Here is a 55063-nt window from a genome sequence, read left to right on the forward strand (position 1 = left end):
CCGCCCCTCTCCCCGAAACCACCCCGCTCCACTCCAGCGAACCGCCGAACGGACGACCTGTCAGCACCCCACACAAGATCACCAACAGAGTCACGCCGTTCAGTTAGGCGTGAGGGCTGTTCGTCAAGACCGGTGAACAAGGCAGCGGAGCTGCTGTAGAAGAGGTCTGTCCTCCAAGACATCCTCACCACAGGGGCTCCGCTGTTGGAACAGGCTGCCATAGCAAGGACGGTCGGGGTAGCGGGCGGGGTGTTCGCGCCGGGCCATATCGGTGAACTGACCCGGATCGTTCCGTTCGAGATGGTTGACGAGGTGCTGGCGGAGACCGGTGCGGTGCAGCGCAGGGTCCGGCTGGTGCCGGCACGGGTCACGGTGTACCTGCTGCTGGCCGCGGCACTCTTCACCGGGCTGGGCTACCAGCAGGTCTTCGACCGGTTACGCGCCGGGCTGGCGGGCCTGGCGCCGGTCCGGCCCAGCGGCAGCGCTCTTCGCCAGTCCCGTCAGCGGCTGGGTCCGGCACCGATGAAAGCGCTGTTCAACCTGGTGAGCGGTCCCGCGGCCACGACCGCTGCCGCCGGGCGATGGCGGGGACTGAGAGTCGTCGCGGTCGACGGCACCCTGCTGCCGGTCCCGGACTGCCCGGCCAACCTCGCGGTGTTCACCCGCCATCGGCTCGGCAAAGGGACCTCGGGCTATCCGCAACTGCGTCTGGCCGCGCTGGTGGCCTGCGGAACCCGGTCGGTCATCGGGGCCGTGTTCGGGCCCGCCACGACCGGTGAGCTGGAATACGCCCGCCGCCTCGCGGTGGACCTGCGGGCCGGGATGCTGCTGCTGGGCGACCGGAACTTCGCCTCCGCCGCACTGCTGAACCATCTGGCCGCCACCGGCGCCGATCTGCTGGTGCGCTGCAAGTCCGGCCGGAACCTGCCCGCGGTGGCCCGCTGCCACGACGGCTCGGTACTGGCCCGGCTCGGTGCGCTGACCGTTCGCGTCATCGACGCCCAGATCAGCATCCGCACCTCCGCGGGCACCCGCACCGGCCACTACCGGCTCCTGACCACCCTCACCGACCCTTGCGCCCACCCGGCCGCCGAAGCCGACGGGTTCGCCGAATCTCGAAGGGGAAGCTACGGGAACCCGAAGGGCATCTCGCCAAATTATCGACTCAGACGTGTGGGTTCGCTGCTGAATCACGAGCGTTCGGGAGCCAATCCAGCATTCTGCGCGGCCCGAGTGCCGTCGATCACCGCGCGTCTCAGTCGTTCGCCTTGGTCCGCTCGGCGCTCTACCTGTGCCCTGTGTTGTTGCATCCGCCGCAATTTCCGGGGCCTGTCCGGGATCTGGATCAGGGCTCACGCCGGTGGTGGAAGCCGTCTAGTCTCAGGCGGGAATCGGATCGAGTGGGGGGCAATTTTATGGCGCGCGGACGAATAGCAAGCAGGCCGGTCGTTCACGCTATCGCGGTGATCGCGGTCGCCGTGATCGGCGTGGGCATGTATCTGTTTCAGCCCTGGAAGCTGTGGCAGGACGAGACGGTGCAAGAGGCCCTGCCCTCCGTGACCGCCACCGCCCCGGCCGTGTCGACCCCGCCCGGTGCGAGCTCGGCAACGCCGGCAGCGCCTGCGGTCCCGCAGGCCGTCGCAACGGGGCAGCTGATCAGTCATGAGCACACCACGACGGGCACGGTGAAGATTGTCCGCCTGGCGGATCGTTCGCACACGCTGCGGCTGGAGAATCTCGACACCAGCAACGGCCCGGACCTGCACGTGTGGCTGACCGACGCCCCGGTGAAGGAGGGCAAGGCGGGCTGGGAGGTCTTCGACGACGGCAAGTACGTCAGCCTGGGCAAGCTCAAGGGCAACAAGGGCGATCAGAACTACGTCCTTCCCACCGGTGTGGACCTCTCCCAGTACACGAGCGTGAGCATCTGGTGCGACCGCTTCAACGTTTCCTTCGGTGCCGCGGCACTCGACAAGGCCTGACAGGCGAATGAAGGCAAGCGGCCCGCCGACGGGAAGTCGGCGGGCTGCCCGGGCGGGCGCCGCAGGAGACCACGGCGGTGGCCGGCTGCCAGGTCGTCTTCCCGCCGGTGAACTCCACGCGGACGGGGTCGCCGGTGACCGGGTCGGTGGAGGTGATGACGGCGTCGGCGCCCAGCATGACGGGGATGCCGAGCGCGTCGATCGCGCACATCGACCACACCGCCGGCCCTCCGGTGATCTGCACGGCGTGCTCGGTGGCGGTGGCGGAGAACGGGTACGCGGCCTGGATCCGGCCGCTGCCGTCCAGGGTGAGGAAGTCCTCGGCAGCCAGTTCGGCGAATACCCCGCCGGCCGGTACGGAGAAGGGCTCGGCCGCCGCCTCCAGGTCTGGCGACCCTGGCGGGGCACCGGTGGCGGCGAAGGACCGCAGGACGGCTTGCTGCACTGCCCGCAGGCCACCCTCGACCGGGGCGAGGCGGCCCCGCCCCGCCCGCCCGGCGGCCCGGTCAGCACCGGTCGTGCCGAATACATGCCGCAGGTCCTCGATGCCGGGTGCTCCGTCGGCCGGGCCGTCCGCGCCGCGGTAGAGGCGGCAGGACATGCTGGCCGCTGTGTCCGGGCCGGCGAACGGATCGCGCCCGTCGACCAGCAGCGTCGGGGAGCCGTGCATGCCCCGGCGTTCGGCCTCCGCCTGATCGCCGACCACGTGATCGGTCAGCTCCAAGCCGGTGCGACCGGCGAGGACGAGGGCCAGCCGCTCTTTGAGTACCGGGCCGTTGGGGCAGTCCGGGACCGTCAGCATCTCCACGCGCATCACGGTCACCTCCAGGTCACGAGTCCCACGCTTGACCTTCCACCCCAATGGAAGGTCAAGGGCTACGGTGGAGGTATGCGCATCGGAGCCCTTGCCGCCGCCACCGGCACGACCACCAAGACCCTGCGCTTCTACGAGCAGGCCGGACTGCTGGCGGACCCGCCCCGCACCTCGGGCGGATACCGCGACTACCCGGCCCACAGCAAGACCCGGGTCGGCTTCATCCGCTCCGCGCAGGCGGCCGGCCTGAGCCTCGCCGAGATCCGCGACGTCCTGGCGATCCGCGACGGCGGCCAGCCGCCCTGCGGCCACGTCAACGACCTCCTCCGCCAACACCTCGCCGACGTCGAGCACCGGATCGCCGAACTGGAGGCGACCCGCGACATGCTGCGCGAGCTGACCCGCACCGCTTCCGCAACCGACCCCGCTGCCTGCACCGAGGGCGACATCTGCCGTATCCTCACCGTCCACTGAGCGAGGCATGGGGAACCCCGGCGAGGAATGCGGAGCCGCCGGCCCGCTGCCTGCTTCCAGGTCCTCGTCAACAGGGCCGACTACCCGCAGGCGTTCAGGATGTCGCGCGCTGTGCCCCTTGGGTCGCCTAGCCTGATCAGTCGCGGGACGCTACCTCAACCTGCGGCCCGCCCGCCGGATCCACTCAAGCCCCCGTCCCGCCCTCTGCTTCCTGTTATCGCGGCGCACGGCGCCGTGGAAGGCGCTTGCCGTGTTCCGGACCTACCTGCTGCCCGTCGAGGCCGCACTCACGCTCTTCCCGCTCCTCGCCGCTCTGATTCTGATTCCCGCGGCGATCCACGGCTACCGCCGCCGCGGAAGGGCCGGCGGCTGGCCGGTCCTGGTCTTCTACAGCTTCGTGTTCTACCTGCTGGCCGCAGTGCTGCAGACCGTGATGCCGCTCCCCGCGGATACCGACGCGCACTGCGCCGAGGTCCGGTACGCGGAAAGTCCGCAGCTTCAGCCGTTCGCCTTCCACGCCCGCATCGCCTCCGCCTCAGGCGGCGACTGGTCCGTGAGCACCCTGGCCGGGCTCGGTTCCACCTGGACCACCCTCCTCAACGCCGTACTCCTGCTCCCGCTCGGCGTCTATCTGCGCTACTACTTCCGGCAGCGGCTGCTCCCCGCGACGGTCGTGGCGTTCGCGACCTCACTGTTCTTCGAGACGACCCAGTACACCGGGCTGTGGTTCGTCTACGCCTGCCCCTACCGGCAGTTCAACGTCGACGACCTGAGTCTCAACACCGCCGGCGCCGTCGCCGGCTGGCTGATCGCCGGCCCCCTGGCCCGTCTGCTGCCCGCCAACGACCCCGAACGTGAACTCACCCGCTACGCGCACCGCGTCACCCTCACCCGCCGCGCCCTGGCCTTCCTCACCGACCTCGCCGGCTGGCTCGTCATCTGGACCCTGACCACCGGCCTCCTGGCCGTCGCCACCGACTGGCCCACCGGCCGCCGCTACGCCCTCCCCGCAGGCGCCGCCCTCGGATTCGTGTGGTTCTGGCTCCTGCCGGTCCTCTTCGCCACCACCCCCGGCAAGCGCGCCGTACTCCTGCGCCTGGCCCGGCCCGACGGCAGCAGACCGGGATTCTGGCGGATCACCGCACGCGCCTGGACCCGCTACTCACCCCTCGCCCTCGCCTGGCTGGCCATCGCCCACCACACCAAGACCCTCACCCTCCCCGAGCCAGCCGGTGCCGTACTGCCGTATGCGGCCCTGCTCGCGGCCGTGGTCGTCATGATCCGGCGCGACAGACTGGCCTGGTACGAGCGCTGGTTCGACATCGTCAACCACCCCACCCCGGACGTGGCCTCGCGCTCTCCCGCGCGGACACCTATCCCGGCGGGACGCGTGGAGATTCCCGCTCCGGCGCCCAGCCGGCGGGCGGACAGCGTCGAGACCGCCACCGCGCAGGATCCGGAGTGCTCTCCCTGAGGGACTCGCCGCCGGGCGGAGGACGCGCGGGCGAGGCGGATCCCCGGGTGTGACCTCTCGACCATCGACATAAAGGGGCCAGTGATCGCAGGCGGGCGCGGAGGTCAGTTCGTCTCCAATGCCCCACCTGTCGCCGGCCTTCGCGGCACAGATTGAGGTGCGGGTGGGGCTCCGGACGGATAGGCAGTCCACTTCTCTCGAATTGGACTTCGTGTAGCTGTGATTGGCGTCGATACATTCGCGGAATGCGTATCCACGTCGTAGACGCCTTCACTGACCGTCCCTTCGCCGGGAACCCTGCGGGCGTATGCCTGCTCGACGCCGAGGCCTGGCCCGAAGATGCCTGGATGCAGCGGGTTGCTGCCGAACTGAACCACTCGGAGACCGCCTTCGCGCGGCAGCTCCCCGTCGGTGACGGCGCCGACTGGGAGATCCGCTGGTTCACCCCGCTCGTCGAGACCAACCTGTGCGGCCATGCCACATTGGCCACGGCGCACACACTGCGGCGGGAGCGAGGGGCTGTCGGCGCGCTGCGCTTCCGCAGCCGGTTCAGCGGCATCCTCACCGCGCACGCACAGGAGGACGGCAGCATCACCCTCGACTTCCCGGCCGCACCCGGCACCGAAGTACCGGTACCGGAAGGCCTGCCGGAGGCCCTGGGAGTAAAGCCGGAGGCCACCTTCCGCACCGGTGCCCTCCGCGATCTGCTGACCGTCCTGCCCGACGAGGCCACCGTCCGCGCCGTGACCCCCGACCTCGACGCGATGGCCGACGTGACCCGCCGCGAGGATCTGCGCGGCGTCATCATCACAGCCCCGGCGCCCGGTGCCGGCCTGGCTTACGACTTCGTCTCCCGCTTCTTCTCACCCGCCGAGGGCATCTCCGAGGATCCGGTGACCGGCAGCGCCCACACTGCACTGGCCCCCTACTGGTCGACGCGGATCGGCCGCGACGGGCTCACCGGCCTACAGGTATCCGCGCGCACCGGGCTGGTCAGGACCGCCGTGTACGGTGACCGCGTCCATCTCACCGGGCACGCGGTCACCGTCCTCGACGGAACCCTGCACGCCTGACTGATCGACTGCGCGGCATCGGCTGCACGCATGGGCGAGGGAATCCAGCACCATTGTGTGACGACGCAGTTGGACTCCCTCGCCACCGCACCGTAGGCGAAGGCCGAGGACCTGCCGAAGGGCTCACCGCATCGCGCGCCGTGGCAGCTGTCCGTGCGGGTCGCCCCGTGACTCGCCGATGCCGAGCTGCCTCGATGACCTAGGGTGCGGCGACGACGACGGCGTAGCCGCCGGAGCCGAGGAGGTGGGCGCCGGGGATTTCCTGTTCGGCGGTGATGAGGCGGTGGATGTGGCCGGTGGTCTCGTCGAAGTCGATGTCCTGGAGTATGCCGAGATCCTGTCCGGCCTCGGTCAGGATCCGTTTGCCGATGGGGTCGTGGAGGTGGCCGGCCAGGAGCTGGGGGGCTTCCTTGCTGTCCTGGAGTTTGTCCGGGGAGCGGACGGTGACCGCGTCGGGGCCGAAGGCATAGATGTGGTTCCAGGTCACCAGGTTTCCGGAGCCGTGGGACTTGAGTGTCAGTGCCGCGATGCGGGCGGGAGCGGGGGCGATGGCGTATCCGGTCACGGTGGCGAGGGTCTCGGCGGAGACCAGCGAGATGACGGGGCGGCCGGTGGCCTGGCTGGACAGCATCAGCTCTCCTGCTCGAGTCGGGCCTTCAGGCCGTGTGAGGCTTCGGGGAAGCCGGACAGGTCTCCGGCGGTGAATTCTGCGACGGTGTCCGGGACGACGACCATCTCGCCGGAGACCGCGACGGGCCTGATGACCGGCAGCAGGACCCGGTGATGCCCTTGCGCAGAGGATTCGACTTCGTATCCGGCCACGACGGGCTTGCGTCCCATCGCGATGATCACGTCGACGATCCGGCCGAGGTCGGTGCCGCCCTCGGTCATGATCCGGGCGCCGAGGACATCTCCTCCGGAGGACTTGGCGTCCTTGGCCGCCTGGTCGTCCTCGGCGAGCGCGTTCTCGTCACGAATCATGACGGCGTCCGGGCCGAGCGCATGGACACGGCTCCACAGCAGGTCGCGCTTGAGGGGGCCGGCGAGCAGCCCCCGCCCACTCAGCGTGAAGCAGCGGACACTGCCGCCCGCGGCGTCGAAGACGATGTCCCTGACCTGCGCGACGTCATCCCCGCCGAGGGTTACGACGGGGAGTTTGGCGATCTCACTCGCCCGTACGTAGCCGCTCATGAGCCCGCGCCCTTACCGCCGCGCGGGCGTTTGCCCGCCACGATGACCCCGCCGCCGCGGCGTCTCGCCTGGACCGCGAGAAACGAGCCTGCCAGCACGGCCAGCAGCGCGAGAGCGACGACGATCCAGACCCACCAGTCCACGGCGCCACCTCCCAGGCTGTCGGCGGCTGCCGCCGATGGCCTCACAGCCAGTATGCGGCGCGACTCCGTCTGGTGTCGATGCCGCCGCAGGCACACCTTGACAGTCGACGGGACAAGGCCGAGCGATCGGGACCGACCCTCTGCGCCGCGGGATCCGCGACGGTGGCCGGCGGGCCTGCTAGCCGCGTGTGAGCGCCGCGTCCTGGGAGGGATTCTCGCGACGTGTCCTGTCTTCGAGCAGGCGCCGGAAACCGGCCAGGGCGAACCGCTCGCCCGTGGAGGAGCCGGGCCCGGGCATCCCCGCGATCTGCGCCATCAGCTCCTGGGGCTGCCAGCCGACCGCGAGCACCCGTGAGGACTGGACGGTGGAGCACCGGTTCCGTTCGGTGGTGGAAGTCCTGGACGGTGCGCCTGTCGCCGAGGTCGCCCGCCGGTACGGGGCGTCGCGGCAATCGCTGCACACCTGGTTGCGGCGGTTCCGCGAGGGCGGCCGGGACGGCCTGAAGGACCGCTCGCGCCGTCCGCATTCCTCGCCGTCGCGGGTGCGGGAGGCCCTGGCCGAAGCCGGCCAGTCCCCTGGCCGGGCGCATGACAGGACCCGGCCGGGGTGATGGTGACTACGGGCCCCGGCCGGGTCCTGCGTGCGTGGGCGGACGGCTCAGAGCTCGTCGTCGCGCAGTTCGTCCTCGTCGCGCTCGCGCGTCGTCTCGTCCTGGCGGCGCCGCCCCGGCTCCTCGGGGCTCTTGCCCCGCCCTGCCTGGCCGGCGCCGGGGTGGACGGGATCTGGGCCCGGGTGGCGCAGGCGCTCCTGCTCCTCGCGGCCCTTGCCCGGTTCTGGGCGCTTGTCCTGCATACCGTCCATGACGGCGACTCCTTGATGCGTGGGGTCAGTGATTCCTCCCTCTCACGCTCACACGGACAGTCACGATCCGCACCATTTCGGCTACGGATCGTGGCGCACGGGTGACGCCGTGCGCCAGGGCGGGGCGTCGGAACGCGGGCCGGGCCTACGGCGCCGAGGATGAGCGCGATCCCCGCCCGCCCACGCCGTCAGGAGCCGACCGCCATGTTGGAGCGCACGCTGCGCAAGGACCGCACCGAGGTCACCTTCGTCCTGCCCGCCGACTCCCCGCCCGGCCCGGTCAGCGTGGTGGGCGACTTCAATGGCTGGCAGCCCGGCGTCCACACCCTGAGGCCCCGCAAGGACGGCAAGCGGGCCGTCACGGTCGAGCTGCCGTCCGAGAGCATCCACTCCTTCCGGTATCTGGCCGCCGGGGACTACTGGTTCAACGACGAGAGCGCCGGCGACCGGGACGGGCCGAACAGCCGCCTGCACACCTGATCCGGCCCGAAGGAGCCGTGACGGGGGAAGGCCTGAGGCGTTGATACCGGCGACACGTGCCCCCGGCCCACCACCCCACGGGCCGGAATCCGTGTGACGGTCCTGCCACCGCCCGGCGGCAGGGCCGTCTTCACACGGCGGGCGCGCATGACGGAACGGTCACGCGCCGCCACATCGGCCGCCCGGGTTCGTTGGACCGGGGCATGGAGCAGAAAGCCGTTTCGCCGCCGGAGCCGGCCGGATTCGCCCGGCTGGCCGAGGAGTTCCGGCAGGCATCCGATGCGCCGATCTACGACGGCGTCGAGCGGCAGTGGCTCGCCGAGGGCCGGGAAGTGCCCCGCCGTCCGCGGCTGTCGTGGGACAGCGGTGCGCGGGGAACGCCGACGACCTGTTCCGGCGTTTTTGAAGCGGTGCACCTCACCGCGGCGGGTACAGCCGCTCCCGCAGGTACAGAAGGGCCGTAGTGTCCGCGACGGCGGCCAGAGCGGCCAGCAGAGTACGGATGGCCGCGTCGTCACCGTCACGGACTGCCTGCACGATGCGCTCGATCGTCTCGCGGACACGGGGTTCCATGCCTGCCGGACCGGCCGTGGCCCAACCCTGACCGGCCGGTCCGGCAGCCTCGCCCGGCCCGGCACCCCCCGGGGCGCCTGGCACTGCCGTCATATTCTCCCCAACAGATCGCGACCGTACCAGGTAACGGCCGCGGCCCCGGCGCGGTTCAGCCGAACGCGGCCCCACGTCAGTCCTCTCCCGCAAGGACCCGGTCGGCCGCGTAGTGCGGGCAGGACAGCACATGCCAGGTCACCGTCAGTCGGCCCCCGGCCGCGGCGATCGTACGCGCCTGGCCGTCGGCCGGGCCCGCCGCGCAGTACGAGCACACCAGGGTTTGCGTTCTCAACTCAACCGTCACCCGTCGATCCTGCCCCGTCGACGGGTCCGCGAAGAGAGGGCCGCGCCGCCCCCTGTCACCCGCGGGCCACGCACTGGCCGCATCACCCCGCCCGTGCAGGGCGGGGGCGGCCCGTACACCCGCAGTGGCCTGCCCGGCCGGGCTTGCGGCCGGGGTCAGGCCGGGGCGAGTATCGAAACGGGCCATCACCCCGGCACGCCGGGGGCCGGCCGCGCATTCAGACCGCTCATGGTGGCGAGGTGAGAAGAGTGCAGGGCGACTTCCACATCACGATCCGGCGCTACGGGCCGACCCTGCACCTCACCCCGGCAGGAGAGCTGGACCTGGACTCCGGGCCGGCCTTCGAGCGGGCGTGGCTGGCCCTGGACGACCAGGTCGCGGTGGTGGCCTGTGACATGCGCCGCCTGACGTTCATCGACGTCACGGGCCTGCACCGCCTCCTCGGCCTCGCCGCCCACCTCCACACTCGCGGCATCGGATTCTTCGCCTACAACTGGCAGCGCCAGCCCCTGCGGCTCCTGGACCTCACCGACCGCCTCGACCAGACCCGGCCGGGCAACCGCCTGGCGCCGACCCGTCTGCTGCGCCGCACGCTACGTCAGGCGCCGCTACCGGGCCGTGCCCCGCACCCGGCGAGGGCCGGCCACCGGCCGCCCGCTCTGCCCGCCGGCGGTCTTCCGTCCCGCTAAGCGGTCTCCAGGAAGTGGGGTGCGTTTCCGTATCGGACGACGTGCCTCTCCCGCCGCCGCCGGACCGGGAGCCCGAGCCCGGGCCGGAACGGGGTGGTGGTGCCGTCAGCGAGCCGTTGTCCGCGCCGTTGTCATCGGCCTGGAAGAAGCCGTCGGCCTCGGACAGGAGCCGTTCCCCCTCAGGGGTCTATCCGCTGCGCCGCCCGGCCGCTGCGGCGGGATGTCGCCGCGGGGGCGGCAGCGGGCCGTGGTCGGGCGGGCTTCGTCTCGTACGCCGACTTCGAAAGGCGGCACGCCCGTGCACCGAGCCCGATTCCTCGCCGCGGTCGTCCCGTCGCTGCTGGTGGCTGCTCTGGGCGGCGCGAGCGCTGCGGCGCCCGCCACCGCTGCGCCTCTGCCGAACCCGCACCACAGTGTTCCGCACTGCATCGCGGCCGACGGGACCGACGTCAACGCGCTCTACGACGTGAAGGTACGGATCATCGGCCCGCCGACCTGCCGCGAGGCCTACGAGAAGGAGAAGTGGGTCAGGGTCGTGTCGGGCTGGTCCACGGCGCCGAGCGCCGCGGTGGCCGTATACCCCGACGGCTACACGCCGTCCCGTCCGGAACCGATCGACGACTTCAACTCCAAGTTCGTCAGCGCCACGTACATCACGGACATCGGGACGGCCCAGGAGAAGAGCGTCACGTTCACGAAGAAGCAGGTCTTGCGCACCGGCCTCGTCGGCTCCGACGGCCTGCCGTACTCGGTCCCCGTCTCACTGCCGTTCAAGGGGCTGCCCCTGGGCCCGCACACCAACACCGTCCTCTTCACCCTCACGGCGGAGCACTGCGACGGCCTCGGGACCGACGCCGAGGAGCCTCGTCACGGCCCCGACTCCGCGCCCGGGCGTCGGGCATGAGCAACGGTTCGATCTCGGATCACCCCCTGCCAGTGGCTCGATGCCGTCCGCACCGTTGTCCGGATATAGACGCTCAAAGCATGCTGTTCGCGCAGGCACCACTCGATGCCCACCACTGGCGGAATGTGCCGGTGCACGGCCACGAACACGGGAGGTGTCCGGAGCCGCGGAAGCTCGACGAGCTGGGCGCGGGGGCCGTCCCGGATCGGTCGGTCCTTCCGGCCGGAAGAGCTCGCAACTGGATGCTGGCCCTGTCCGTGCTCACCGTCGTGTCAGCGGCGCTGGCCATGGTGTCGAACTAACAGGTCAAGAACCACGCTGTTGATCCGAGGAGGGCGCGGCCCGCGGGATGCGGGGAGTGGTGGTTCATCGGGCGGATCGGTGACCGAACCAGTGTCGGTTGCGGTGGGCACACCGCTCCGGGTTCGCCCCGTAGCGCCGCCGACCAGCTGGCAGGTTCAGGCGCAGGGGAAGGTGCGGGCTGCCGTCTCGGCTTTCAGCCGGTAGGTGCGGAACCTCGCCTGCACGAGCTCGATGGCGGTGTCGAGGGGGAAGATGTGGCGGGTGACGAGCTGTTCTTCGTTGTCGGCTCCCACGGGGTGCCAGTAGACGCCGTCGGCGGTGATGGTTATTTCCGGGATCAGGGTCTGGACGGTGAGTTCCAGGCCCTCGTCGGCGGCGCCCTCATGGGCGAGGGGGCGGACCACCTGGTTGTCGCGGGCGATGCCGAGTGAATCCAGGAAGGATCGCAGTTGCCTCTCCTCGTGTCGGTCGTCGGTGGTGAGGGTGGCGGCCACCCGCACGGTGAAGCCCTCTGCGAGGGCGGTGCGGATGCCGGCGACGGCTTTTGCCCAGGTGCCTTTGCCGCGGTGGGAGTCGTGCAGGTCGGGGGTGGCGGAGTCGAGGCTGATCTGCAGGGTGAGCCGTTCGCGGGGCATCGCCTGGAGGATCTGGAGCCGGTGTCCGCGGAAGAGCATGCCGTTGGTGAGGAGGGTGGTGGGCAGCGCGGCGGTGCATGCGGCGACGATCTGGTCGAGGTCGGGCAGGATGAACGGTTCACCGCCGGTGAGCAGGATCTCCAGGACTCCGGCGGCCGGGGCTGCTTTCGCGATCTGCTGGACGCGGTCCACGCCCAGGGCTCGCCGCTCTGTTTGTGGTGAGGATCGGGCGCAGCAGTAGTCGCAGGCGAGGTTGCAGTCGAAGTTGGTGTAGAGCCACAGGCGTGCCCCGGGACGGCGGTCTTCGGGCAGTGCTGCGATGGGGTCGGGCGGGCGCCCGCGGCGGATGGTGATGCTGGTGTCGTCGGCGGCCACGAGTGTGTTGCCGGTACGGGCGCACCAGGCGGCGGCCAGTTCCGCGTCGCCGGGTGAGGCGACGGGCAGTGTGATCGTATCTCCGTCGGCGGTTGCGGAGACTTTCTCGAGCAGCTCAAGGATCACCATGGTCACCACCGGGCCGCGATCTGTTGTTCCTCAACGGCCTGGAAGAGGTCGGCGTAACCGTCGAGCTGGGGGCGTACCCAGCGTGTGAGGCCTTCCAGTTCGAGGATCCGCCGGTGTTCGGGGTTGTTCCAGTCCATGGCGAGCAGGTGCGTGGTCCAGGCGTCGGCGCGGGTGGTGTCGAGGGTGTCGAGTGCGGTGAAGTTGCAGTGGCAGTAGGCGGGGCTGGTCCAGAACGCTTCGAGGGCGTCGGGCATGAGTTCGTTCCGGCCGATGGATTCCCAGGTGGTGATGCCGATCGCGGCGGCGTCGGCGTCGCCGTCCAGGACGGCCCGGATGGCGTCCAGTTCGCTGCGGCCGGTGTCGCCGTGTTTTCCCAGGTCGCTGTCGATGCGCAGGAGTTCCACGTCGCCGTTGGTGATGCCTTCGCGGCGCAGGTAGTGCAGGGGCAGGATCGCGGCCTGTGCGGAGTCGCGGCTGCCGAGGGCGAGCCGTCGGCCTCTGAGGTCGGCGGGGCTGCGCAGGCCGGCCCCGGCGCGGCAGACGAGGTGGCTGCGGAAGGTGAGGTCGGTGTCGCGCATGGCCAGCGCCCGGGCCCGCTCGCCGCTCTGGAGGACGGTTCGGACCCAGGCAAGGTTGGTGTTCCAGGCGATGTCGATGGTCCCGGCCAGGAGTGCGTCGACCTGGCGGCCGTAGTTGGAGAAGAGGACGAAGTCCATCTCGACGGGGGCGGTGCGGTAGTAGTCGCGGATGCCTTCCCAGATGGGCACCACGTTGGGGGTGTAGGCCACCGCGCCGACGACCAGCGGTTCCATGAGGTCCTCCTTGCCGGGTGCGGCGTGTGGGCGTCCGGTTCAGCCGAATACCGGCTGGCCGGTGATGGCCTTGCCGTAGAAGTCGTACAAGACGTCGGCGGTGGGGGCCATGACGTGGCCGGCGCGGGCGTCGCGGAAGAACCGTTCGATGGCCAGGTGCTGGGAGAAGGCGGCGCCGCCGCAGACCCGCATGGCGTCGTCGGTGACGGTCAGGGCGGTGTCGTTGGCCAGTGCCTTGACCCCGAGGACGTACAGCGGGGTCTGCTCGTCGGGTGCGGCGATGCTGGCCGCCGCGGCACGCAGGTAGGCGTGTGCGGCTTCCAGCTGGAGCGACATGCGGGCCAGGCGGGCGCGGATGGTGGGCAGCTCGGCGAGCCTCTGGCCGGTGTGCTGGAGGGTGGCGCCGCTGGTGTGGCGCACGGCTGCGTTCAGGGCGGCGCGTGCCAGGCCGAGGGAGACGGCGGCGTTGCCGAGGTTGAACCAGGGCATGACCGTCTCGGTCATCAGGGTGAGCCCGCTGCCGGAAGCTCCCAGGCGCAGGGTGTCGGGGACCGTCATGTCGAATCGCATGGGAGCGGAGGCGTTGCCGCGCAGGCCCAGACCGTGGAACGTGCCGGTGACGGCTACGCCCGGGGCGTCTGCTTCGATGGCGTACAGGTCGACGGTGCCCGCCTCGTCGGCGGAGAGCACGGATGTGATGTACATCTGTGCGTGTCCGGCGGAGGTCACCCAGCTCTTCTCCGCGGTGAACTGCGCCTCCTGGCCGCCATTGCGTTTGGCCTGGGAGATCGGCGCCCAGAAGTGCGAGCGGGAGCCGGGTTCGCTGAACGCCAGCGTGGCCAGTGCCCTGCCCGTGGCCAGGTCGCCCGGCAGGTCCGGCATCCCCGGCGGTGCCGCGGCCAGTACCGTCATGGCACCACTGATGTGCATCAGGTAGACCATGGCCGTCGATCCGCAGACGCCCGCCAGCTCGGCCGTGACGTGGGCGAACTCTTCCGGGCCGGCTCCCAGCCCGCCCTCCCGCTCGGGCAGTGTCAGACCCAGCAGGCCGGACGCGCCCAGAGCTGCGACCGCTTCTTCGGGGAACCGGCCGTCCGTGTCAACGGCCGGCGCGTGTTCCGTGGCGGTGGCCAGGACGGGCTGCAACAGACTGTCGACGTTCATGCGGGATCGCGCCTTCCCGTGGAGGAAGTGGGGGCATCACGGTCGTCGGGTGCTGTGGTGAGGCCGAGGGCGACCAGGCCCACGGCGAAACCGAGCAGCAGGGCGACGGTGGAACCGTCGCCCCCGAGCAGGTTCGCACCGGTCCAGCCGATCTGCACCAGCTGCAGGACGGCGGCCGCCAGGAAACCCGCCCCGGCCAGGACGATCAGCGACCGCACCGCCAAGAGCCCCGCCGTCACGGCGCCGGCGGCCAGGAGCAGCAGCACCAGCGTCCCTGTCCCGCCCAGCGAGACGATCCCCCACGGCGGGCCGTCGGCGATGGCCAGGACGCTGCTCGCCGCAGCGCCCACGCCCAGGCCGGCGGCAGTGCGGCCGATGGCGGATCGCGGAGTCTGCATGGCAATCCCTTCCTTGGTTCACGATGCCGCGAGCAGCACCCGCGACAGCCGGCCACCGCGTTGGCGCCACACCGGGCGCAGGGCGCCGTCCACGCCGTAGGCGCGGCCCGCAGCGGTGGCCAGCAGCGCCAGGTGCACGGCATACATGAGGAAGTACGACCAGAACCACTCGTTCGGAGTGTTCAGGACGGAGAACGTGATGGCGGTCGTCTGGGCCAGCCCGACCAGCGCCCAGAGGCGGGTCGCCAGGCCCACCAGGAGGAACGCGCCCAGGCATGCCTCGATCGCGAAGGCGCCCCAGGCGAACACCGCGAAGTTCGGAATGATCACGTGCTCGACCAGCCACGCCCACGGGGCGAAAACCTCGTTGTCGACCCCTTTGAGGGTCCAGGCGTACAGGTCCTGCGGAGGGTCGGACTTGTTCCCGAAGCCCGGCGGGTGCTTCCAGGAAAGGTTCTGGATCCACAGCAGGCCGACCGTGACCCGGCACACGGCCAGGAGCACGCGGGAGAGGCGGGACGAGCCCAATGGCTCCAGGCCGGGAGCCGAGGACCGGTTGGTAGCGGCCATGCGAACGACCTCTGATCATGCTCCGAGAACGTGAGGATCATCTGCCGTACCTCCATCCACTCACGCTGCCCCGGACACGGCAAGCCGCAGAGCCTTGCGATGCGCGAACGGCAGGGCCCCAGTCGGCAACACTTCCGGGAACCGGTGACCTCCCGGCGCGCGACCGGACGGCAGGCAGTCGCAGCGCCTAGCGTTCACGGTCATGCGTGTACTTGTCACCGGGGGCGCTGGCTTCATCGGCTCACACGTCGTCACTGCGCTCGCCGCCCGCGGCCATGAATCCGTCGTACTCGACGCCCTGCTGCCCTCGGCCCATCCGACCGCTCCCCAGCCACCCGACGCGGCTGCGGACTGGATCCACGCGGATGTACGGGACCGGGCCGTGCTCGCCCGGGCGCTGCGCGGCGTGGACGCGGTCTGTCATCAGGCGGCCATGGTGGGCCTGGGCAAGGACTTCGCCGACGCGCCCGCCTTTGTGAGCTGCAACGACTTCGGGACTGCCGTGCTGCTGGCCACGATGGCGGAGGCCGGGGTCTGCCGGCTGGTGCTCGCGGGATCGATGGTCGTGTACGGGGAAGGCCGCTACGACTGCCCCCGGCACGGGCCCGTGCACCCCGGGCCACGTGCGGCAGCGGATCTCGATGCCGGGCGTTTCGAGCCCTCCTGCCCTGACTGCGCCGCCGAGCTGGTACCCGGACTGGTGGACGAGGACGCACCGGCCGATCCGCGCAATGTGTACGCCTCATCCAAAATCGCCCAGGAGTATCTGACAGCCGCGTGGGCGCGGGCGACCGGCGGGCGGGCCGTGTCGCTGCGCTATCACAACGTGTACGGGCCGGGGATGCCGCGCAACACCCTGTACGCGGGTGTGGCGTCCTTCTTCCAGTCGGCGCTCGCCCGGGGCGAGGCGCCGAGGGTCTTCGAGGACGGCGGGCAGCGGCGGGACTTCGTGCATGTACGGGATGTGGCCTCGGCCAACGTGCTGGCGCTGGAGGCCCTCGCCGGCCGGGAGCCGGGCGTGCTGAGCGCGTTCAACACCGGCAGCGGCGAACCGCACACCGTCGGGGAGATGGCGACGGCGCTGGCCCGGGCGCACGGCGGCCCAAAACCCGTGGTCACCGGCGAGTACCGGCTGGGCGACGTACGGCACATCACCGCGTCCTCGCAGCGCCTGAACCGGGAGCTGGGCTGGCGGTCGGAGACCGGCTTCGCCGAGGGAATGGCGGAGTTCGCACGCAGCGGCCTGCGCGGGACATGATCTCGAAACCAGAGGACCGGCCGCCGCGTTCCGTACCGCCGGTCGGCCCTGCCCGCCGCCTCCTCGAACGCGGAAGTCCCTGTTCGACAGCGAGACCGGCTGTTGCCGCAGCAACCCCGGACTGTTCCTCAGGGCCACGGCGCGGCACAGCCCCTCCCCCCAGCCCGTGGTGAGCATGATGCGCGGCACGGGCCTGCCTCGGACCGGTCACGCGCTGCCCGGTGCCGAGGTCCGACGGCCTGGAGCCGACGACACGTCGCGGGAATCTCCACTCCTGAAATTTCCGGTTCTGGATGCGTACGGTGAGGACGTGACCGACCCGCATACGACGATGGTGGACGTCGTCCTGCCATGCCTGGACGAAGCCTCCGCCCTGCCCTGGGTGCTGGAGCGCATCCCGCCCGCCTGGCGCGCGATCGTCGTCGACAACGGCTCCAGCGACGGCTCAGGGGCTATCGCCTCCGCGCTCGGCGCGAGCGTCGTGTACCAGCCGGAGCGTGGGTTCGGTGCCGCGTGCCAGGCGGGGCTGCTTGCGGCGGAGGCGGAGTTCGTCTGCTTCTGTGACTGCGACGCCTCCCTGGACCCCGGGCTGCTTCCCGCCTTCGTGCAGGAAGTGGCGGACGGAAAGGCAGACCTGGTGCTGGGGCGACGCCGGCCGCAGGGGCGCGGGGCATGGCCTGTTCATGCGCGGGCCGGGAATCTGGCCTTGTCCTGGATGGTGCGCCGGCGCACTGGGCTGCGGCTGCACGATCTGGGGCCCATGCGTGCCGCCCGGCGTGAGCCGCTGGTCGGCCTCCACCTCACTGACCGGCGCAGCGGCTACCCGCTCCAGATGGTCCTGCGCGCGGCCGACGCGGGCTGGCGGGTCAGCGAACTCGACGTCCCCTACCTTCCGCGTGCGGGGAGGTCGAAGGTCACCGGGACCTGGCGGGGTACCTGGCACGCGGTGCACGACATGCGCACGGTGCTCTCGCAGCCGCCGCTGCCCGTCCCGGCATCCGGTGGGGAGGATGCGCAGTGACCACGATGCTCATCCTTGCCAAGGAACCGGTGCCCGGGCGGGTGAAGACCCGCCTTACCCCGCCGTACACGCCCCAGGAGGCGGCGTTCCTGGCCCAGGCGATGCTCACCGACTCCCTGCAAGCAATGCTCGCGGCCCCCGCCGAGCGGCGGGTGCTGGTCCTCGACGGCACACCTGGACCCTGGCTGCCGACCGGCATCGAGGTAGTGCCGCAGGGGCAGGGCCGGCTGGATGAACGGCTGGCCGCGGCATTCGGGATGCGCACGGGTCCGGCCGTACTGATTGGTATGGACACCCCGCAGGTCACCCCCGCCGTCCTGGCGCCCGCGCTGGCCGAGGACGCCTGGCAGGGCTGCGACGCATGGTTCGGCCCGGCACTGGACGGCGGCTTCTGGGCGCTGGGACTCGCCGAACCCGATCCCGCACTGCTGCGCGGGGTACCGATGGACGTCCCCGACACCGGTGCCCTGCAACGCCAGCGGCTGACCGAGGCCGGGCTGACGGTGCGGGACCTGCCGGTGCTGCGGGACGTCGACACCGCCGCCGACGCACGGGCGGTGGCGGCCCAGGCCCCGCACACCCGCTTCGCCACGAGCCTGGCCCTGCTGATACAGGCCAGGCCGCAATGACCGCCGGCTTCGTACCGCGTCCCCGCCTGCTGTGCGGGCATCACACCATCAGTTCGAGAAAAACGACGGCTGCGAACCGGTGATCAACGGACGTACGTTCCGCACCGGAATCCTGCTGGCCGCCCTGACCGCAGTCCTCGTCGTAGCCGTCCGCAAGGACGGCTACCACTTGGATCCGGCCCGGCTGTCCTGGTGGTACGCGGCGTGCTGGCTGCTGTTCGCCGCCGCGATGTGTTCGCTGCGGAAGGTACCCGTCCGGCACGCTGTGGCGCTGGTGCTCGCGGGCGGCATCGCGGTGGCCGCCACGGGCCTGGCCGCGCCCCCGCGCACCAGCACCGACTCCTACCGCTACGCCTGGGACGGCCGGGTGCAGGCGGCCGGCATCTCCCCGTACGACCACACGCCGGCCGACCCGGAACTGACCCGGCTCCGCGACAGATGGCTCTTCCCCACCGGCGCCGCGTGCGCGCATCCGGACCGCGCGCGGATCCCCGCGCCCGCCGGTCACACGCACTGCACCCGCATCAACCGCCCGCAGGTCCACACCATCTACCCGCCCGTCGCCGAGGCCTACTTCCTCCTCGTCCATGCCCTCGCCCCGGACGGCACCAGGCACAAACCACTCCAAATCGGCGGGGCGCTCCTCTCGCTCAGCGTCACCGCCGCCCTGCTGCTGGTGCTGCGCCGGCGCGGCATTAGGCGGTGGGCCGCCTACTGGGCCTGGTGCCCGGCCGTGCCCGTCGAGGCGGTGAACAACGCACACGCCGATGTGCTCGGCGTGCTCCTGGCCGTCGTGGCGCTCGGCGTCGTGGCCCGGCGCCGGATCACGGGCGGCGCCCTGCTGGGCGCGGCCGTCGCGACCAAACTGCTGCCCGCCCTGGTGCTGCCCGGCGCGCTCTCGGGGGTGCGGCGGGTCCGGGACGCGGCGGCCGTACTGCTCCCCGCCGCCGCGGTGGTGGCCGTCGTCTATCTGCCGTACGAGCTGCTGTCCAAGGGCTCGGTCTTCGGCTACCTCGGCGGCTACGTCAAGGAGGAGGGCTACGACGACACCCCCTCCGGCAGCAACCGGTACGCGCTGCTGCGCCTGGTCCTGCCCGACTCCTGGGTCCTGCCCGCCGTGGCCGTCGGGATGCTGGCTGTCGTGTGGCATGTCCTGCGGCACGGCGATCGGGAGCGTCCCTGGGCCGGCGCCCTGCTGGTCACCGGCACGGCGTTCCTGCTGCTGACGCCGGGCTACTCCTGGTACGCACTGCTGCTCGTCGCCCTGGTCGCACTGGACGGGCGCTGGGAGTGGCTGGGCATCGCGATGGCGGGGGCCGCGACCTACGTCACAGGACGGGCGTTCGACGATCGGCACACCGTGGGGACCACCGCGTACGCCATCGCGGCGGCCGCCGTACTCACCGGCTGGGCGATGCGGCGCACCCGATGGACCCCGACCCGCGGGAAGCGCAAGTCGGCCTCCCCCATCCCGCTCGACTCCGCAGGGCATGAGGCGTGACGGGCTGTGCCGATGACACTCACAAGACCGGGCCCGCTCCCAACCCCCTGGAGAGCGGCATCAAGTGCGTCGCTCATGGCCTGGAGGGCCGGGCTCCTCGGCGGTGCCGGAAGCCTCCTGGCGCGTCTTGTGGCGGTGAATGGACACGGCGACGATGAGCAGCAGTCCGAGCGCGGCGGCCACGAGGGGAACGCCGATACGGTCCAGGCCCTCGGCAGTCCACCGCTGGACTGTGCCCGCTGCGTCGATCACGGGGTCGCTGACATTCCCCCCACGCAGAACCCGGATCTCGTACCAGCCGTAGTACGCCACGTAGGCGCCGACCAGGAGCAGCAGGCCGCCGCCGAGGCGTGAGGCGACCGAGCCGAGGCGGCGGAGCCGGCCGACGCGGACGGTGCGGGTCAGTGCGACGGACAGTGCGGCGGCGCCGACGATCACGTCCATCCCGGCAGCGTATGCCGCGAAAAGCACGACACCCTCGAATGCCGATCCGCTGCGGAACGCGCCGCCACGTCGGCCGCCCGGGTTCGTTGGATCCGGGCATGGAGCAGAAAACCGTTTCGCCTCCGGAGCGAGCCGGATTCGCCCGGCTGGCCGAGGAGTTCAGGCAGGGGTCCGACGCGCCGATCTACGACGCCGTGGAGCGCCAGTGGCTCGCCGAGGGCCGGGAGGTGCCCCGCCGTCCGGGCCCGGCGTGGGGCGGCCGGCGCACGGTGAACACCGGAGACCTGTTCTACCGTGACTGAACCACACCCCGCACTTCACTCCGGCGCGTACAGCCGCTCGCGCAGGTACAGCAGGGCCGCGGTGTCCGCGACGGCGGCCAGAGCGGCCAGCAGGGCGCGGATACGGGCGTCGTCGCCCTCACGGACCGCCTGCACGATGTTCTCGATCGCTTCGCGGGCGCGGGGGTCCATACCCGCCGGACCGGCCGTGGAGGGGCCATGGCCGGCAGGGTCACGCCGGCACTCGTCGGGAACCCCGTGCGCTGCCGTCATGTCATCCCCAACGGATCGCAGTACTCCCCGGTCACGACCGCCGCGAAAGGGTGGGACGGGCCGCGCTACGATCACGCCCGGCCCGCCGACGGTATCGAGAGGCCGGACAGCAGCCTGCACGGGGGTGAGGCCGCCTGCCCGTACACCTCTCGGCCTCGGCGCGGCTCAGGCGGACAGGGCCCGGGTTCAGTCCTCTTTTCCCGCCAGGACACGATCCGCCGCATAGTGCGGGCAGGACAGGACATGCCACGTCACCGTCAGCCGGCACCCGGCCGCAACCGCGATCGTACGAGCCTGGCCGTCAGCCGGGCCCGCCGCGCAGTACGGGCACACGACGGTCTCTGCCCTCAACTCAGCCGTCATCCTTCAGATCCTGCCCCGCCGAGGCGGGCGTGACGAGAGGGCCGCGCCGGTCGCCGCGAGGCACGCGTCGGAGTGCGGCCCCCGTCGCGGCCCTGATGGCCGAGGCCGCACTCCGTACCGTCGAAACTACCGGGTACCGAACCGAGCGCGGGACCCGTTTTCGCTGGCCGGGCAGGTGACCGCGCAGCATCCGAATCGTTGTGCCGAGCGCTCATCAGGACGGCTGGCCCCTTTCGCTCGGCTTGCAGCCCCCGCTGGACGCGCCTCCTTTACCCATCCCGACCCCGGACGCCGAGCCCCCGAAGGCAGGACCATGACCCCGCCGTACGCCACCGAAAAGCAGTTGCTGGCCGCCCTCGCCGCCCTGGACATCGACGTCCCCGACGACCTGGGTTGGAGCAGCTACGACGCCGAGCTGCGCATCGCCGCTCTGTGGGCCCTGCTCTGGCGCACTGCGGGTGCCGGCTACGAGGAATCCGTCGCCGGCCCCGGCCATACACGCGCCTACTTCACCGGCCCGTGGGAGTGGCCTCTCGCCGAGGATCAGGTGGGCCGCGCCTGGTTCGAACTCGGCTTCGCCGGCGACCGGCTGGACTCCCTCACCATGACCGTGCCGCCCTGGTCGGTCGGACTTCCCCACGAGGATGCTCCCGACGACCCCACGGCAGCGACCAACGGTTGGGCGTACGCAGCCACTACGGCCGTCAGCCTTGCTCGTGCCCTTTCTTGGTCCACTGCGTTGGATGTCGTCCGAGTGGGCCCCCTCCGCCATCTCCACGGCTGACTTCCAAATGCGCCACCTCCACGCCATCCTCGAGGAACTCGGCGACGCCACCGCATACCCCCGGTGCGAGCACTGCGGCGGCCTCCAACACATGGTTGCCGCTGTCCCCGAGTGCCGGAACTGCCTCGTCTCCGAGCCAGCCACCAAGACCGGGGGCGGCGAGTAGACGGCAGCCAGCGGGCGGGGCGCTCTCCGCCAGTTACCTCCAGGCAATCGCAGTGGGCGTGTCCCGTACTTCCGATTGCCCATAGGCAACTCGGGCCGACGAGTTCCTCTCCGACAGCGCCCGGGGGGACAGCGGACTGGCGCCTCGGCGTCCCGCGTCCACAGGCCAGGTCGCTTTTCATACAGTCATGAGTAACGACAACACCGCAGTGCGGGCCCTGCTGCGCGACAAGCTTCTCGACGGCCTGCGGCGCGCGGAGCGCACCCTGTTCACCCGTCCCGCGCCGAAATCCGCGCACGCTCGGATGAAATTCCTTCGCACGCGCGAGGGCGGCTCCTCGAAGTCCCTGGCGGAGCGCCTGGGCGTCTCCCGCAAGACGGTGGACCGCTACCTCTCCGGAGCCACGAAGAAGCCGCAGAAGCGCCTCCAGGCCGCCTTGGAGCAGGAGACCGAGGCGGAGTGGCAACCGCAGGTCAGAGCGCAGGCAAGGCAGCGCGCGGCCACCTCGGCGGGGCTCGTCATCTCGATCACCGCCTACTTCGGATTCGGTTCGGAAGGCTCTGACGCGGGCCGGATGCGGGACATCCAGGTCGCCGTATCGCCCTCCCACGCCGCCGCGATCCTCGCCGCCAGGGACACCGGCGCGACGGACAGCGAGCTGCACGACGCCGTCGCAGAGGCCATAGCGGACGCCTATTTCCGCGTCGAAGGCGGCGGACGCGCGGGCCTGAAGGTACGAATCGAGGCAGTCGAGCGGTTGGATATCGCGTTTTAGCCACGAGGAATTCACCCCTGCTATAAACCTGGAGTGACAGCCCGCCGTCGTTGTACTCGGGCGGCGGGCTCCCTTTTCGTTTCCGTGGTGAAAGCGAGAGCCTGATGAGCACGACCGATGGCCGGCGGCGGCTGCGCCGCGTCCCCGAAGCGCGCGCCCAAGGGCCGCGCATGCCGATCGACCCGGCGAAGATCGGCCGGTCCTCGGTCCGGCGCCGGGCCCGGGGCATGACGCACGGCGAGGCCGTCCAGGCGCTCGCCGACGCCGAGCTGGACGCTCACCTGGACCGCCGGTACGAAGAGGCGGCCGACCACAGCAGCCGCCGCGCGGCCGAGCAGCGGGCGGCGGCCCTGGTCGCCGCCCGCGCCGACCAGCTCCAGGCGCTGCGTGAGCGGGGCACCCTCGAGCAGACCGAGCCCCGGGAGGGCGACGAGGCCGCCCGCGACGAGCTCACCCGCCGCGCCGGGTCGTACGTACAGCCGGACGTCGACGCCTGGCTCGCCCGCGCACTCGCCGCGCACCGCGGCCACTACGCCGACCCGGCCGCCCGCGAAGCCGCCGCCGGCCTGCTGCACCCGCCGGTCCTCGCCCACGCCGCGCTGCTCGCCGCCCTCGTCCAGCTCGTCCCCGGCACCGACGTGGACCAGCTGCCGTTCGCGGCCCGGCTCGCCGCCGCCGACTGCGAGGCCGTAGGCGATCTCGCCGCGTTCCTCACCCGCGCCGTCACTGCGGGGAACCCGGCATGAACCACGGCCAGGAGCAGGAGGTCGTCGCCGTCTGGGAGGAGCACAGCGCCATCGGCCACCACTACGAGGAACTGCGCGCCGACGGGACGGTCGACGCGTGGACGGAGCCGCCCTTCGGTGAGACCCGGTTCCCCGGCGAGGACGACCCCGACCACAACCCGATCTGCTCCTGCCCCGGGCAGTGGCCGCTCGCCTTCTGTCTGGAGTGCGCCGGCTGCTCCAGCTGCGGGCAGTGCCCGTGCAGCCGCCCGCGCCTGCTGTGAGTCACCCGGAGCGACAACAACACCCCTCACAGCCCGCCTCACACCAGGCTGTGAGGGCGCGGCAAAGCGCCCGCGTATGCCCTGTTTGCCTATGTGGTGGCAGCCTGTTTTCCCAGGTGGTCAGGATCGCGAAGGGTGTTGTGAACCGGGTGGCCGCAGAACATGTCACGCTCACCCAGCGTCACATCGGAGGTGTCACGCCCGCCTGTCACGCTCGCCGGGCGACGGCGAGGACGACACCGCCGAATGTCCGGATTGGGGCTTTTGGGATGGCGGCGCGGGTGTCCTCCGACAACGAATCTTGTTCGATTGCCACCGAAGTCTGACGAACCGTACTTTTCTGTCATCGAAGCTTGAGCACTCGGAACGATCGCTGGTCTGGGGGCGTGGTGGGGGCACCTGAGCGTGCGTACGGGGATGCAGCGTTAGCGGCCTTCGAGCTGGACTTTTCTGTGTCGGGTGAGCGGGTGCGGGTGACGCTGGCCGAGGGGTGGAGTGCGCGGTTCGAGGAGGCCGAGCCGGTTCGTGGCTTCCGGTGGGACAAGGGTGCCCGGGGCTTCGCGGGCTGGTACTACGCCGTCACCGCGGCGGACTTGATCGGGTTCGAGTCCTGGCTGGAGCGGGACCGGCTGATCCTGCTGGACCGGGATCCGGATGTCGTGGGGGTGGCCTCGCAGCCGTTCTGGCTGCACTGGCACGACGGACAGCGTGCGCGCCGGCACGCGCCGGACTACTTCGTACGCCTCGCGGACGGGCGGGCTCGTGTGGTCGACGTCCGGGCTGGCGACCAGATCGACGAGGCGTCCGCGGAGGCCTTCGCGGCGACGGAGCGGGCCTGCCGGGCGGTGGGCTGGGAGTTCGTACGGGTGGGGGTGCCCGATCCGGTGCTGATGGCGAACGTGCGGTGGCTGGTGCGCTACCGCCGGGCCCGGTCCGCCCGCCGGCCGGACGTCGTGGACGGCCTGTTGGAGCTGTTCGCCGAGCCGGGCCCGCTGCGGGCCGGGGCGGTGCGGGTGGGCGATCCGCTGCTGGTGCTGCCGCACCTGTTCCATCTGCTGTGGTCCGGCGTCTTGACGGCGGACCTGGGCGGGGAACTGCTGCACAGCGGGACCGTGATCTGGGCGAGGGGGACGAGCTGGTGACGTATCTGCAGCGGCCGGCCGCGATCGAGGCCGGCGCCTGGGTGCGGGCCTCGGGGCAGGTCCGGGCGGTGGTGGCGGTCTCGGCGACGTCGGTGACGCTGACCGGCGAGGGGGAAGCGGAGCTGCTGGTGGTCGGGACGGGCGAGCTGCTGGCCGCGGAGGACTTCGCGGTGATCGGCAGCCCGGTGCGGATGCCACTGCCGGCCGCGTCGCTGCTGGAGACGCTGCCGCAGGAGGCGAGGCAGAAGGCTCTTTGGTGGGAGGGGCACATTCTCGAGGTGCTGCACGGCCTGCCGCCGGGCGCGGGCCCGGGCGCCGAGCGCCGGCCCGAGTACGGTCCGGGCCGGTCGTTGACGGTCCGCGAGCGGGCGAAGGCCGCCGAGCTGACCGCGGCGGGCCACCCGGCCGCGGCGAGCACGGTCGCCCTCAAGCGGCGCCGCTACCAGGCCCAGGGCGTGATGGGGCTGGCCGATCACCGGCCGGTCCGCAAGAAGCCGCCGGCGTTCGGGGCGGTGGACGACCGAGTCGTGGCGGCGATGCGGCAGGCGATCGTCGAGGCCGTCGACGCCTCCACCCGCAGGGGCACGTTCATCATCTGGCGGACCGGCGAGCTGCTGCGGCAGACGCCCGAGGGCCGGGCGGTGAAGCTGCCCTCGGAGCGGACCCTCTACCGGCTGCTGGCCAAGCTCACCGACGGCACCCACACCTTCGGCTCGGCCGTCACCCGGCGTTCGCGCGCCCACGGGGCGGTGGGGCCGTTCGGCGAGCGGACGGTCTTCGCGCCGGGCGAGATCATGCAGATCGACTCCACCCCGCTCGACGTCCTGGTCCTGCTGGACAGCGGGGTGACCGGGAAGGTCGATCTCACCGGCATGATCGACGTCGCGACGAGGACGCTGACCGCGGCGGTGCTGCGGCCGACCACGAAGTCGGTCGACGCGAGCGTGCTGCTGGCCCGCACGGTCACCCCCGAGCCCATGCGGCCGGGCTGGGCGGACGCGTTGGCGATGTCCCGCTCGGTGCTGCCGCACCGTCGGCTCCTTCAGCTCGACGAACGCCTGGCGTACGCCGCCGCCCGGCCGGTGATCGTGCCGGAGACGATCGTCTGCGACCACGGGAAGGTCTTCGTCTCCCGCAACTTCCAGTCCTCCTGCCGGTTCCTGCAGATCGAGTTCCAGCCCACGCACAAGGGCTCGCCCTTCGAGAAGGGCCACATCGAGAAGATGCTCGGCTCGGTGGCCACCTTGTTCGCCCAGTTCGTGGCCGGCTACACCGGCCGCAGCACCGACCACCGCGGCCGTCACCTGGAGCGCGAGCGACTGTGGTCCCTGTTGGAACTGCAGGAGTTGCTGGACGAGTGGATCGTCGCCGCGTGGCAGAACCGTCCGCACGACGGCCTGCGGGATCCCGCGCACCCCGGCCGGGCATTCACCCCGAACGAGAAGTACGCCGCCCTCATCGAGGCATGCGGCTACGTCCCGGTCGCGCTGAGCGGCGACGACTACGTCGAGCTGCTGCCCGCCCTCTGGCGGGTCGTCAACGACTACGGCATCCGGATCAAGAACCGGATCTACGACAGCGAGGAGTTGGGCCCGATGCGGCGCCAGCACTCGGGGGTCCAGGCCAAGCGCGGGCTCTGGGAGGTCCACCACGACCCCTACGACGTCTCCCGCATCTGGGTACGCGACCACCTCGGTGACGGCGGGTGGGTGCCGGCCACCTGGAAGTACCTGAAGCGGGTTCCGGTGCCGTTCGGGGACCTGGCCTGGGACCACGTCGCCCGGCAGCTGCCCGAGGCGACGGAGGAGGAACTCGCCGACGCCGTCTCCGCCCTGCTGACCCGCGCGCACGGCGGCCCGCCCGGCGAGCCAGGCCGCCAGCCGAGCCGGCGCGAGCAGCGGGTGGCGGCCCGCACCAAGAACACCGGCCCTTCCATCCCGGCCCCGGCAGCCGAGCCTGCCGAACCGGTCACCGAGCCGGAAGAACGGGAGTCCCTGGCCGAAGTGATTCCGCTGGGGCTGTTCGACCCGCTCGAAGACCCCTGGAGGCGGAAGTGAGCGAGCCGGAGGAGCCGGGACAGCACCTGACCACCCTCGAAGGCTGGCTCCGGTTCACCGACCGCCCTCCCGAGGCTCCGCCGTTGCTCTCCCCGGAACAGTACGCCGCCCTGCCCGCGGCGAAGCGGACGGCCTACGACGAGGACCGGCTCGACTACCACACCCGCCTGCTGGTGGTCCGCACCTCCACCGTCCAGCACACCGTCGCCACCGGCCGACGCCTCGTCCTGCTCAACCGGCACGCGATCAGCGCCCGCCGCGGGCTGATCGTCTCCGGCCCGGCCGGCACCGGCAAGACGATCGCCATCACCCAGCTCGGCCTGGCCCACGAACTCCTGGACCGCTCACGCCATCCCGACGACCTGGGCCGCATCCCAGTCGTCTACATCACCGTCCCACCCGCCGCCACACCCCGCATGATCGCGGCGGAGTTCGCCCGCTTCCTCGGCCTGCCGGTGACCCCCCGGTTCAACATCACCGACATCATCGAAGCCGTCGTCGGCGTCTGCACCGACGCCCGCACCGGCCTGGTCCTCGTCGACGAGCTCCACAACATCTCGCTGACCAGCCGCAACGGCGCCGAGGTCGCCGACACCCTCAAGTACTTCTCCGAGCGCATCCCCGCGACGTTCGTCTACGCCGGCATCAACGTCGAGCGACTCCTGGCCGGCGTCCGCGGTGAACAGATCGCCGGCCGCTTCACCCTCATCCGCACCCACCCCTTCCCCTACGGACCCGAGTGGAAGGGCCTGGTCAGGACCCTGGAAGGCACGCTGGTCCTGCTCAAGCACGAACCGTTCAGCCTGATCAGCCTCGACCGCTTCCTCCACGAACGCTGCGGCGGCATGATCGGCTCCCTCTCCCACCAGATCCGCGGCGCCGCGATCGACGCGATCCTCACCGGCACCGAGGAACTCACCAAGTACGGCCTGGAGGACGTTCCGCTCGACCTCGCCGCCTCGCCCAAGCCCCGCAGGCGGACCACCCGGTGACCCCCGACATGGAACCGGACCCCACCGTCACCCGCCTCCCGCGCCAAGTGCGGCCCCTGGACCGCGAAGGCGTCGAAGCCTTCATCGTCCGGCTCGCCCAAGCCAACCACCTCCAGCCCGCCTACCTGCGGGACTACCTCTGCCCGCCGCCCCACCACCGCGGGAAACCGAGCTGGGGCCGGCTCGCCGCAGCAACCGGCCGTCACCCCGCCGCCCTCCGAGAAGCCCTCGAAGGCCCGGCAACCCGATGCGCCGAGTGCGACGCCCCGCTCCCCCCGAAGGGCACCGCCGGCGGAAGCCCCCGACGCCACTGCTCCGCCCGCTGCCGCCAACGCGCCCATCTGCAACGCACCATCGGCACCCCGACCTGCGGATACTGCGGAATCGAACTGCCCCGGACCCCGGGGAAGAGCACACCGTCCTGGTGTTCCCCACGCTGCCGCCGGATGGCACACCGCCAAGGAGTCGAGCGGCCCCCCGAGCCGGCCACGACCGCCTCCCCGGCGAAGCTCTGCACGAAGTGCGGCGAGATCATCCACCGCATCCCCGTGAGCCGCCGCGGTCCGGCGGGCTACTGCCAGCGATGCCGAGACCAGGACTACCTCCAACGCCAGCAGAACCCCGCCCAACCTCCCACCGGCCACAGCGTCCCCACGGGCCCGACATGCGGCTTCTGCCGAACCCCCATGGACTCGGCCTCAGCAGCCCGACGGTGGTGCTCACACGCCTGCCGACAGGCCGCCTACAGAGCCCGCAAGCTCGGCGAGATCCCGGTGTCCTACGCAGAGTAGATGTCAGTGCGGCGCAGGGTTTCGTCAGTGTGTGCTCTCTGGCGCGCGAGGCCGGGATCCGGAGGCGACCATGCCGGAGTTGGCTCGGCACACCGACCCGGGTGGCGCCCCGCACCGCGGGCAGTGTCCGTGCTCGATCAGCCCGGCGCGGGCGTCTCGCATACCCATCCCTTTTCTGCGGTGTGCCCGCCGGTTCGAGACGCCTTGTCGGGACGGCTCTCGCGCTCCGGCCGCCCCGGCGGGCTACCGTCCCGGAACCGGTCGGTTCCGGGACGGTAGCCCGCCGAACTCCTGCCCTACGGTCTACGACCGGATCATGGAGTGCCGCCCTGGGCACATGGAAGGATCTGGGCGGTGGGGCAGGTCAGGAGTCGAGCTGCTGGGTGAGCTGGAGGATCTGGAACTCGGCGGGCCTGAAGGCGGCGAGGCCGATCTTCAGGATGAGCCGGCCACTGGCGATGTCGTCCTGGGTCATGGTGATGCCCTTTCCGACCTGGACGAAGTAAGCCTCCTCAGGCGTCCCTCCCTGGAGGGCGCCCTGCTGCCACAGGGAGTACAGGTAGTTCTCGGCAGCCGCGCGGACCTTCTCCCAGGTGGGCTGGCTGTTGGGCTCGAAGACGGCGAAGGGAAGCGCCCGCCCGAGGTCTCGTTCGACGCTGGAGAAGAGGCGGCGGATGGGGATGTAGCGCCACTCGTCGCTGTCGGAGAGCGTCCGGGCACCCCACACCACCGTGCCTGAGCCCGTGAACTCGCGCAGGAAGTTCAGGGACCGGAAGCTTCCCTGCTCCTGGTCGCTGGCCTTGTACAGCACCTTGTAGGGGCCCTTGACGGGGATGTTGGCCGGCGCCTTCCACACTCCCCGCTCCCGGTCCACGGTCGCCCAGGCGCCGACCACGAGGGCGGACGGCGGCACCGGCTCTTCCTGGCCGTCCTGCCGCAGCCAGGGGAAGTACACCGCGGCGTAGGGCTTCTGCGCCTCGTCGATGGCCCAGGCGTCCACAGCCTCGCCGGCCTGTTCCGGGGTGTGGTCGCGGTCCGCGTGCAGGACGGCCATCGCCCTGTGCCCGGCGGCCCAGCCCGTCAGGCCACGGGCCCACTCCCCGGCCGTCTCGGCACCCTGGTCCCACAGCCCGGGAGCCACCACGATGGTGACGTCGGCCGCCGCGGACAGCTGCTTCAGCGCCCCGTCCAAGGTCGTACCGGCGGTGCTGGCCAGGTAGCAGTAGCCGCCACCGTTGTAGAAGTAGCCCCGCAGCGCATCCCTCCACGCGGCAGTAGCACCCTTGCCGCCGCCGTCAGCCTCGGGGAACAAGGACTGGGCGTCCAGCCAGTTGTTCACCCTCGTGACCCCCGCGGGGAGGCCCTCGGCCTCGCCGACGAACGCCACCACGGCCGTCGCGCTGGACTGAACCGACAGGCTCAGCGAGAACAGTTCCTCCACGTACACACCTGAGCTGTTCGCGTTACCGGCCATAAGACTCTCCTCCGCAGTAGGTACACACATGCCGGAGATGATCTTTCCTCTCGCGGCAGCCGTACGTACGGCTGTTCGCGAAGTCCACGAACAGCCGTCGGCCGCCGACCGCGGCGACCAACCCCGAAGGGGGCCGGTTCCGGCCCCCTGACCAGCATGGACGGGCGCTGAGGGGCTGCCCGCCGATCACCCCTCGCTCACTCGTACGGGTGAACGGGTGAGGTGTCCGGAACCCGTTTCGGGACGCGGATGCTCTCCGAGCCGCCAGTTCCTACTGACACGGACTTGGCGCCCCCGCTGCCATAACCCTGCGCATCCCGCTGACATCTGCTCTGCGCACGAAACCTTGAACCATCCCCTGACCTGCACAAACAAGATTCGTTGTCTGGAAACCGGTAGTTGTCACGATCCGATGGCAAAAGAGCAAGATCCGATGACAGAGGACACTCTTTCCGCGCCCGAATGTCCGAATTAATCGGCTTTGGGGTGGGTGTTGTCATGCGGCTTTCCGGCGACGTGACAGGCGGCGCGACAGGGGAGCGTGACACCTGAGTGTGACGCTCGGTGAGCGTGACAGCGGTGATCAGCTCTGGAGCGGGGGCCAGATGTGTGGGTCGGCGCACTGCCCGCAGGCGGCGCAGCCGGCGCACTCCATGCAGAACTGGCGCGGCCACAGTCCGGGGCAGTCGCAGATCGGGTTGTAGTCGGGGTCGTCGTCGCCCTGGTAGAGGCTCTCGCCGAAGGGTGGCTCGGTCCAGGCGATGACCGAGCCGTCGGCCAGCAGGTCCTCGTAGTGGTGCCCGATGTCGCTGTGCTCGCTCCAGGTGGCCACTACCTCGTCCGATGCGCTCACGCCCTGCCGCTCTTCACCGCGGCCGTGGTGGCGAGCCACGCGGCGAGCGCGGTCGTGGCGGCCGGGTTGGCCTGAGCGAGGCGCACAGCGTGGCCCGCGTCGAAGCCCTCCATCGTCCCGGCCCGCGCCATGGCCCGCAGCAGCGCGCTGTGCGCCTGCACCGACGCGGGGACGGCGTCCGGGTCCCTCGGAGGCGCCAGCTGGTCCTCCAGGAGCCGGTACATGTCGAACTCGCCGTACTCGTTCAGGTAGTCGAGCGCGTAGCGGTCCTCGGGCTCGTGCAGCACGAGCGGGCCTTCGGCGCCGTAGCGGGCGCCGGTCGTACCGATGAGGCCGGCGCGCTCCAGGGCCGCCAACATGTGGGCGCGTTCGGGCAGTCCGTTGGAGTGCAGCCACTCCTGCCGTTGCTGCTCGATCTCCAGGTCCCGGAGCTCGGCTTCAAGTTCGGCGGCGGCCGCGGCTTCGGCGGCGAGTTCGTCCTGGACGAAGGCGTCGGCCGCCGGCTCGTACGTCCCGCCGGTGGCGGCGAGCAGCTGCGCGATGCGTTCCCACTCGGCGATTTCGGCGGGGCCGCGTTCGTCGTCGGCCAGCTCCTCGCAGTCACGGTCGATGTGCTGCTGCAGCCGGGCGTCCTCGATCGCGGCCGCGGCCTCGGCGGCGGTCATGCCGGTGGCGCGCCTGCGGACCGAGCCGCGGCCGACCTTCGCCCGGTCGAGCGGCTGGCGGGGCGTGGCCACGTCGGGCGCGGGAACGGAGGGACGTCGGCGGGAGCGGGGCGCAGGGGTGTTCACAGGGCCTCTCAATCGTCACTGAGAAAGGGACGGGAAATCGGGTCGCCGCGCGTCGGGCACGGCGACCACAGACAGGTTTATCGCAGTCGGGAATTCCGTGGGCTAAAAGGCGATGTTGAGCCACTGGACATCGGTGAAATTCACCTTCAGGCTCGCGCGGCCGCCCCCGCCCAGACGGAAATAGGCGTCCGCGATGGCCTCCCCGACCAGCTCGTGGAGGTCAGTGTCCGTCGCACCCTCCTCCCGTGCCGCGATGATGAGGGCCGCGTGGGAGGGCGACACGGCGATGCTGAGATCCCGTACCCGGGTGTCGTCCGAGGACCCGTTCGCGGTGAAGCCGAGGGTGGCGCGGAAGCTGATTTCGAACCCGCCCGAGGTGGTCGCGCGCTGCCTCGCCTGTGCCCTGACCTGCGGTTGCCACTCTGATTCGGTCTCCTGCACCAGGGCCTCCTGGAGGCGCTTGTTCGGCTTGCTGGAGGCGCCCGAGAGGTAGCGCTGCACCGTTTTGCGGGAGACGCCCAGGCGCGCCGCCAGGCTCTTCGTCGAACCGCGTTCCCGCTTGCGCAAATACCGCATCTGCGCACTTGGTGATTTTGGTGCGGGCCGCGTGAATAGGGCGCGCTCCGCGCGGTTGAGCGCGTCCATGAGCTTGGCGCGGGTCCGGGCCGCCTGCTGTGCCTTCTGGTCGTTAGTCACATGAGTACCTCATAGGGGCAGCCCTGTGGACAGAGGCCGGGGAGCCGGACGGCGTTCCCGGGGTGCGGCCGGGTCTGCCTACCGTGGTCGGTATGACGACGACTCCCCCGGACGGACCGCCGGCGCCGGTGCGGGTGGTCCTGCCGGACGGGCAGGAGCTCACCGCCCGATTGTGAGCCCGGCGCGAGACGCCGCGTGGATGGCTGTACGAGGTGGGGTTGCCCGCGTACCGCAACACGAAGGACGGCGACGTCCAGGCCGCGGAGTACCGGGTCTGGGTGCGCGCCCCCGAGCACGTACGGCCCATCGACGGCGTCTCCTACGACGCGGTGCCTACCGAGCGGCTGGCGCCGACGTCGTCGGTGCGCGAAATGCTGGGGCCCCGCCAGCCCTCGGGCTGGGTGCTGCAGAAAGTGGGCGGCGGCCGCGGGCCCGGTCGGTCCGTGCTGCACGCCGTCGACTGCGCCGAGGCCCCGCAGGGCGCGCCGCTGCTGCCTCTGGAGCGGGCGCTGGACGTCGCGGAGCAGCCCGGCACCCGCCTGTGCTCCCTGTGCGGCGCAGCGCAGGAGCTGGACCCCGTGCTGCGCGGCTTCGACCACATCGAAGGCGGCTGAGGCCGACCTCCATGGGCGGTCGGGTCTTCGTCCCGGCCGCCAAGCTCCCCGCATCTGCCGGGCCTCATCTGCGGGCGGCTGTCCGGTTGGGCTGTCTCGTTCGTCGGGGACCACTACCACCAGACTTGGCCGAACTATGTCAGGTGCCCAAGGGGAATTCACTCGGTACATCTTCAGCAGCCAGGTCCTTGCGTGGGGCTGGCAACGAATATGTACTCAACCCGGATCGCTTGAGGAGTGCCGCTGCCTCGAACACCGAAAAATGCTGGGTGAGGCAGGTAACCAGGTCCGGATCCTGGTAGCAACCGGCAGCGGATGCCGCCTGGAAGATGTCGGCTTCGTAGAATTCGCCGAGCGATAGGGCACGCCCGAGGCCTTTGAAGAAGTTGGCGGTTTCCTCTTCCGTCGGCTCGACCATGCTCGATGCTGTGTACGCGACGCGCCAAAGCTCTGCAGCCTTCGACTGCCCACGAATGATCCCTGTCACCTCAAGTTCAGTGTCAGATAGCCCGTGGTAGATCCGACTCGACTTGTGCGTTCCTGCGTGACTGGCCGCCTGCACGAGACGGTGCACGTGAATCTGGGCGTCGAGGAGCTTGTCGATCTGCTCCCTGACCCACTGGCGCTGCTGGTCCGTGGGGCCACCGACGAACTTCCCGCCCCATTCTTCATCACCTGGGACCCACGTCGTTGGCCATGCTGAGTTCCATGCACGGGAGACCGCGTCGTAGTCCATGTGCCGTCGCGCTACGGCAAAGCTGGTCATCCCGAAGTAGGTGGCGTGCTGAGCCGCCTGGACGATCAGTTCGGGATCCGCCAGATCGTCCTCGGTGAGACCTGCGAGACATTCGCGGAACTCATCGACCTGCTGGGAAGTCGGCGCGTCCTCACTGTCGCTCAAACCGCAGTGCCACACCGCGAATGCCGCCTCGAGCACCGCTTGACGCACGTCGAGATTGGCGGGAGGGCGGCTGGTGCCGACGATCCGCCGGGCCCCTTCCTGTAGGACGCCCACTTTGTTCCACGCAATGCCGCAGCAGTACTTGAACTTGTTGGCCTTGAGAACCTTGTCGTAGCCCATTGCGGTGTCGACGATCTCGCTCCAGACCCAGGCGGGCAGCCCCGCGAGCCGAAAGCGTTCGATGCTGGGCTTCCAGTCGCCAGGCAGTTCGATAGCTGTACGGTCATCGCCTTCGCCGTAGCCCCAGCGGTTCCACTCCCTCAGGAATGCTGCACGGTATTCGAGCTTGGGCTGCTCCTGCTCCTGAAGGTTGTCTGCGGCCTGCTGCATGGCGGCGGCCCAACGGATAGCGTCGGCGGCGACGTTTTCGACCAGGGCGCTGTCGACGGTGGCGGAGCTCTTCCCGCTGTTGCAGGGCTCGCAGCTTGTGACGAGATTGTCGGGGGTATCGGTGCCACCGAGCGCGACGGGGGTGACATGGTCGACGCGCAGCGGAACGTCGGGAGCGGCTGCGCCGCAATAGCGGCAGGTGTGATTGTCCCGGCGGAGGACTTCGTACCGAAGACGTTTGGAGACGGCCATGACGCATTGTCTCCGGCCATGACAGGTGTGGCCTAGGTCGACGGTGTGCGCATCATCACGGTCACGCGCGGCGCTGGCGGGTTACACCTGATCTGGACCAGTCCACGGTGGAGCGGATCGGCAATTGACGATGGGAGCAGTGCTGTTGGTGGACTATGAGGGGATGAACAACTCCTTGTTCGCTGCGTCGGCGGCGGATTTGACGATCGAGCGCATCAGGGCCCTCGCGGCGCGGCCGGACGAGGTGGAGAGCCTGACGCTGGAGTTCAAGCGTGAGTACTCCAAGAGCCTGCTGACCACCATCGCGGCGATGGCCAACACCTACGGCGGCATGATCCTTGTAGGCATCAACGACAGGGCAGAGCCGGGTGTTGACCGGGTCGTCGGCACCGACGCCCAAGTGACGATTGACAAGGTCGCCAGCGGTTGCCGCGAGAAGTTCGACCCTCCGTGGGAGCCGACCTTCATCCCCGTCCCGTTCGACGATGACTCCGGACTCAGCGTGGTGGCTATCCGGGTCGACGCCAACACCGCCCCCCGCCCTCTGCTGATAGACCTGAAGGCCCCGATCCGGCTGAGCGGGCAGAACTCCACTGCCGACCGCGACCGGCTTCTCAAGCTCGCCCGGGAGGAGCCGTCCGCGGGGGTGCTGCCCATGGGGCAGCACGTCATGTCCCCGACCCTGGACCGCGACCGGGAGGGCAACCCCGGTGCGGACTTCATCCTCCGCACCGGCATCAACCTCCCGATGGGAGAGGCCGGCGCCTGGCGCCCGCTGTCGGAGAGGACCGTTGCCGCCCTCGCCCAGACGCTGAACAACTCGGCCTTCCCCTCCGCCCTGCAGACCCTCGGACACGGATCGTTCTCCTCGTCCACGGGCTTCCAGCAGCACGGATACAACAGGTCCCGCACCGCCCGGCTGGTGTATCGGGCCCTCAGCGACAGCTCGGTGCCGCACCCTGTGGAGGCCGTCGTCACGGTCGCCCTACCCGAGGTGTACGGAACTTCCACGACGGCGACGGCGACAGTCACCATCGACGTCATCTCCCGGCTCCGGCGGTATGTAGATGCCCTCAAGGTGGGCCTGCCCGGCGAGGAGTACCGCTACCCGGTACCGAACCTGCTGGAACTGCTCGAAGGGATCCTGAAGACCACCGTCGACCCCAAGGTCGTCGCCGAGATCGCCCGCATCACCGACATCGACGCCGCCCTGGTGGGACAGCCGCGCGAGCTCCATCTCGTCGCGGACCGGCAGGTCAAGGAACTGCTTCGCACCGAGATCCTGCAGGAGATCCCGGACGCCGGCGCGTCGGCCGGCGGCGTCTTCCGTGCCAACCCTGCCCTGGACCTGCGTGACACCGCCGACTACCAAGAGCAGGTGGACGACTGGATCCGCCAGCTCGGTCTGGATGCCGGCCTGACCGGCATGGAGGCCCTGGTCGAGAGCTACCGGGCCAAGACCCGGCCCAGGACGTAGCACGCAGGATACGAAGTCTGGTCCCCGGCAGCTCCCATGCCGGGGACCAGACGTCTTGTACGGGCGCTGCCGGCCAGGTCGGGAAGTCGGCACACTGAGTTCATGACCGAAATGAGCCCAGGGCACGCACGCGAGTTCTGGAAGGCGTTGGTGGACAACGCCTCCTCCCTGATCACCGACGCCCGCACACTACTGAACGCCGGGTCCTACGGGCGGGCGTACTCGCTGACCGTCCTCGCGCAGGAGGAGCTCGGGAAGGCCCTGTGGATCTACAACGTCTTCCAGGTGGACTGGAGCTCCGGGGCTGATCAGCCCCGGGCAGTGGACGCCTTGACGCAAAACGGCAAGAACCACGCCAAGAAGTACCTTGAGGCCGTGGTCTTCGGCGACGAGCTCGCCGAGTTCTGGGGCGACTACAGCGCCGCCCCCGCCCCCGCCCTCGGGTCGGGCTACGAGGAGTGGGAGAAGGCCCACAAGGCACGACAGCAGGAAGCGGAGGACGCTGCCCGCACCGCCAACCTGGCAAAGCAGCGCGGGTTCTACGTCGACCGCGACGAGGACGACACCATCCTGTCCCCTACGGCCATCCCCGCCGGAACGACCGAAGCCGACCTGCAGACCGCCGCGCGCGTGATCGAGATGCTTCTCATCAACGATCACGTCCGGATGAAGTCGGCCGGCACACCGTACGACAGCACCCACGAGCAGCAGTTCCGGCTGTTGTCCGTAGCGCACCCTGAGGACTGGGCCGCAGCCACAGGATCGGCTGGGCCGGAGGGTGAACAGGACAGCTGGTAGCTGAGGAATATTCGCAGGGTCCGCCTCTCCAATTGTGTGGGCGGGTTGAGCGAGGACGCGCCTTGGCCGGGCACAGCGGCTGTGCCGAGGTGCGATTGGTCGCGGCAAGCACGAACCAGCTACACCTCGCCGCCCTCCTCCCAACGGCACTCAGTGCAGCGCACGCCGGCGTAGTCATCTCCGCGGTCGTAGTCGGTCGCACCCCACTGTTCGAGCTTGGCCGACGGAGCGCCGCAGTTGGGGCAGATCACGTAGACGCCGGCTCCGTGAAAGGACACGGCCTCGATAGTCGCCTCGTCGAGGAGCTGTTGGACGCCCTGAAGGAATCCGGTGGTATCGACGCCCAAGATCTTGTTGACGGCGGTCTGGTCGTCGTCTTCGGTCACGGAGACCCAGTACAGGGGGCGGAGGAGCGCTGGGAGCGGCGTGTCGTCCAGGCAGACCGGGATAATCCTGAGCCCATCTTCGAGTCGCCGGATGATCGCAGTCTCCAACTCGGACTTGACCCACTCCGACGTGCTGGCGTGCTCGGACCAGCAGACCAGAACGGTGTCGACCGTCTCCAAGGCGACCCCGACTTTGCCAGGAATGGAGTCGCCGGGGCTCAGTTCCCACTCATCGAGCCAGATGTCCACGCCGCCCAACCGCAGCTTCGTGGCGAAGGAGCGAACGGCAGGCTTGTCCTTATGGTTATGGGAAACGAACGCGCGCACTGTTGCTCCTTGTCACCCCTAAGACCCGGCACCAGGTTATCGTCAGAATGACGTTTTCGCATCCCATTCAGGCACTCCGGCTCGCAGTGTGCGCAAGATGCCGTCGGGGCTCGCAGTTGCGGAAAGCAGAGAGGTGCACCCGAAGGCGCGCCTGATCTGCCGCCTTGCTGGACCGCAAGTGCTCACCTCGCCAAGTGCAGCGCTCACCAGCCAACTAGGACGCTACCCGACCACAGCCGATGTGACTGAGCGTTTGATCCGGCGATTTTAGTACTGAGCTGACGGTCGAAGTGGCCGATCCCCTGATGGTGATCACGTCGCACCGGGAGCCCTCAGCCCTCCTCCTCGCCCTCCGAAGGACTCGGGGTGGTAGGTCTAATGGGGACTCCGTGCCGGGTTGCTGATCTTCGGTCTAATCTGTGATCTGATGCTCTGCATGTCAAAGCTGTGCGAGTCCGGCGACGGGAAACCCGCAACGCGGATGGGCGGCACCAGGTGCCAAGCCTGCTACCGCTACCACCAGAAGCACGGAACCTTCGAGAGGACCGGTCCCCGGCCCCCGATCAGCATCGAGGCGGTGCTCCAGAACGTCGAGCACACCGAGTCGGGGTGTTTGGTCTGGAAGGGGATGACGGACAAAGACGGCCGGCCGCTGTACTACGACGGAGACCGCTACGCGGCAGGGGAGAACCCTCTCGTCTACGTTCAACGATGGGTGTTCGAGCTCTACTCCGATAAGCCGCTCGCGGTGGGACAGACGGTCACGCGCAACTGTGCAAACAAGCTGCTGTGCATCCACCACGAGCACACCACTTTGTGGCGGCACCTGGGAAGCGGGGCCTTCGTGAGCGGTAGCGATGACCGAGCTGATACCGACGCCGCTCTCGCCGAGATGTGCGCGAACGGGCACGCGTTCGATGACGACAATGTTCCGTACGTGAACCCGAGGACAGGGGCGCGGGGCTGCCGGCGCTGCACGCGCGACTCGAAGCTGCGTTCACGGGGGATCGACCCGGTTTCGGTGCCCTACAAGCCATACCGCCGTGGCGACACGCAGTGCCGGGCGGCTCACCAGTACGCCGTGTTCGGCTTCAAGAACCGCGGCGAGGGCCGCATCTGCAACGAATGTGTCCGGATCAAGAGCGCGAAGGGCAACCTGAAGAAGGGTTATGGCCTGACGTTCGAGGATGTCGCTCGGATGCTCAAGGAGCAGGACAACGCGTGCGCCACATGCCAGACCTCCTTCACCAAAGTTGATCCCGACAACTTCCGGATGGGCGACGCCAACGTCGATCACTGCCACGCCCGCGGTCATAATCGAGGGCTGCTCTGCATGGACTGCAACATCGCCCTTGGCAAGGTCAAGGACAGCACAGCCACACTCACAAAGATGATCGACTACTTGAAGGCGTATGGGGCCTGAAGGGCTCAACACGCCAGATCGAGTGCTGACTCGCCAAATCAGACGCACAGTCACAGCCGAGGGCCAGGCGTTTTGTATGAGCGGGTCTACAGCTCGATGTCGAGCCGCTCCACGTCGGTGAACTTCACGCCCAGGCCGTGTGCGCGGCTGTCGTTGTTGCGGAAGTACATCTTCGCGAGGCCCTCGGCGGCGATCTTCTGAAGCTGGTCCTCGGTGGCTCCATGCTCCCGCGCGGTGAACAGCTGGTCGGCGTACTGGGGTGGCAGAGCCTGGATGATGTCGCGGACCCGGGCGTCGTCGGTCGTGCCCGATGCGGCAGTGAACCCGAATCGGGCGCGGGTGGAGACGACCAGGCCGCTGGTGGACGCTGCCTTCTTCCTCGCCTTCGCGCGGACCTGCGGCTGCCACCTCTTCTTGACCTCGCGCTCCAGGCGGCCGCGCAGTTCCGGGCGGGGGCGCTTGATCTTGCCCGTGACGTACCGCTCCACGGTGCGCTGGGAGATTCCGAGCGCCTGGGCGGCGGCCTTGGTGCCCTTGAGCTGCTTGACCAGGTACTTCATCTGTGTCTGGGCGCTTTGGGGGACGCGGCGGGTGAATGCCTTTTCCAGTGCGCGGTCCAGACTGTCCCCGAGTGAGTCGACCATCGGTTATTCCCCTTCTCCGGCGCTCTGGTCGGTCTTGATGAGGTTGGCGATGTTGAAGACCTCGCCCCGTTCCTCGAACTGGGCTTCCGCCCACAGGACAGTCTGGGTGCCCTGGTGTTTGACCATCCCGGGCGAGACCCCGAGCCGGAAGCCGCCCGGCACCGGCTTGCCCTCGGGCGTCTGCGGCAGGACATCCAGCGGGGACGGGCCGGGCGAGGGGTAGGCGATGGCGTCGGTGCCGATGGCGACCGGGTACAGGTCGGCGGCGGCCGCCGTCTTCATCAGCTTGCGGTGCAGGCCGGTCCGCTGGCTGGCCAGCACGGCGGCCCGGATGTCGGGGCGCCACGTCCAGCGCTCCAGCGCCGGGTAGGGCTCGTAGTACGGCACCTGGCCCCGGGAGCGCTGGCGCAGCTTGCCGATGGCGCCCTTGGCCGTGGCCTTGATCGCGGTCTCCAGCAGGCCCATGGTCGGGTCGACCTGCTTGCGCCGCGCCATCGCGTCCAGGAACTCCTGGCCGGTGAGGTCGGTGGTGACGCCCATGTCCGCCATCGTGTCCACGTACGCGTCGCGCAGCCGCTTGTACCAGGAGTCGAGGTAGCGGCCGGTCTGCGTGCGGACGTACGCCTCGATCGGCGCGACGTCGAAGCCGAGCTCCACCGCGTAGGCGAGCGTGGGGGTGGCGTACCAGGCCGGGCCGGTGGGGTGGTCGCCCTTCGGCGTGAACGGGGAGGGCAGCCGGGAGCCGTCGACGGTGCGGCCGTTGATCCGCACGCGGGACAGGTCGACGTGGGACAGGTCGACCAGCCATGAGCCGGGCAGCGCCGGGTCGAACGTCGGGTTGTTCTCCAGGTGGGTCGGCCCGTTGAGTCCGACCGTGAGGCCGTTCGCGGCCGCGGCGAACGACATGTTGAGGTCGATGACGACCAGGTACGGGTTGGTGCACTCGTCATCGGTCAGCGGCCGGCACCAGTCGTAGGGCTCCTCCATCAGCATCTCTGCCGGGGTGCGCATGTGGTGCCGTTCGAACTTGCCCTTCAGCTTCGGGTGTTCGTCGGGGACCTCGCACTCCACCACGGGGTAGAGCTGGGTGAGGGCGTCGTCGTTGAAGGCCCGCTTGAACTCGCCGGTCGCCTCGTCCTTCTCCGCGCGGGTCGGGGGGCGCAGTGCGGTCATCAGCTCGAGGCCGGTCGTCGCGGTGGTGCCGCGCGGCGTGATTACCCGGGCCGCGTACAGACCGAGGTACTGCGCGAGGTCGGCCGGGTGCATCGTCGGCAACTGCGGGTTGTCCTTCTTGTCCCACTCGCGGGCTTCCAGGGCGTTCCAGGGCAGGATGCACAGCTGGGCGCAGCGCCGCCGAGAGCCCTCGGGGTCGCGGTAGACCCGGGCCCACGGGCCGAAGCCGCGTTGGCTCATCTGGAGCCCGGACCGTCCGATCTGCTTGACCACCTTGTGGCCGGCCGGGAGCCGGCCCGCTTGCCGCTCCTCCTCCGACAGGGCAACCGGCAGACCGAAACGTTCCATCGCGGCCGCGGTGAGGACCAGGATCGGGTCGGCGTCGCGGCCGTGGCGGTGCAGCCGGGCCTGCCCGAGCTTCGCCTCGGTCAGCGTCCAGTCGACCAGCGCCGGGATCGTCTTGGCGGGCACGTCCAACACCAGGCCGCCGACGCAGTACGCCGACACCTGCCCGTCCTCGCAGTCGATGACCGCGAGCGGGCCGTTCTGGAAGCGCGGGTCTACGGCGGTCACCGACGCCGTGGACTTCGCCGCCGCCTTCTTCGCACCCGGGCGCCGCGACGTCGCCGACGGCCTGGTGGTGCTGCTCGCCTCGCGGGTCGGGCGGGACGGCGGCACCGCAGCGGCGGGCGCGGCGGGTGTGGGCTCCGGGGCGGGGCCGGTGAATGCCTCCGGGACCACCGGCGCCGGAGCGGCGGCGGGCGCGTTGGCGGCCGGGGTGGGGTAGCGGGCGGCAAGGCCCTCCAGCAGCCGGGCGTACGCGGCGCGCTTCGGCGGCCGCGGCTCCGTCTTGCCGGTCTCCCAATTCCCCACCGCCTCGCGGCGGGCGTCCAACGCCGTGGCGATCTGCGCCTGACTCAGCCCGGCGGCCTCACGCAGACGCTTACGCTCTGCGGGGGCCGGCAGGTCGTCCTGCGCGACTTGCTCCAGCAGCGCGTCAACGGCGCTGAACAGCTCGTTCTCAGTGGACACAGCGGTCACCTCCAATGGACAGCATAGCCGATCGCGCGTTGATTCACGCACCCAATCGCGCATGAATCGCGCAATCGGCAGCAGTGCAACACGTGGGTGGGTAAGCGGCGCAACGGCTGTTTGACCTTTCGCAACGATGATTGAGCGTTGTCAGCGAAGTTTGGTGACCACGGGCTTCCCTGCCCAGCCGCTTCCGGCGCGGAATTCGCCGGCGGTCGCTAGGGTCGGCCCATGTCCAGTCCTGGAGACGTGCCGCCGGAGATCCTGAACCGGTCGCGGTCGATCTGCCGGCAGCTGCCCGAGTCGTATGAGGAACCAGCCTGGATCGGCGTGCGCTGGCGGATCCGTACGCGGACGTTCGCCCATGTCTACACGCCGGACGTGGATCGCTACCCGGTCTACGCCTCGTATGCGACCGCAGACCAGGAACCGGTCGTGATGACTTTTCGGGTGCCCGTCGACGACCTGCTCGGCCTGACCGCTGGTGGGTTCCCGTTCTTCCGTGCCGACTGGGGCCATAACGTCGTCGCCGCCGTTCTCGGTGACCACACCGACTGGACCGAGCTTGCGGAACTGATCAGCGACAGCTTCCGCGAGATGGCTCCGAAGTTCCTCGCCGCGCGGGTCCCCCTCCTGCCACCGATCAGCTGACCGGCGGCGGGCCTCGTCTCCCGCCACAAGGACCGAATCCGCCACAGGCAGCCGCTCAACCTTCCCTAAGAATCACTCGACCTTCATTGCGACAGGTCATTCGTGCAGGTCAGGGCAGCAGTACAGGTGCGTTGCAGGCCCGTGTTGCACGGCCGTGTCGTAGTGCGTGTTGCAGGCCCGCCACCCCGGGAAAGCCACGGCATGGTGACGGCGCAGAACCGGGGCCGGCTGCCAGGCTGAGCAAGTCCGGCCCACGAGCTGATTGGGAGCTCCCCCGTGCCCCCCCACGTTCCGCATCAGGTGCTGCCTGTGCCGCAAGAACATCCCGCTCCGCGGGGACATCGTCGCCCTCGATGGCGAGTGGCAGCGGCGCTACCCGGACATGCTCGACACTCTCGCCTGCGAGCGGTGCGTCATCGACTGCGGCTGGAACTGCTGCATCGCCGCCCAGGGCGCGTTCATCGACGGACACGTCGCTGCGCCCGAAGGGGAAGTCGACGTCGACTCCTGGAGCCATCAACTGAACCGGGGCACTCACCGCGCCCTGGTGACGCTCCACCCCCAGTCTGGCCTGCTTCAGGGAGCGGAGCCGTACCTGCGCTCACTCGCCGCCCGCAGGGGCACCCGACCCGAGGTCGCCGCCCGGCTACGCGAGGCCCTGGATGAGTTCGATGCCCAACACCACACCATCGGCACGTCGCAGCTCACCGGCTGAGGCAGGGCTGTACCCCTGGCCGCCTGCTCTGACCTACAAGGCGGTCGACCTGGCGTGCCGGACATGGAGCGGCGGCAGCGGGAGCCCTGCCACCCCTCGAATGTTCAGTTCGCCGGCCTCTGACCGGCGCAACAGTTCGCCCAGGCAGGGCCCGGCGGGTCTCCCGCAGGGCCCTGCCGTCCGTCATCCCCCCCGGCCGGTCAGGCAGGGCGCCGCTTGGTGCCGCCGCCACTGCCGTTCAACGGGATCAGTGTCTCCAGGTGAGCGCCCTTGACCCACGCGCCCAGCAGATCGCGGTGCAGGGCCACAATGTCCTGGCGCAGCGCCAGGCCCAGCGCGTCCCTCGTGAAGGCGTGGCAGGTGGTGACGAACAAGGCGACGTCCGCACCGTGCTCGAGGCGGGCGGTGCCGACGAACTTCTGCATGTCCTGCGAGGGCACCCTCCGGTGCGCCGCGTACTTCTTGCACTGGATGACCAGCTTGCGGCCGTCGGCCAGGTAGCCGACGACGTCCGCGCCCAGGTCGCCGCTCTTGCCGCTGACGACGACTTTTCTGCAGCCGTCTCGCCGGCACAGCTCCGCGACGTACCTCTCGAATTCCTGCCACGACAAGGCATCGACCTGGGTCATGGACAACTCGCGCGCCCGGGCCTCCTCCTGCGCCCGCCACGCGCGGTCCTGGCCGACCGCACGGCGGTGCGCCCGCAGCAGCGCCCAGCCGGCCCCGCCCAGCACAGCCGCAGTGAGTACGGCCACCAGGACGGGCCAGACCGTCGACCAGTTCCCGGCGACCCACACCACGGCGATCACCGCCGCCACCGCACCCCAGACCTGTAACTGCTTGCGGGTCTGCTTCCTCAAGCGCCGGCGCCGTCGACGTGCCGCCATCACTCCCCCACTCCCCAGGTCCGCGATTCGCAAGGCGCGCCGACAGGCGTCGCCCGACCTGTGCGGGTGTGCCGGCTCATTGGCTGCCCTGCGTGATACTGCTCGCGAGCTGGCCCAGGGCGTTCAGGATTCCCTGGCCGACCGGGGTGGGAGCGAGGAGGACCCCCAGCGCCAGAACGATGACCACGGTCATCTTCTCGTCGAAGCGGCTACGGGAGTGTGTGGTCCGCCGCAGCCGGATGAAAACGATGACTGCGAGCAGCACCGCCACGTTGATGGTCAGCAACCGTCCACTCTCCCCACCGGCCATCACCACGCAGGGTAGGCAGCACGCTACCCGCAGCCTTCTGTGTAGCCGGACGTCGGTGATGCTGGGGACGGGTTGCCCGGCAATGGCACAAAAACATCGGGCTTGGCCGAATACCGCGCGGCCTCACGGCGGACTGCCGCGCCCGTCCGGCCCTTGGAGCACGAGGCGTCTACCGGCGGCGGCTTGCAGGGCGGTCGAGGTGGCGGTTGAGGATGTTGAGCCTCGCCTGGTGGCATCCGGCTTGGCGTGGCACACCGGGCAGGAGATCTTCATCAGCCGGTAGTAGGGCACCTTGCTCGCGGTCCCCCGTTCGGTTCGTTCGTCTTCCGGCCGCCGGGCCTTCTTGGCCGCGGTGGCCGCCTCCCCTCCTTGAGGATCGGCGCGATCCGCTCATCATGACCGTGCTCACGCCGGACTACGGTGCCGCCCGCCTCACCCGGGTCGGTGCAGTCCTGGCCGCCCTTCGCGTCGCAGAGGGGGCAGCGGCGGCGGATCCAGAACCCGCGGGCGACCTTCTCGTGCAAGGGCACCTTTCGATACCTACATCGAACGCCTGCGGACCCGCCTGGCCGTCGCAGGCATCGGCGTCGCGACCCCCACTCCATGATCAAGCGGAACCGGCCGAACCTGCGCAGGTGAGCTCGCCCAGGAGGTCACGAGCAGCGACATCGCCACGCGTGCTCCTCGACGGTGGACCGAGGGGTCGAGCGCTGCGCGATGCCACTCCTTGGTCCGGCCCGAGACGGCGATTACGTCAGGTTGAAGTGCGCCATGGCCAACATTCCTTTCTTGGGCGGGATTGCTCGGCTCGCCGGACGGCATCCGCCTCCATGCGACAGCATGGCTGTCCATACAGCGGTGGCGTACTGAAGGGTCTGGCAGATGGCGGGGCGGGGGCCTTCAAGGCAGGAACTGATTCGGCGACGGCGGTCTGTCGGGTTCGTCGGGCGGCAGGGCGAGGTCGGCGCGTTCCGCGACGCACTCAGACAGTCCCCGGAGGAGGCGGCTCAGTTTCTCTTCCATGTGCGGGGCCCGGGCGGGGTTGGCAAGTCGACCCTGGTGCGGCAACTGGAAGCCATCGCCCGCGAGGCCGGCGCCGTCACCGCGTACGTGGACGAGTCCGTCGCGGACGTAGTGGAGACGATGGAGGTCATCAGCGCGCAATTCGATCAGCAGGGCGTGGCGCTGAGGGGCTTCGACCGTCTGCTGTCCACTTATCGTCAGCGCCGACACGAGGCCGACGCGGGATTGGCCGCAGCCGTGGCAGCCTCGGATCCGACGGTGGGTGCCGCCTCGTCCGCGGCACCCACCCCGTCCAGTGTGATGGCCTCGCAGCTGGGTCTGGCCGGACTCGGCCTGATCCCCGGAGTCGGCGTCTTCACCGGCGCCATGAACCCGAACCAGGTAGCCGCCGGAGCGGACCGTCTCAAGGCCCTGCTCAGCACACGGCTACGCAACTACGGGGACGTAGAGCTGGTCCTGTCGCCCCTTGACGCGCTGACACCGGTGTTTCTCAAGGAACTCACCGAGGTGGCACGTCAGCACCCTTGGGTCGTGCTGTTCTTCGACACCTACGAGCGCACCGGTCCGATGCTCGATGCGTGGCTGCGCGACGTTCTGGGCACCGAACGGTACGGAGAACTCCCCGCGAACGTACTGATCACCCTCGCTGGTCAGTCCCGGCTCGCCGCCCGTACCTGGGAGGACTGGCACGACCTGGTCACCGACTGGCCGCTGGCGGTCTTCACGGAGACCGAGGCGCGTCGCCTCCTTACCGGCAAGGGGATCACCGACGAGCGGGTAGTGGAGGTGATCCTGCGCCTCTCAGGCCGGCTGCCGGTGCTGGTCTCCACCCTGGCCGAGACGCAGCCGGGAACGGTGGAGGAGATCGGGGACCCCAGCGGTACCGCCGTCGAGCGGTTCCTGAAGTGGGAGCCCGACCTCGCCCGGCGGGCCGCCGCCCTGGCCTGTGCGTTCCCACGGGAGCTGGATGAGGACGTATACCGGGTGACGGTCGAGGAGGAAGCCGCCGAACTGTTCGGATGGCTACGGTCGATGCCCTTCGTTACCGATCGCTCAGGTCACTGCCGCTATCACGAGGTGGTGCGCGGAGCGATGCTGCGCCTGCAGCGCAGGCAGTCGCCGGTCCGCTGGGCGCAGCTCCATACACGGCTGGCTGATGCCTTCCGCCACCGCCGCGAGCACCTCGAGGAAGCGACAGTCCCCAGTGCTGGGTGGTGGTCGGATGAGACCTGGCGCGGTCTCCGGCTGGAGGAGACCTACCACCGGCTCTGCGCCGGTTCCCGCGCCGCCCTCCCGGCCGCGCTGCGCGAACTCATCGATGCCTACGACCACGGGATCAACAGCCTGCGCCGGTGGGCTGTAGCACTGACCGAGGCGGGCTTCGACGCGGATTCATCAGAGCTGACCAGGTGGGCTGAAGAACTACGCGCGGCCCTGGATGAGGCTGCCCCGGGCATCGCCGCCCTGACCCTGCTTCTGGCTCGCCCCGGCCTCGAGCCCGTTGGCCGAGCATGGGCTCTTACCCTCCGGGTCCGTGACCATCAGGTCGCCGGGGACCATGATCGGGCCCTGGCCGACTACACCCAGGCCATCACCCTGAACCCGCTGGCCGAGCGCGCCTGGTACGGGCGGGCTCTGACCCAACACCTCACCGGGAACTACGCGTCGGCGATCGGCGACTATACCCGGGCCCTGGAACTCGACCCAAGCGATGCGATGAGCTTGTTCAACCGGGCAACTTTGTACCGCGTGGCTGAAAGATACGAGGAGGCTCTGGCAGATGTCGATCGAGTGTTGGAGACCGCTCCGGATCATCAAGGGGCAGCCACTGCACGGGCCGGCATCTACCATGCGCTCGGCCGCTACGAGGAGGCCTTGGAACAATTCACTCGCCACCTCACGACCGCTCCCGAAGATGAGGCCCGGACTTTGGCGAATCGGGGTGGGACCTACGCGGCGTTGGAGCGTTACGCGGAAGCCTTCGAAGATTTCGGCCGGGCCATCGAACTTGATCCGGGGCTCGCCGGGGCTTTCACCAGCCGTGGTCTCGCTTATCGCCGACTGGACCGGTACGAGGAAGCCGTGGCCGACTTCACGCGGGTAGCTGAGCTGAGCCCAGACAGTGCCTGGGCCCTCACGCTCAGGGCCGAGGCCTACCGAGCCTCCGGACAGCACGAGGGAGCCCTGGCTGACTACACCCGCGCCCTCGAGCTCGACCCCGGGTCCGCCTGGGCCCTCACCGGCCGTGGCAGCACCCTCCAGTCGATAGGGCGGCACGACGAAGCCCTTGCCGACTTCAATCAGGCCATCTCACACGACACCAACCTCCCATGGGCCTTCCACCTGCGAGGGATGGCCTGGGCCCATGCCGGCCGGTTCGAACACGCTCTCGCCGACTTCGACCGATACTGCCTGATCAGCCCGAGCAACAGCTGGGCTCTCCGAAGGAGAGGCGATTGCCACCGCACATTGGGAGCGTACGAGGAAGCCTTGACCGACTACGGCCTCGCAGCCGAACTCCGCCCCACTGATGCCTCCACCCTCGCCGCCCGCGGTGTCGCGCATCGTCTGCTCGGCCACTACCCCGAAGCACTCGCCGACCTCACCCGATCCATCGAGCTCGACGCCGATGACCCATGGGCCCACTACGAGGCGGCCGTCGCCATGGCCGCGCTCGGCGACCCTGACGGCGACCACCACCTCAGACGCGTAGTGCAACTTCTGGGTTCTCGTGCCGCGGGGCAACGTGATGCTTTCGAAGCAGACATCCTCGTCCTGACCTACTGCCTTTGGGAGCAGTGGGACCAAGCCGAGCAGCGCCTCTCCCACTTTCTAGACGCCTCTGAACCGACTGGTCAGGTGAGCCTGCTGATCATCGCCCTCCGCAGCCTCGTCGCCGTGAGCCCCTCGATCGAGCCTCGCATCGCAGTGTTCTGCCAGAAGCTCGAGGAGAAGCTCACCGGACCTGCCCAGTAGCGCCCTCAGCCCCCAATGTGCGTGGCCTGGCCAGGGGGGATCGAACTCGTGCAGCAAGTGGCGGCGTGCAAGAGCCGAGGCGGCCAGGCTGGTTCACGGAATTGCGGGCTTCTGATGACGGCTCGCGCTGTCCGGGCTCCGCTCCGGCGCACCGGCAGTCCGGCAGGAACACCTGCTCGCGGGAAACTGACCCTGCCCGCGAGCATGGCCCCGACCGTGTCTGGTCAGGGCCGCCGCCATGGCAGGCCGGTTTGAAGGCGGACCGCGGCGAGGTCGGGTTTGGCCGTTTTGGTGGGTGTCCACCGACCGCGCCTTAGCCGTAGTAGTCGCTGCTCCCCGCAGGCAACCGAAAAGCTTCTCGTGATTTTCGAGTCACATTCCGGAGAAGGCTCCAGTAGCCCAAATGGATCCGACGAGGATGCTGAAAACCCCGATGAGCCTGAATGTTTCGACCGTCGCCCTCCCTGAATTCATGAATGAAGAAAAAAAGGCGTAGATCCGGCCAGCGAGATTACCTGCATTGCACAGCAATCCTACACCGAGCAGGATGAGGGCTATTCCGGCAATTGTAAACAACACTCGCGCACCTCCAACTCTCCCAACTGATTGTCCATGAGTACTTTCCGATGCATCGAATTCCTCGGCAGGCATCTCTGAAATCGGACAGGTGTCCACCTATTGTGCAGTTCCGGGGGGAGGCGTAATGGCGCGACGTGACACCGCAGGGTCGCCGGGGCGGCGATGCTGTCACTTGAAGAGCATGGAGAGCGAGAGTGTCACGCAGAGTGTTCCGGCGACAATGAAGGCCACTCCGAATGTGATCACGTGACCGCGAGTCGCGCGAAACCCGTCTGCGGGTTGGTTTGTCTTTTCGAGTATCCCACTCGCAACGTCAGCGACTTTGTGCATTCTGGAAAGGAAAGTGGCCCCTACCAGCCACAACGTCAACCCTACGAAGCCCAGGAAAATCTTGCCTTCAGTTGAGGTCTCAGCTGCGATCATATGCTGAAGCATCTCCACGCCCCTTCCTTCCTGTAGTTAGTCAGTCCGAGCGCACCTACGCCGGGTCCGACGGTTCACAGCCGGGTGCCCCAAGCGCGCGAACACGGCTTGTGGTGGGCTTGGCGGAACGGTGCGGTTCGACCTCGCGCTGAGCCCTCGCCAGCGGGCTGACGAGGGCTCAAACAAGCATCGTGGGACGCGCACGATGAGAATCAGCCGATTGTGCGGCGTCGACGTGAAAGCATCGAATTACAGATTCCGTTGCCTGTCGGGCGAACCCAGGTATCGGATTGTCGCCACAGCGATGACTCCGACGGCAGATCCTGCGATCGCCAGAAATGCTATTGATGCTGCAGAGTCGCCCTGCGAGAGTCCGAATATGGCATACATGAACGCCCCCAGGATGGCGCCGCAGATGTACTGCCACTGCAGATTTACCAGGGAGTCGATCCCCTGGACAAGTCTCCTGAACACTATGCCTGCCACGTAGTGGATCCCTTGACTGCGGACTCGGTTAAGCAAGAGTATGGATGGCCACCCGCGTGGGCCGGTCCCAGGCCAGCCAGGAAAAGGGCTCTCGTGTTACTGCGGACGTGCGACTCGAGTGCAGGCTACCGAAGGACCGCGACTCCCCGGTGAGATCGCGGCCCTTCGGCGAGTGTGTCGATTGAAGGCCGACTCGCGCAGTCCATTTATCGCAGTTTCGGTTCATACGAATATCCTGATGCCCAGATTGCGCCGACAAAAACACCAAAGATGCCGAAGACTCTAAACGTGCCAACTGTAGCCCTGCCGGCACCCATGAACGAGGCGAAGAACTCTAAGATCCGACCAGCGAGGTCACCAACGTTCGCCGCCAAGCATGCGCCGAACAGGATGAGGGTGATTCCAACAACCAGAAATATCACCGTCGAACCTCCGACTCTGGGAATCCCTGCCATCGGAACCATAGAGGATTAAGCCCGCCGCTGACAGGAGTGCGCATTCCAGTGTTATTTCAATAAGCGCTTCCCGGTGCTGATTTTTATAGCTTCATTTCAGAAAAGTCTGAGAATCCCGAATAGGATCCCTATGACCCCTATTGCAACCCAAAGGGTGCCAACTATGCCTTTAAGTAGGGATCCTCTCCGCCTGCGGGCGAAAATCAAGCCTGCTCCGAGGCATGCTGACCCAAAGGCGAGGAAGAAGACTCCCGCAAAGATCCCCATTAGGAAAAGACCAAGAATGTCAAGCCGAAGAGGGTTCCGAAGACGCCAAGGAAAACGCACCAATACCCCACCGCCCGAAATATCCAGGTGCTTCGCTCGTCATCCGGCGCCAAATTGATTGGCGAAGCCAGCATTCGGTCCGCGAAACCGCGATGGTTTCGAACCATAGCCAACCCGAAGAGGAGCAGGCCTATGCCCAGGAGTAGGGGGATGACCTTCACCATCACTATCATCTCTTTCTCGTTGTATCTTCTCGTCCAGTTTCGATATCTAATCCGGTAGACCCTGGGCCGGGGCAGGTGGGCTCGCCCCGGCCCAGGGTGTCACGCTCAGCTACAGCCGAGGTTTATGGAGCACCCCCAGGTGTAGTTGATGCCGGTCTCGGCACCTGCCTCCATTCCGATGCCACCGCCCCCCTGGAATGCCCAGACTGGCTCACCCTTGCTGTTTCGTACCCATGATCCATCCAAGTTGAACGAGCTCTCGTGCTTTACGATCGCACCCGCCACGTAGTGGGCGGAAACTTCTTTGTCCCAGCCCCATCCTCGAAGCTGGTCGAACGAGTCGGCATTACTACTCAGCAGTGGACGGGACCTGGGTCGGCGAGGCCGCCAGCCCCGACGCGATCCTCGACCTGATCGGCGCGTACGAGGACGGCGGTGAGACGCGATGACGACCGCCACCGTGCCGCGCACCGTCCTGGAGCGCTTCCCCGCCGGCCACCCCCGCGGCTCCTGGCCCGCCGACGACTACGCCGCAGCCCAGCGCGCCCAGGGCATCGACGCCCACGTCGTGATGGATCTGACCACCGACCAGTTCCTCGTGGTCACCGGCACCACCACCCGATAGCCCGCCCAACCGAGAGGTGAACATGACCGAGACCGAGCCCGAGACCATCCGCTACACCGCCGACGTGGTCGCCCTGACCCCCGGTGGCAACGTCCTGCTCATCGAGCGCGGCTGGCCCCCTTTCGAAGGGGCTTGGCCCCTGCCGGGCGGACATTTGGACGAGGCGGAAGCGCCCCACGTGGCCGGCGCCCGCGAGTTGGCCGAAGAGACCGGCCTCCACGTGAATGTCGGTGACCTGCACCAGATCGGCGTCTGGGACCAGCTCGGTCGCGACCCGCGCGGCCGCTACACCACCTTCGCCTACATGGTCGTCGTCCCCGACGGCACCCCGGTCACCGCCGGGGACGATGCCCGCAACGCCCGCTGGTGGCCGCTGACCGACCTGCCGGATCTGGCGTTCGACCACGCCGACATCATCAACGCGGCCGTGATCCCCACCCCCTGACGCAGCACACACGGAGCGCCGCGCACGACCTTCCCGGCCGCGCGCGGCGCTTCGCCGTTCCCGTCCGCTCCTCACCCGTGACCGTCGACCGGACCAAGGAGTCCGCCATGAAGACCTGCGTTTTCTGTGCCATCGCCGCCGGGGAGGCCCCGGCCGTCATCGTCCGAGAGTGGCCCGACGCCCTCGCGATCCGCCCGCGCAGCGGCGGCGTGAACGGCGGGCATGTCTTCGTCCTGCCGCGCGTCCACGTCCAGGACGCCGGCACCGACCCGGAGGTGACCGGCGCTGTGATGCGCCGGGCCGCCGAGCTGATGGCCGAGCTCCCGGCCGCGAACCTGATCACGTCGAAGGGCGAAGCGGCGACTCAGTCCGTTCGCCACCTTCACGTCCACGTGGTTCCCCGCGAGGCCGGCGACGGCCTGCCCCTGCCCTGGACCCCGCAGCACGCGGCCCGCGCCGCCGCGCAGAACGGAGCCACGTCGTGAACGGCCCCACCACCCTGGTCATGGCCCGTGAGCCCATCCCGGCCGGGCCGTCTGTCTTCCTCGCCGGCCCCACCCCGGACAAGAGCAACCCCGTCCCGTCCTGGAGGCCCGACGCCCTGCGGGCGCTCGCCGAGCAGTGGACCGGCCCCCGGCCGCTGACCGTCCTGAGCCCCGAGTCCCGCAACGGCGACCGCGCAGACCGCTACGAGACCCAGGTCGAATGGGAGACCGACGCCCGCGCCGCAGCGAGCGCGATCCTCTTCTGGATCCCCCGCGACCTGAAGACGCTGCCGGCCATGACCACCAACGTCGAGTTCGGCCTCGACGTCGGGACGGGCCGGGCGGTGCTGGGCTGCCCGCCCGACTGCCCCAACCCCGAGCGCAACCGCTACCTCATCTACGTCGCCCGCCGCCACGGCGTACCGGTCCGCACCACCCTCACCGACACCGTGACCGCAGCCCTCGCCCTCGTCTCCACCGCCCACCCCGAGCAGGAGAACCTCCGATGATCCGTCGCCTGTTCCGACGCTGCGCCACCACCCCCGGCACCGTCCTCACCCCCGAGGACCAGGCCGTCGTCGACGCGTTCCGCGCGATGCTCGCCGCCCTGCGCACCCCCGCACCCCGGACACCCGGCTGCGCCCAGGACGTCGCCGTCCGGGTCGGCGCCCACATCGAACGGGCGCACACCCGGCCGGGCGACGACCACGGACCCGACCTGATCGCCGTCGCCCTGGTCCACCCCGACACCCCGCACGCCTCGGCCTACATCCGGCGCTACACCCGTAAGGGCTGGCTCCGCTGCGAGACCGCCACGATCCTCGGCCTCTGGCAGTCGGCCTACACCGCGCTCTCACACGCCGCGGCGGGCCTCGACCTCCCCGACGACGTCGGCATGCTCCCGGCCTACTACGGGGTCAACGTCGAAGCACGGCAGACCGGCGGATCCGGCTTCACCGTGCTCCGCCTCGGCCCATACAGCCAGACCGGGCTCGCCTCCCGTGACGCCGATCGCCTCAACACCGAGCTGCAGGGCCAGGAGACCACGGCCGTGCCCGGGTTCACCGTCACCGTGGCGAGCGTGCCGTTCGACTTCGGCGACCACGAGAAGTACACCGACCCGTACGACACCGACGTCACCACGCTCTTGGCTGCCGCCATCGCAGAGGTGAGCGCATGAGTACCACCCTGTACGAGATCACGACCAGCAAGGGCGACGAAGGCACCATGCAGCCCGTCGAGCGGGTGACCTGAAGCGCAACCCAGAAACACCAAAAGCCCTGCCCCGGCACGTGCCGGGGCAGGGCTTTTGGTGTTTCTGGGCCAACAGCAGGTTGGGCGAGGCGTTGTCCCGCCAAGCGGGAGATATCGACCAGATGTTTACCGTGTAAACCTGCATGGCTCCGATCCCGAAGCGCAGAGGTAACGCCGAGCGACACTGCTTGCGACGTTTACACGGTAAACGGGAGTCACAGCCCGCCGTCAGGCGTCACCCATGAGCAGCAATGTGAGCTCCTCGCGGTGTTCAGCTGACATGTGCGCTCGGAGTTGCTGGTTGAACCACTGGGGGTCCGTCCACGGGAGGGCGGGAATCTCGGAGGGCTCCGTAGTGGTCTTTACCGTGTAAACATCCGCAGGCGGAGCGGCGGGGGCTCCCTGCTCTCCGGACGGCTGGCCGGGCAGTACCACCGAAGGCGCTGGCGTTGCGGGGTCTTTGCGGTCCCGTCGGATGCGGGGCTTTGCTGGGGCCTTCGCGGCTTTCATGGAAGTTTCGGCCTCGGTGCGCTGCTGTTCGGCCGGAAGCCCGCCGATGCGACGACCTTCATGAACGCGGAGCTCGCCAGACTCAACCTTCTCCTGGAGGTCTTCCGGAAGCTTGAGGAGAGCGAGCCGCTGGGATACCCAGCCAGGGGTCTTCCCGAGCCGCTTGGCCACGGCCGACTGAGTTCCGTGCACACCAAGCAGCTCTTGGATGGCCTTCGCCTGGTCCAGCGGAGGAACATCCACACGATGGACGTTGGCGATCAGGGCCGATTCGAGGATGTCGGCCGCACTGGCGGCGAGGGCGTCGTTGACGTCGATGCGGAGCTCGGCCAGGCCGGCTGCGTGCGCGGCGGCCAGGCGCCTGTTGCCATCAACTACGACGTACTCAGCTTCGCCGATAGCTTCGGCCTGGTCCGCGTGGACGGCGAGGAAAGCCACCGTACGCACGACAGCTACCGGCTGGAGCTGACCGCGTTCCCGCAGTGATGCGGCGGTCTCCTCGATGTCGGTGAGCTCGTCGCGCGGGTTGAACGGGTTGTGCGCCAGAACGGACAACGCCACCGCTGCCGGCGGCCGCTTCCCCTCTCCGGCCATGATCTGCGCCCGGGTTCGCACACGACGCGGGGACGGCTTGCTCTCCGAGCCG

The 55063-nt window shown here is 69.3% G+C and carries 59 protein-coding genes and 1 pseudogene (1 of these 60 cut by a window edge); 35 read left to right on the forward strand and 25 right to left on the reverse strand.

Going from position 1 to position 55063, the window contains the following annotated elements; genetic code table 11:
* Positions 1-204 precede the first annotated feature (204 nt).
* Both ACZ6S8_RS34065 and ACZ6S8_RS34070 read left to right on the forward strand, forming a co-directional pair.
* Positions 205-1434 carry an IS4 family transposase gene (locus ACZ6S8_RS34065; protein ID WP_469461565.1) on the forward strand — a complete coding sequence of 410 codons (1230 nt, stop codon included), beginning with the start codon at positions 205-207 and terminating at the stop codon, positions 1432-1434.
* Complete coding sequence (locus tag ACZ6S8_RS34070) at positions 1416-1982, forward strand: DM13 domain-containing protein (RefSeq protein WP_469461566.1); 567 nt, start codon at positions 1416-1418, stop codon at positions 1980-1982. Before ACZ6S8_RS34065 ends, ACZ6S8_RS34070 begins: the two co-directional genes overlap by 19 nt.
* On the opposite strand, the gene merB is transcribed toward ACZ6S8_RS34070, so the two are convergent.
* Entirely contained in the window at positions 1942-2796 is an 855-nt protein-coding gene (gene merB, locus ACZ6S8_RS34075) for an organomercurial lyase (RefSeq protein WP_469461568.1), read from the reverse strand. The two genes, ACZ6S8_RS34070 and merB, sit on opposite strands and share 41 nt — an antisense overlap.
* Before the next feature lie 75 nt (positions 2797-2871).
* Here merB and ACZ6S8_RS34080 point away from each other — a divergent pair, with 75 nt between their 5' ends.
* The 3 genes from ACZ6S8_RS34080 (at position 2872) to ACZ6S8_RS34090 (ending at position 5817) form a co-directional block, all read left to right on the forward strand.
* Entirely contained in the window at positions 2872-3270 is a 399-nt protein-coding gene (locus ACZ6S8_RS34080; RefSeq protein WP_469461570.1) for a MerR family DNA-binding protein, read from the forward strand.
* Between the two features lie 250 nt (positions 3271-3520).
* Positions 3521-4744, forward strand: coding sequence for a VanZ family protein (locus tag ACZ6S8_RS34085; RefSeq protein WP_469461572.1), 1224 nt, complete (start codon positions 3521-3523; stop codon positions 4742-4744).
* 245 nt (positions 4745-4989) lie between these two features.
* Positions 4990-5817: a PhzF family phenazine biosynthesis protein gene (locus ACZ6S8_RS34090; protein WP_469461574.1), complete on the forward strand. Its 828-nt coding sequence runs from the start codon at positions 4990-4992 to the stop codon at positions 5815-5817.
* A 199-nt stretch (positions 5818-6016) separates the two neighbouring features.
* On the opposite strand, the gene ACZ6S8_RS34095 is transcribed toward ACZ6S8_RS34090, so the two are convergent.
* The 3 genes from ACZ6S8_RS34095 to ACZ6S8_RS34105 are packed head-to-tail and all read right to left on the reverse strand — an operon-like array spanning position 6017 to position 7151.
* On the reverse strand, positions 6017-6448 hold the full coding sequence (locus tag ACZ6S8_RS34095; RefSeq protein ID WP_469461575.1) for a PRC-barrel domain-containing protein: 432 nt from the start codon (positions 6446-6448) through the stop codon (positions 6017-6019).
* Positions 6448-7008, reverse strand: coding sequence for a PRC-barrel domain-containing protein (locus ACZ6S8_RS34100; protein WP_469461577.1), 561 nt, complete (start codon positions 7006-7008; stop codon positions 6448-6450). The genes ACZ6S8_RS34095 and ACZ6S8_RS34100 overlap by 1 nt, the downstream gene beginning before the upstream one ends.
* Complete coding sequence (locus ACZ6S8_RS34105; RefSeq protein WP_469461579.1) at positions 7005-7151, reverse strand: hypothetical protein; 147 nt, start codon at positions 7149-7151, stop codon at positions 7005-7007. The genes ACZ6S8_RS34100 and ACZ6S8_RS34105 overlap by 4 nt, the downstream gene beginning before the upstream one ends.
* 275 nt (positions 7152-7426) lie before the next feature.
* On the opposite strand from ACZ6S8_RS34105, the gene ACZ6S8_RS34110 reads away from it, so the two are divergent.
* Positions 7427-7762 carry a helix-turn-helix domain-containing protein gene (locus ACZ6S8_RS34110; protein WP_469461581.1) on the forward strand — a complete coding sequence of 112 codons (336 nt, stop codon included), beginning with the start codon at positions 7427-7429 and terminating at the stop codon, positions 7760-7762.
* Between the two features lie 47 nt (positions 7763-7809).
* On the opposite strand, the gene ACZ6S8_RS34115 is transcribed toward ACZ6S8_RS34110, so the two are convergent.
* Complete coding sequence (locus ACZ6S8_RS34115; protein ID WP_469461582.1) at positions 7810-8013, reverse strand: hypothetical protein; 204 nt, start codon at positions 8011-8013, stop codon at positions 7810-7812.
* A gap of 204 nt (positions 8014-8217) precedes the next feature.
* Between ACZ6S8_RS34115 and ACZ6S8_RS34120 the strand changes: the two genes are divergently transcribed.
* The 5 genes from ACZ6S8_RS34120 (at position 8218) to ACZ6S8_RS34140 (ending at position 11301) form a co-directional block, all read left to right on the forward strand.
* On the forward strand, positions 8218-8493 hold the full coding sequence (locus ACZ6S8_RS34120; RefSeq protein ID WP_469461584.1) for an isoamylase early set domain-containing protein: 276 nt from the start codon (positions 8218-8220) through the stop codon (positions 8491-8493).
* A gap of 203 nt (positions 8494-8696) precedes the next feature.
* A complete protein-coding gene (locus tag ACZ6S8_RS34125; protein ID WP_469461586.1) occupies positions 8697-8957 on the forward strand; it encodes a hypothetical protein in 261 nt (86 codons plus the stop codon).
* A gap of 688 nt (positions 8958-9645) precedes the next feature.
* The gene (locus ACZ6S8_RS34130; RefSeq protein WP_469461588.1) at positions 9646-10095 is read left to right on the forward strand and encodes an STAS domain-containing protein; all 450 of its coding nucleotides are present in this window, start codon (positions 9646-9648) and stop codon (positions 10093-10095) included.
* Between the two features lie 298 nt (positions 10096-10393).
* On the forward strand, positions 10394-10999 hold the full coding sequence (locus ACZ6S8_RS34135) for a hypothetical protein (protein WP_469461590.1): 606 nt from the start codon (positions 10394-10396) through the stop codon (positions 10997-10999).
* An 80-nt stretch (positions 11000-11079) separates the two neighbouring features.
* A complete protein-coding gene (locus ACZ6S8_RS34140) occupies positions 11080-11301 on the forward strand; it encodes a hypothetical protein (protein ID WP_469461591.1) in 222 nt (73 codons plus the stop codon).
* A gap of 156 nt (positions 11302-11457) precedes the next feature.
* Here ACZ6S8_RS34140 and ACZ6S8_RS34145 read toward each other — a convergent pair whose 3' ends face one another.
* The 5 genes from ACZ6S8_RS34145 to ACZ6S8_RS34165 are packed head-to-tail and all read right to left on the reverse strand — an operon-like array spanning position 11458 to position 15385.
* Positions 11458-12441 carry an Rv1681 family radical SAM protein gene (locus ACZ6S8_RS34145; RefSeq protein WP_469461592.1) on the reverse strand — a complete coding sequence of 328 codons (984 nt, stop codon included), beginning with the start codon at positions 12439-12441 and terminating at the stop codon, positions 11458-11460.
* Positions 12442-12443: 2 nt separating this feature from the next.
* The gene (locus ACZ6S8_RS34150; RefSeq protein WP_469461594.1) at positions 12444-13253 is read right to left on the reverse strand and encodes an Rv1680 family SBP-like protein; all 810 of its coding nucleotides are present in this window, start codon (positions 13251-13253) and stop codon (positions 12444-12446) included.
* A gap of 39 nt (positions 13254-13292) precedes the next feature.
* Entirely contained in the window at positions 13293-14417 is a 1125-nt protein-coding gene (gene fadE16, locus ACZ6S8_RS34155) for an Rv1679 family acyl-CoA dehydrogenase (protein WP_267824906.1), read from the reverse strand.
* Positions 14414-14815: an Rv1678 family membrane protein gene (locus ACZ6S8_RS34160; RefSeq protein WP_469461596.1), complete on the reverse strand. Its 402-nt coding sequence runs from the start codon at positions 14813-14815 to the stop codon at positions 14414-14416. Before ACZ6S8_RS34160 ends, fadE16 begins: the two co-directional genes overlap by 4 nt.
* Before the next feature lie 18 nt (positions 14816-14833).
* On the reverse strand, positions 14834-15385 hold the full coding sequence (locus ACZ6S8_RS34165) for a DoxX family protein (protein ID WP_469461598.1): 552 nt from the start codon (positions 15383-15385) through the stop codon (positions 14834-14836).
* Positions 15386-15587: 202 nt separating this feature from the next.
* Here ACZ6S8_RS34165 and ACZ6S8_RS34170 point away from each other — a divergent pair, with 202 nt between their 5' ends.
* From ACZ6S8_RS34170 to ACZ6S8_RS34185, 4 genes are all read left to right on the forward strand, one after another.
* Positions 15588-16643 (forward strand): NAD-dependent epimerase/dehydratase family protein, encoded by a 1056-nt coding sequence (locus tag ACZ6S8_RS34170; protein WP_469461600.1) that lies wholly within the window; start codon positions 15588-15590, stop codon positions 16641-16643.
* Positions 16644-16974: 331 nt separating this feature from the next.
* Positions 16975-17664: a glycosyltransferase family 2 protein gene (locus tag ACZ6S8_RS34175; protein ID WP_469461691.1), complete on the forward strand. Its 690-nt coding sequence runs from the start codon at positions 16975-16977 to the stop codon at positions 17662-17664.
* A 5-nt stretch (positions 17665-17669) separates the two neighbouring features.
* The gene (locus ACZ6S8_RS34180; protein ID WP_469461693.1) at positions 17670-18293 is read left to right on the forward strand and encodes a TIGR04282 family arsenosugar biosynthesis glycosyltransferase; all 624 of its coding nucleotides are present in this window, start codon (positions 17670-17672) and stop codon (positions 18291-18293) included.
* A 79-nt stretch (positions 18294-18372) separates the two neighbouring features.
* Positions 18373-19794: a glycosyltransferase 87 family protein gene (locus ACZ6S8_RS34185; protein ID WP_469461602.1), complete on the forward strand. Its 1422-nt coding sequence runs from the start codon at positions 18373-18375 to the stop codon at positions 19792-19794.
* A gap of 60 nt (positions 19795-19854) precedes the next feature.
* On the opposite strand, the gene ACZ6S8_RS34190 is transcribed toward ACZ6S8_RS34185, so the two are convergent.
* A complete protein-coding gene (locus ACZ6S8_RS34190) occupies positions 19855-20238 on the reverse strand; it encodes a hypothetical protein (protein WP_469461604.1) in 384 nt (127 codons plus the stop codon).
* Between the two features lie 98 nt (positions 20239-20336).
* On the opposite strand from ACZ6S8_RS34190, the gene ACZ6S8_RS34195 reads away from it, so the two are divergent.
* Positions 20337-20540, forward strand: coding sequence for a hypothetical protein (locus tag ACZ6S8_RS34195; protein WP_469461605.1), 204 nt, complete (start codon positions 20337-20339; stop codon positions 20538-20540).
* 15 nt (positions 20541-20555) lie between these two features.
* On the opposite strand, the gene ACZ6S8_RS34200 is transcribed toward ACZ6S8_RS34195, so the two are convergent.
* Positions 20556-20711, reverse strand: coding sequence for a hypothetical protein (locus ACZ6S8_RS34200; RefSeq protein WP_469461607.1), 156 nt, complete (start codon positions 20709-20711; stop codon positions 20556-20558).
* Between the two features lie 757 nt (positions 20712-21468).
* Here ACZ6S8_RS34200 and ACZ6S8_RS34205 point away from each other — a divergent pair.
* The 7 genes from ACZ6S8_RS34205 to ACZ6S8_RS34235 all read left to right on the forward strand — a co-directional run bounded on the left by ACZ6S8_RS34205 (position 21469) and on the right by ACZ6S8_RS34235 (position 28080).
* A complete protein-coding gene (locus tag ACZ6S8_RS34205; protein WP_469461609.1) occupies positions 21469-21939 on the forward strand; it encodes a hypothetical protein in 471 nt (156 codons plus the stop codon).
* A 353-nt stretch (positions 21940-22292) separates the two neighbouring features.
* Entirely contained in the window at positions 22293-22880 is a 588-nt protein-coding gene (gene tpg, locus ACZ6S8_RS34210; RefSeq protein ID WP_469461610.1) for a telomere-protecting terminal protein Tpg, read from the forward strand.
* Between the two features lie 104 nt (positions 22881-22984).
* On the forward strand, positions 22985-23626 hold the full coding sequence (locus ACZ6S8_RS34215; protein WP_469461612.1) for a hypothetical protein: 642 nt from the start codon (positions 22985-22987) through the stop codon (positions 23624-23626).
* Positions 23623-23889 carry a hypothetical protein gene (locus ACZ6S8_RS34220; RefSeq protein WP_469461615.1) on the forward strand — a complete coding sequence of 89 codons (267 nt, stop codon included), beginning with the start codon at positions 23623-23625 and terminating at the stop codon, positions 23887-23889. The genes ACZ6S8_RS34215 and ACZ6S8_RS34220 overlap by 4 nt, the downstream gene beginning before the upstream one ends.
* Before the next feature lie 452 nt (positions 23890-24341).
* Positions 24342-25031 (forward strand): TnsA-like heteromeric transposase endonuclease subunit, encoded by a 690-nt coding sequence (locus ACZ6S8_RS34225; RefSeq protein WP_358379048.1) that lies wholly within the window; start codon positions 24342-24344, stop codon positions 25029-25031.
* Complete coding sequence (locus ACZ6S8_RS34230; protein ID WP_469461617.1) at positions 25028-27088, forward strand: Mu transposase C-terminal domain-containing protein; 2061 nt, start codon at positions 25028-25030, stop codon at positions 27086-27088. Before ACZ6S8_RS34225 ends, ACZ6S8_RS34230 begins: the two co-directional genes overlap by 4 nt.
* Complete coding sequence (locus tag ACZ6S8_RS34235; RefSeq protein ID WP_358379054.1) at positions 27085-28080, forward strand: ATP-binding protein; 996 nt, start codon at positions 27085-27087, stop codon at positions 28078-28080. The genes ACZ6S8_RS34230 and ACZ6S8_RS34235 overlap by 4 nt, the downstream gene beginning before the upstream one ends.
* Before the next feature lie 1155 nt (positions 28081-29235).
* Here the strand turns inward: ACZ6S8_RS34235 and ACZ6S8_RS34240 are convergent.
* The 4 genes from ACZ6S8_RS34240 to tpg (ACZ6S8_RS34255) all read right to left on the reverse strand — a co-directional run bounded on the left by ACZ6S8_RS34240 (position 29236) and on the right by tpg (ACZ6S8_RS34255) (position 32685).
* Entirely contained in the window at positions 29236-30345 is a 1110-nt protein-coding gene (locus ACZ6S8_RS34240) for a phage tail sheath family protein (RefSeq protein ID WP_469461619.1), read from the reverse strand.
* 583 nt (positions 30346-30928) lie between these two features.
* The gene (locus ACZ6S8_RS34245) at positions 30929-31198 is read right to left on the reverse strand and encodes a hypothetical protein (protein WP_469461621.1); all 270 of its coding nucleotides are present in this window, start codon (positions 31196-31198) and stop codon (positions 30929-30931) included.
* Positions 31195-31935: a hypothetical protein gene (locus ACZ6S8_RS34250; RefSeq protein ID WP_469461623.1), complete on the reverse strand. Its 741-nt coding sequence runs from the start codon at positions 31933-31935 to the stop codon at positions 31195-31197. Before ACZ6S8_RS34250 ends, ACZ6S8_RS34245 begins: the two co-directional genes overlap by 4 nt.
* A 156-nt stretch (positions 31936-32091) precedes the next feature.
* Positions 32092-32685 (reverse strand): telomere-protecting terminal protein Tpg, encoded by a 594-nt coding sequence (tpg, locus tag ACZ6S8_RS34255; RefSeq protein WP_469461625.1) that lies wholly within the window; start codon positions 32683-32685, stop codon positions 32092-32094.
* 92 nt (positions 32686-32777) lie between these two features.
* Here tpg (ACZ6S8_RS34255) and ACZ6S8_RS34260 point away from each other — a divergent pair.
* Positions 32778-33299 (forward strand): annotated as a pseudogene (locus tag ACZ6S8_RS34260) (DUF6233 domain-containing protein).
* A gap of 139 nt (positions 33300-33438) precedes the next feature.
* Here ACZ6S8_RS34260 and ACZ6S8_RS34265 read toward each other — a convergent pair.
* Complete coding sequence (locus ACZ6S8_RS34265) at positions 33439-34842, reverse strand: HNH endonuclease (protein ID WP_469461626.1); 1404 nt, start codon at positions 34840-34842, stop codon at positions 33439-33441.
* Between the two features lie 163 nt (positions 34843-35005).
* Between ACZ6S8_RS34265 and ACZ6S8_RS34270 the strand changes: the two genes are divergently transcribed.
* Together ACZ6S8_RS34270 and ACZ6S8_RS34275 are read left to right on the forward strand one after the other, a co-directional pair.
* Entirely contained in the window at positions 35006-36319 is a 1314-nt protein-coding gene (locus ACZ6S8_RS34270) for an ATP-binding protein (protein WP_469461628.1), read from the forward strand.
* 102 nt (positions 36320-36421) lie between these two features.
* Positions 36422-37117, forward strand: a complete 696-nt coding sequence (locus ACZ6S8_RS34275) for an AbiV family abortive infection protein (protein ID WP_469461630.1) — start codon at positions 36422-36424, stop codon at positions 37115-37117.
* 119 nt (positions 37118-37236) lie between these two features.
* Here ACZ6S8_RS34275 and ACZ6S8_RS34280 read toward each other — a convergent pair whose 3' ends face one another.
* Positions 37237-37830 carry a toll/interleukin-1 receptor domain-containing protein gene (locus ACZ6S8_RS34280; RefSeq protein ID WP_469461632.1) on the reverse strand — a complete coding sequence of 198 codons (594 nt, stop codon included), beginning with the start codon at positions 37828-37830 and terminating at the stop codon, positions 37237-37239.
* 577 nt (positions 37831-38407) lie between these two features.
* Here ACZ6S8_RS34280 and ACZ6S8_RS34285 point away from each other — a divergent pair.
* The gene (locus tag ACZ6S8_RS34285; protein ID WP_469461634.1) at positions 38408-39253 is read left to right on the forward strand and encodes an endonuclease domain-containing protein; all 846 of its coding nucleotides are present in this window, start codon (positions 38408-38410) and stop codon (positions 39251-39253) included.
* An 86-nt stretch (positions 39254-39339) separates the two neighbouring features.
* Here ACZ6S8_RS34285 and tpg (ACZ6S8_RS34290) read toward each other — a convergent pair whose 3' ends face one another.
* Both tpg (ACZ6S8_RS34290) and tap read right to left on the reverse strand, forming a co-directional pair.
* Positions 39340-39897 carry a telomere-protecting terminal protein Tpg gene (gene tpg, locus ACZ6S8_RS34290; protein WP_469461636.1) on the reverse strand — a complete coding sequence of 186 codons (558 nt, stop codon included), beginning with the start codon at positions 39895-39897 and terminating at the stop codon, positions 39340-39342.
* A 3-nt stretch (positions 39898-39900) separates the two neighbouring features.
* Positions 39901-42102 carry a telomere-associated protein Tap gene (gene tap / locus ACZ6S8_RS34295; RefSeq protein WP_469461637.1) on the reverse strand — a complete coding sequence of 734 codons (2202 nt, stop codon included), beginning with the start codon at positions 42100-42102 and terminating at the stop codon, positions 39901-39903.
* A 231-nt stretch (positions 42103-42333) separates the two neighbouring features.
* Here tap and ACZ6S8_RS34300 point away from each other — a divergent pair, with 231 nt between their 5' ends.
* Positions 42334-42753 (forward strand): MmcQ/YjbR family DNA-binding protein, encoded by a 420-nt coding sequence (locus ACZ6S8_RS34300; RefSeq protein WP_469461638.1) that lies wholly within the window; start codon positions 42334-42336, stop codon positions 42751-42753.
* 262 nt (positions 42754-43015) lie between these two features.
* The gene (locus tag ACZ6S8_RS34305; RefSeq protein WP_469461640.1) at positions 43016-43468 is read left to right on the forward strand and encodes a hypothetical protein; all 453 of its coding nucleotides are present in this window, start codon (positions 43016-43018) and stop codon (positions 43466-43468) included.
* A gap of 200 nt (positions 43469-43668) precedes the next feature.
* On the opposite strand, the gene ACZ6S8_RS34310 is transcribed toward ACZ6S8_RS34305, so the two are convergent.
* Positions 43669-44355: a restriction endonuclease gene (locus tag ACZ6S8_RS34310; RefSeq protein ID WP_469461641.1), complete on the reverse strand. Its 687-nt coding sequence runs from the start codon at positions 44353-44355 to the stop codon at positions 43669-43671.
* Between the two features lie 76 nt (positions 44356-44431).
* Complete coding sequence (locus ACZ6S8_RS34315) at positions 44432-44641, reverse strand: hypothetical protein (protein ID WP_469461643.1); 210 nt, start codon at positions 44639-44641, stop codon at positions 44432-44434.
* Between the two features lie 1083 nt (positions 44642-45724).
* Here ACZ6S8_RS34315 and ACZ6S8_RS34320 point away from each other — a divergent pair.
* Positions 45725-48664 carry a tetratricopeptide repeat protein gene (locus tag ACZ6S8_RS34320; RefSeq protein ID WP_469461644.1) on the forward strand — a complete coding sequence of 980 codons (2940 nt, stop codon included), beginning with the start codon at positions 45725-45727 and terminating at the stop codon, positions 48662-48664.
* 372 nt (positions 48665-49036) lie between these two features.
* Here ACZ6S8_RS34320 and ACZ6S8_RS34325 read toward each other — a convergent pair whose 3' ends face one another.
* Both ACZ6S8_RS34325 and ACZ6S8_RS34330 read right to left on the reverse strand, forming a co-directional pair.
* Positions 49037-49315 carry a hypothetical protein gene (locus ACZ6S8_RS34325; RefSeq protein ID WP_469461646.1) on the reverse strand — a complete coding sequence of 93 codons (279 nt, stop codon included), beginning with the start codon at positions 49313-49315 and terminating at the stop codon, positions 49037-49039.
* A gap of 96 nt (positions 49316-49411) precedes the next feature.
* A complete protein-coding gene (locus ACZ6S8_RS34330; RefSeq protein WP_469461648.1) occupies positions 49412-49684 on the reverse strand; it encodes a hypothetical protein in 273 nt (90 codons plus the stop codon).
* 1859 nt (positions 49685-51543) lie between these two features.
* On the opposite strand from ACZ6S8_RS34330, the gene ACZ6S8_RS34335 reads away from it, so the two are divergent.
* The 5 genes from ACZ6S8_RS34335 (at position 51544) to ACZ6S8_RS34355 (ending at position 53833) form a co-directional block, all read left to right on the forward strand.
* Entirely contained in the window at positions 51544-51723 is a 180-nt protein-coding gene (locus ACZ6S8_RS34335) for a hypothetical protein (protein WP_469461649.1), read from the forward strand.
* Positions 51724-51745: 22 nt separating this feature from the next.
* Positions 51746-52168: an NUDIX domain-containing protein gene (locus ACZ6S8_RS34340; protein WP_469461651.1), complete on the forward strand. Its 423-nt coding sequence runs from the start codon at positions 51746-51748 to the stop codon at positions 52166-52168.
* 107 nt (positions 52169-52275) lie between these two features.
* Positions 52276-52653: an HIT family protein gene (locus ACZ6S8_RS34345; RefSeq protein ID WP_469461652.1), complete on the forward strand. Its 378-nt coding sequence runs from the start codon at positions 52276-52278 to the stop codon at positions 52651-52653.
* A complete protein-coding gene (locus ACZ6S8_RS34350; protein ID WP_469461654.1) occupies positions 52650-53162 on the forward strand; it encodes a nucleoside 2-deoxyribosyltransferase domain-containing protein in 513 nt (170 codons plus the stop codon). Before ACZ6S8_RS34345 ends, ACZ6S8_RS34350 begins: the two co-directional genes overlap by 4 nt.
* Entirely contained in the window at positions 53159-53833 is a 675-nt protein-coding gene (locus ACZ6S8_RS34355) for a hypothetical protein (protein ID WP_469461655.1), read from the forward strand. Before ACZ6S8_RS34350 ends, ACZ6S8_RS34355 begins: the two co-directional genes overlap by 4 nt.
* A gap of 302 nt (positions 53834-54135) precedes the next feature.
* Here ACZ6S8_RS34355 and ACZ6S8_RS34360 read toward each other — a convergent pair whose 3' ends face one another.
* A protein-coding gene (locus tag ACZ6S8_RS34360; RefSeq protein WP_469461656.1) for a ParB/RepB/Spo0J family partition protein crosses the window boundary here: on the reverse strand, positions 54136-55063 show its 3' portion. The gene runs 50 nt beyond the window's last position; the window shows 928 of its 978 coding nt (coding positions 51-978); its start codon lies beyond the right edge, outside the window — the gene reads right to left on this strand; its stop codon occupies positions 54136-54138.

The organism is Streptomyces sp. NPDC048461 (assembly GCF_055587105.1).

Coding starts and splice junctions, on each gene's coding strand:
- ACZ6S8_RS34150 (WP_469461594.1), bottom strand. CDS start 13,253: ATGGAACCGCTGGTCGTCGGCGCGGTGGCCTACACCCCCAACGTGGTG.
- ACZ6S8_RS34335 (WP_469461649.1), top strand. CDS start 51,544: ATGACGACCGCCACCGTGCCGCGCACCGTCCTGGAGCGCTTCCCCGCC.
- ACZ6S8_RS34270 (WP_469461628.1), top strand. CDS start 35,006: ATGAACAACTCCTTGTTCGCTGCGTCGGCGGCGGATTTGACGATCGAG.
- tpg (WP_469461610.1), top strand. CDS start 22,293: ATGAGTAACGACAACACCGCAGTGCGGGCCCTGCTGCGCGACAAGCTT.
- ACZ6S8_RS34265 (WP_469461626.1), bottom strand. CDS start 34,842: ATGGCCGTCTCCAAACGTCTTCGGTACGAAGTCCTCCGCCGGGACAAT.
- ACZ6S8_RS34300 (WP_469461638.1), top strand. CDS start 42,334: ATGTCCAGTCCTGGAGACGTGCCGCCGGAGATCCTGAACCGGTCGCGG.
- ACZ6S8_RS34345 (WP_469461652.1), top strand. CDS start 52,276: ATGAAGACCTGCGTTTTCTGTGCCATCGCCGCCGGGGAGGCCCCGGCC.
- ACZ6S8_RS34095 (WP_469461575.1), bottom strand. CDS start 6,448: ATGCTGTCCAGCCAGGCCACCGGCCGCCCCGTCATCTCGCTGGTCTCC.
- ACZ6S8_RS34310 (WP_469461641.1), bottom strand. CDS start 44,355: ATGGCGGCACGTCGACGGCGCCGGCGCTTGAGGAAGCAGACCCGCAAG.
- ACZ6S8_RS34115 (WP_469461582.1), bottom strand. CDS start 8,013: ATGGACGGTATGCAGGACAAGCGCCCAGAACCGGGCAAGGGCCGCGAG.
- ACZ6S8_RS34195 (WP_469461605.1), top strand. CDS start 20,337: ATGGAGCAGAAAACCGTTTCGCCTCCGGAGCGAGCCGGATTCGCCCGG.
- ACZ6S8_RS34200 (WP_469461607.1), bottom strand. CDS start 20,711: ATGGACCCCCGCGCCCGCGAAGCGATCGAGAACATCGTGCAGGCGGTC.
- ACZ6S8_RS34215 (WP_469461612.1), top strand. CDS start 22,985: ATGAGCACGACCGATGGCCGGCGGCGGCTGCGCCGCGTCCCCGAAGCG.
- merB (WP_469461568.1), bottom strand. CDS start 2,796: ATGCGCGTGGAGATGCTGACGGTCCCGGACTGCCCCAACGGCCCGGTA.
- ACZ6S8_RS34220 (WP_469461615.1), top strand. CDS start 23,623: ATGAACCACGGCCAGGAGCAGGAGGTCGTCGCCGTCTGGGAGGAGCAC.
- ACZ6S8_RS34165 (WP_469461598.1), bottom strand. CDS start 15,385: ATGGCCGCTACCAACCGGTCCTCGGCTCCCGGCCTGGAGCCATTGGGC.
- ACZ6S8_RS34180 (WP_469461693.1), top strand. CDS start 17,670: ATGCTCATCCTTGCCAAGGAACCGGTGCCCGGGCGGGTGAAGACCCGC.
- ACZ6S8_RS34275 (WP_469461630.1), top strand. CDS start 36,422: ATGACCGAAATGAGCCCAGGGCACGCACGCGAGTTCTGGAAGGCGTTG.
- ACZ6S8_RS34340 (WP_469461651.1), top strand. CDS start 51,746: ATGACCGAGACCGAGCCCGAGACCATCCGCTACACCGCCGACGTGGTC.
- ACZ6S8_RS34100 (WP_469461577.1), bottom strand. CDS start 7,008: ATGAGCGGCTACGTACGGGCGAGTGAGATCGCCAAACTCCCCGTCGTA.
- ACZ6S8_RS34325 (WP_469461646.1), bottom strand. CDS start 49,315: ATGCCTGCCGAGGAATTCGATGCATCGGAAAGTACTCATGGACAATCA.
- ACZ6S8_RS34190 (WP_469461604.1), bottom strand. CDS start 20,238: ATGGACGTGATCGTCGGCGCCGCCGCACTGTCCGTCGCACTGACCCGC.
- ACZ6S8_RS34205 (WP_469461609.1), top strand. CDS start 21,469: ATGACCCCGCCGTACGCCACCGAAAAGCAGTTGCTGGCCGCCCTCGCC.
- ACZ6S8_RS34160 (WP_469461596.1), bottom strand. CDS start 14,815: ATGCAGACTCCGCGATCCGCCATCGGCCGCACTGCCGCCGGCCTGGGC.
- fadE16 (WP_267824906.1), bottom strand. CDS start 14,417: ATGAACGTCGACAGTCTGTTGCAGCCCGTCCTGGCCACCGCCACGGAA.
- ACZ6S8_RS34140 (WP_469461591.1), top strand. CDS start 11,080: ATGCTGTTCGCGCAGGCACCACTCGATGCCCACCACTGGCGGAATGTG.
- ACZ6S8_RS34355 (WP_469461655.1), top strand. CDS start 53,159: ATGATCCGTCGCCTGTTCCGACGCTGCGCCACCACCCCCGGCACCGTC.
- ACZ6S8_RS34240 (WP_469461619.1), bottom strand. CDS start 30,345: ATGGCCGGTAACGCGAACAGCTCAGGTGTGTACGTGGAGGAACTGTTC.
- ACZ6S8_RS34090 (WP_469461574.1), top strand. CDS start 4,990: ATGCGTATCCACGTCGTAGACGCCTTCACTGACCGTCCCTTCGCCGGG.
- tpg (WP_469461636.1), bottom strand. CDS start 39,897: ATGGTCGACTCACTCGGGGACAGTCTGGACCGCGCACTGGAAAAGGCA.
- ACZ6S8_RS34145 (WP_469461592.1), bottom strand. CDS start 12,441: ATGGTGATCCTTGAGCTGCTCGAGAAAGTCTCCGCAACCGCCGACGGA.
- ACZ6S8_RS34080 (WP_469461570.1), top strand. CDS start 2,872: ATGCGCATCGGAGCCCTTGCCGCCGCCACCGGCACGACCACCAAGACC.
- ACZ6S8_RS34175 (WP_469461691.1), top strand. CDS start 16,975: ATGGTGGACGTCGTCCTGCCATGCCTGGACGAAGCCTCCGCCCTGCCC.
- ACZ6S8_RS34170 (WP_469461600.1), top strand. CDS start 15,588: ATGCGTGTACTTGTCACCGGGGGCGCTGGCTTCATCGGCTCACACGTC.
- ACZ6S8_RS34125 (WP_469461586.1), top strand. CDS start 8,697: ATGGAGCAGAAAGCCGTTTCGCCGCCGGAGCCGGCCGGATTCGCCCGG.
- ACZ6S8_RS34120 (WP_469461584.1), top strand. CDS start 8,218: ATGTTGGAGCGCACGCTGCGCAAGGACCGCACCGAGGTCACCTTCGTC.
- ACZ6S8_RS34070 (WP_469461566.1), top strand. CDS start 1,416: ATGGCGCGCGGACGAATAGCAAGCAGGCCGGTCGTTCACGCTATCGCG.